Source organism: Paenibacillus andongensis, assembly GCF_025369935.1.
Lineage (GTDB): Bacteria > Bacillota > Bacilli > Paenibacillales > NBRC-103111 > Paenibacillus_E > Paenibacillus_E andongensis.
In genome coordinates this window covers 3167472-3225142 of sequence record NZ_CP104467.1, presented here as the reverse complement: position 1 = coordinate 3225142, position 57671 = coordinate 3167472, and the positions used below count along the sequence as shown (strand labels likewise).

The following is a 57671-nucleotide window of genomic DNA, read 5'->3' as shown; positions in this document are numbered from 1 at the left end:
ATTATACGCAGTTTCTCGACATTATGCAAGGTAAATGCCGTTCTACATAAAACTTTTACAAGCAAATGCTTGAAATTACCACACATTTCGCTTGCGGAACATCATGACAAGTCCAGCCACGACAAGGATCAAAGCGATTACATAGATCCCTAAATGAATTAGTAGAGTTAACCCGAAAAATACAGCTGAAATAATTCCCAGCACCATAGCACCTATCAAAACACCGCGATCACTTCCACGATCGAACAGGTGCATCTCATACAATCCGATAGCTACACCAAGAATGAATCCCGGCCACAGATAGCTCATCGAACTCCACCCAAATATATTGCAGTAAAAGAACATGATTGCGTAAGTCGATAATATACCTCCAGGGACAAGAACGCCTGCGGGCAGCGATCGGTTAAAAAAGAATACGTGGAACAGCAGCCCAGGAATGAGTAAAACTAGCGGCCAGAAGAACGAAAGAAGAACATGGAAAAAACCTAATTTTCCAAGAAGCAATATGGCGGCCAGGCCAATTAATAGGATACCAATGGAGTAGCTATTTCTAGCCATTCAAATCCCCTCCTAATTCACTTGTCAATAAGGGATCAACTTCGACACCCTTCAACAAATAGTTTATCGTACATGGCGAGAAATTGCTAGGGTGTTTGGCGCTATTTACGACCTCGCCGTTCGGCTTCGGGCAAACGGCTCATGCTATTCGCGGCAGCTGTTGTACTTGCGTTCAAATTCCTTAGCATGGACATACTACTACACGTGCAACCCGTTTTTCCTCTGTCAAACAGGTTGGCTTATGGACAATATGGGAGGTAACATGGAACCGTTATTTGTAGATGAAAAGAAGAGAAAACCGCTTTGGACCAAAGCTTTTCTAATTACATCTCTATCCAACTTACTGCTTTTCTTTAGCTTTCAAATGCTCATACCAACGATACCGACACATGTGTCACAATTAGGCGGAAATGATGTTCAAGTCGGTCTTGTCATTGGCATTTTCACGATTTCTTCCCTGCTTACCCGACCTTTTGCCGGGCGAGCGCTTGATTCGTTTGGAAGAAAACATGTGCTTTTGGTTGGACTCGCGATCTGTGCGCTAACCATTGCCGGATACTCCTATATGGCAGCCGTTACACTTATTCTTGCTGCCCGTTTTGTTCATGGGATCGGTTGGGGGATGTCCACAACTTCCTTAGGCACTGTTATAGCTGACATTATTCCATCTGAGCGCCGCGGAGAAGGTATGGGCTACTACGGGTTGTCCAACACATTCGCAATGGCAACTGCACCGCTTACAGGCCTTTGGCTGATGCATACCTATGGTTTTCCCCGCGTACTATTAATCTCAACCCTATTGGCACTACTTTCTTTGTTTAGTTCTCTTTTTATCACCTACACCAAGCCGCTGCCTCTCGAAAAGTCGGAAGAAAAGCCGAAGCTTATGGATCGTTTATGGGAAAGAACAGCGATACTTCCCTCCGTTTTATTGCTATTCACGGCCATCTGTTATGGAGGAATTGTGACTTTTATAACGCTGTTCGGACACGAAGCCGGCATTTCGAACGTCGGTTGGTTTTTCCTATGCAATGCCTCCATGGTGCTAATTGTTAGACCTATAACCGGTATGCTGTTTGATCGCAAAGGACCCGAGTGGGTGCTCCTGCCCGGCGCTCTCTTTACCCTTGCAGGACTCCTGCTTCTTTCTTATGCTCACTCTGAAGCTAGCTTGGCCGCAGCAGCGATATGCTATGGCATAGGTTTCGGTTCCTTGCAGCCAGCGCTGCAGGCTTGGACCATTGCACGTGCCGCGCCGAATCGCCGCGGTGCAGCCAATGGAACCTTCTTCTCCGCCAATGATCTAGGCATTGGGTTAGGAGCGATGGTTCTGGGAGCACTCGCTAACCTAAGCGGGAGTTATGCGCTGATGTACCGTTACTCGACCGTGTTAATTCTCATATTCATCCTTATTTATGGATGGTGCTTTTGGCAAGCTAGACGTGGTGTCCAGATGGCACAGCATTAACATACATATTCGTTACTGTACCGGATATCATTTTGACTTAAGAATCTCAACACATCCTCTTAAAAAAAAACCGCTTCGCTGATAACTTCAGCTAGGCGGTTTCTCCAAATCCTCTAATCATTTCTTGCTTTTAATTGCAGTAATTTCACCCATTTGAAGGTTAAGCCGATCATAATAACGAGCGAAGCCGCCACAATAGGGATCCATACATGCAGCGATTCATAATCATGCAGCAGCCAATCAATCATTTTCTCATCTTTAACGAACATTTCCCCCGCTGTATATCCGAGAATACCGGCCCCCATAAATACGAGAATAGGAAATTTCTGCAGCAGTTCCATCACTAACGTACTTCCCCATATTATGATAGGGATACTGAGTCCAATACCAAGTATGATGACTGTGTTATTCCCATTCCCTTTAGCCGCAATGGCAAGAACATTATCCAAACTCATAACGAAATCCGCTACAACAATCGTCCATATCGCTTTACCAAGCGTAGAAGCTTCTTTCACATTAGCATGGCTGTCATCATCCGTAAGCAGTTTAATTGCAATCCAAAACAGCAGAATGGATCCCCCGGCTTGAATATATGGGATATCGAGCAGACTTACTGCAACTAATGTCAGAATCAACCGCAATGCAATAGCCCCGAATGCACCCCACCATATCGCAAGCTTACGCTGAGCAAGCGGCAAATTTTTGCTCGCCAATGCAATGACGACGGCATTATCACCGCTAAGCACAATATTGATCAACATAATTTGCAAAAACAAAATGAGCGCATCAATCATGCGTTACAACCTCCCAAGATGCATGGCAAGCAGGTGACGATGTCTGCGATCTTAGCGGCGAATATGCTAGAAGTGGAGAGACTTTGAGCTACGCTCAAAGATCCCTATATTAAGTCCGACACCTTCTTCATTTGTCCATGAACAATTTCAATGGTTTCTGTTTGCAAGACAGCTTTCTCAATTAATTCAGGTAAGAAGTCCATGCTCATTTCGAGTTTCTCAACCATGCGCAGGTTAGGATTAGTACTTGGAGATGGAGGAAGAAATAAGGAACAGCAATCCTCATAAGGCAAAATCGAGATCGGGAAAGTGCCTATCGATTCGGCTATTCGAATAATCTCTTGCTTGTCCATCATCATGAGCGGCTGTAAAAGCGGCAGCGTTACAACGCGCCCTATGACATTTAGGCTTGGCAGCGTTTGACTAGCCACTTGACCTAAGCTTTCACCGGTCACTAACGCGCTTAGACCTTCTCGGTCTGCAATCTGTTCGGCAATGCGATACATCGCTCTTCGAATAAGCGTTACTAATAAATTATCTTGATACTCACGGTGGATAGATGTCTGTACTTCCGTAAATGGAACCAAATGAAGCTTCAAGGAATCTGTGTAAGCAGATAGTTGGTGTGCAAGTTCAATCACTTTATCCTTCGCACGCTCGCTGGTGTAAGGATAACTATGAAAGTGAATAGCCTCGATGGAAAGCCCCTTACGCATCGCTAACCAACCGGCAACCGGACTATCAATTCCCCCAGATAGCATCAGCAGCGCTTTTCCACTCGTTCCAGACGGGAATCCTCCAGCCCCCTCAATAACCTCTACGTACATGAGTACTTGCTCTTCGCGAATCTCCACCCGCAGCTCAACCTCAGGATGATGTACATCCACCTGGAGACCCGGTGATGCTTGTAGCACATAACCTCCAACCAAATAATTCATTCGCTGCGAATCAAATGGGAATGATTTATTCACTCTGCGAACGGTCACTTTAAAAGTTGCTGGTTGTTTAGGCAGTGCCTGCATCATACGCAGCGCCATCTCTTGAATGGCTTCGACCTCCATAGGAGCATGATAGGCAGGACTAAACGACGCAAGTCCAAAAACGCGCTGCAAAGCTGCTGAAGCTTCCTCATAAGCTGCTCCCCCTAGCTCCACATATACGCGCCCAAACTCGGGAATATACCTTAAATCAGGAAAAGAGCCTAAAACTTTGCAAATTTGAGTCATGACGCTTCTCTCAAAACGCTTACGATTTTTCCCTTTGAGCGTCAATTCGCCAAAACGCAAAATTAAACAATCCGGTTTCATCTTCTCGTCCCCTTTCTGACTGATGGTTTGCTGAGCATAGGAGCGAGTTCTTTCACAACCTCCCGCAATGCGGCAATGAATAGCTGCGCGTCCTTTTCTTGATGTTCGTCAGAGAAGCTAACTCTTAGTCCGCTAACAGCTCTTTCTCGACTGCAGCCTAACGCTAGCATTACCGTGCTTGGGTCTGATTCCTCTGAGGCACAGGCTGATTTCGTAGAAATGTATATTTGCCGCTGCTCAAGTGCATGAACGACTACCTCCGCCTTCATTCCCACGAATGCAAAATGAACAATATGGGGAGCCATCTCTTCATCCTGTTCGGATCCCGTAAGGGTAAGTTCAGGGATTGATGTGATGCCATCCACAATCATCCGTCTTAACCGATATTTATGTTCTGTTTTGGCTGTAAGGTTATCAACGGAAAGCCGGAGCGCTTTGGCCATTCCTACAATAAGCGGGACATTCTCCGTACCGGAGCGAATACCATTTTCTTGACCGCCACCAACAAGCAGCGGTTTAAGCTGCACACCCTCTCTGCGATATAGAAACCCAACTCCCTTTGGACCTCTGAATTTATGAGCAGATGCGCTGCATAAGTCAACCCCCCATTCTTTAGGGTGAAAAGGAAGCTTTGCAATGCCTTGAACAGCATCAACATGAAATAGCACCTTTGGATATTGAGCTAACCATCGGCCAATTTCTTGGATAGGCTGAATCGTACCTACTTCATTATTGACATACATCACGCTAACAAGGATGGTATCTTCTGTTATTGCTGCTTGAAGGGTTTCTAGCTCTACACTCCCCTTACTATTTACAGGTAAATAAGTAACTCGAAAACCTTCTCGCTCCAGTTCGAGAAAAACTTCCTTCACGGAGGAGTGCTCGATTTGCGTAGTAATGAGATGCTTTCCGCGATTTTGATAGCTGTAAACGGCACCTTTAATCGCCAAATTATTACTCTCCGTCCCTCCGGACGTACATATAATTTCAGCAGGCAGCACACCCAATGCTCCTGCAATCACCTCTTTGGAGCTGTTTAGCAGCTTCTCTGCTTGTAAACCTAATCGATGAATCGAGGATGGATTTCCATAATGTTCCTTCATCACTGCGGCAATCGTATCAATAACCTCTTCATAAAGTGGTGTTGTCGCCGCATAGTCCAAATAAAGCATATTTTGCTGATTCCCCTTTTCACGCTCTTGCTGCCGCGCACAATCAATTTCATTTCCTTTCATCATTAAAGCCTAAAACTGGGCATAACTCAAGCATTCCATTAGAAACACAAAAAGCCGACCTTCGCATAAACATGCGAAAATCAGCTAGTTAGCTAGAGATTATAACGAAAAATTCTGCCTGTGACCCATCACTTTAGAGATGTAGCCTTGCGTTTCCATTGGCAATAAATGGAGTTTGTTCGCCAGATCCTGATCGGTCTTGATACCTAATCGGTCAACACGTCCAGGCCCAGCATTATAAGCTGCGAGAGCAACCCCTTCATTACCGTCGTACTTCTTAATTAAGTTGCTAAGGAAATGAGTACCTGCATCCACATTTTGCTTAGGATCAAACGGATTCGTCACTCCGAAGCCGCTGCCTGTCCCATCCATAAGCTGCATTAAACCTTTGGCGCCTGCCGGCGATACGGCTTGGTGATTGAATTCTGATTCTTGCTGAATAACTGCCTTGACTAGCGAGGTATCCACACCGTATTTATGACTTGCCTCTTGGATTAAACCGTCATACTGTGAGACCGAGGATGCTTTGCTCACTGTTTGTAAAGGCGTATAAGCTCTATTTAAAGCCCCCAAAGAACTTGGCATACTGTTCGTCGTGTTACCTAGCATGGAGGATAAAGTATCTTGGCCTGTAACGCCAGTTGCACCAGATTGCCCCATAATCGTGTCGAGCAGCGCACTAAAATCGCCTGAATCATCCGTACTTGATGTCGCGGTTTCACCGGAGAGCAAACTCATTTTATTGAGGAGCTGAAGCTGGAGCAATTCTTTCATTACTCTAGGGTCAATGCTGTTCGTGCTGTTCATCCGTCAGACCTCGTTTCTATCATTCATCGTTGTCTTCATTGTACACGTTTTATGCCCTGACGACTATCCCCAATTTATAAGGAGTCATTAAGTAGTCACAAAAAAAGAGACTGTCAAATGACAATCTCTCATACATCTCAAGAAATATTTTGCTGAAGCAGCTCACTCTCATCCGACAATTTTCTTACCATGACACGTGAAATCCGTAGATGATCTGTCTCTTCAACAATAAATAAAAATTCATCATTGTAACTTACTTGCTGGTTCTTGCTTGGCGGTATTTCAATTTTCGAGTAAATCCAACCGCCGATTGTATCATAATCATCAGACTCAATGTCAAGTCCGAAATATTCATTCACTTCATCAATTAGCAGCAATCCATCAATGGAAAAAGTGTTTTCATCTTTGATTTCGATCGTAGGACGCTCTTCATCGAACTCATCTTGAATTTCTCCAACAATTTCTTCCATAATGTCTTCCAATGTCACAAGCCCTGAAGTTCCACCATACTCATCAATGAGTAGTGCCATTTGGCTTTTTCTTTTCTGCATCATTTTCAACAAGTCACTGATAAGAATCGAATCTGGAACCGTTGTGATCGGTCGGATGATTTTCTTGATCCCTTTCAGGTTCGCATCCGGCTTGAGTAAATCCTTGATGTGGACGAAGCCAATAATATTGTCTTTGTCCGGATCACATACCGGGTAGCGCGTACGCATTTCTTTAATGGCACTCGCAAGATTCTCAGAATAGGAAAGTCCGGCATACAAACATTCCATTTCTGTTCTTGGGATCATAATTTCCCTGGCTGTCGTCTCTGCAAATCCAAATATATTATCAACAAGCGTGAGCTCTGTATTATCTATAAGTCCGTTTTTGTGACTTTCTTTCATAAGGACACGAATTTCATCCTCCGTATGCGCCGATTCATGCTCAGTCGCAGGCTCGATTCCTGCACGACGCAACATCCAGTTCGAAATACCGTTCAATAACCATATAAATGGATACATCAGTTTATAGAAAAAAACCATGGGCCCTGCAGATAGCAGAGTTATTTGTTCAGCTTTACGAATCGCATACGTCTTAGGGAACTGTTCGCCTAATGTAATATGCAATGTGGTCATTAAGGAGAAAGCAATAATGAAAGTAATCGTGTGGAACACCGAATCTGGCATATTCAACGGAGCGAATAACGGTTCCAGAATTTTGGCGAACGTCGGTTCCCCGACATAACCAAGTCCCAACGAAGTAAGTGTAATCCCGAGCTGACAAGCACCTAAGTAGGCGTCGAGATTATTCATGATTCCTTGTGCAAATTTCGCATTGCGGCGACCTTCTCCAACAAGCGATTCAATGCGACTACCTCTTACCTTGACCATCGCGAATTCAGCTGCGACAAAAAAACCATTTAATAACACCAGTCCAAACATTAACAGAAAACTGATTAACGTTCCGGGCAAAGGATCTTCCAATACCTTACCTATCCCCTATCAAGTGCGATTACTGCACCAAGGAGAATAGGTACACCTCCCTTAATTTCGATTTGAATTTGATTTATCACTTTTCATTATATAATAATACTGTAATCATTCAAAGGTGCGAATATGACTCCTGAAGCCAAATAGTACGAGCAAATGGGAGTATACGCATTAAAACGATGCCTTAATGAGTCTCTACCCGCTATTTATCCCTTTGAAACGCGAATTTACACGATTTTTTTCAGGAAAAACAAAAACAAGCCGATAGCTCGGCTTGCTTGTAATGGGTCATGCATAATAGGGTACTAACAAAAAATAGGCGGCGACGGCAATAAAACCAAGCGCGATTGACCAAGACCCCAGTCTTTTGTTTCCCATAAGAAACGCAATAACGCCAAGCACAATTCCCGAAATACCTAACAGCACTGGCCATACAAAAAGAGAAGCCAAGGCAACGAACAGTGCGATATAGCCTACTGCTTTGTTACGTGTGACTGTTTCTACCAACTCCGCTATTTCTTCATCAGATACATCGGATTGGGTTTCAAGCTTCTCTGGCTTATAGTTCTTATACTGTTCGGCATAGTTAATTCTTCGAGTCGGTGCTGTAATTTCGGCTGCGTATTCTTCCTTATGGTTCAATCCGCTTTCAACGCGGAGCTGATCCTTTTGGAACCGCTCCTTGGTGGCATGATCTAGAGAGACATCGTCTTTATCCATGCTGCCTCCATGTTAAGCACCTTAATGTTTTTTCTTAGCTTTGAAAGTGTGGCAGCAAGTATTAGCTACTTTGTTTGCTGCATCTTGATGATCCGTATCAAATGATTCCCCTGCAAACTCTTCGTTATAATTGGCGGCAGCATGCTGATCGACTTCAATCATAATCGTTCCTGCACTACAGTTGTTGCCTTGCGCCCAGTATTCGCAATTAGCAACTGCACATTTTACATCCGGCATAATCATCACCCCTTTAACAATTTGCCCGCTATCAGGGTGATCTATGCTTATTTTAAGCTGTCAGAAAGCACCAAGAACATCGCTTGAGACCATAGCAGAGGAATCGCTGGCTCCCCCCATTTGGCAATCCATTCCGGGTAAGATGAGGGATCTCTAAGACTTTCTGCCACTTGCTCCGGCAATCGACCCAGCATATCCGCTTTACTCATTACCCAATCTAAGCAGCGCTGAGCCTCTTCACGATTTCCAAGCTCCGCTTGGTACCAACCATACCATGCAGTTAGCAGCAGCCATTCACCGCCACCATAGTAGCGATCCTCTACATATCTTTGAATGCCCTCATGCTTGAGGTCAGCTTCAATAGCTTGTACCGTCTTCAACATAATAGGATCATTAACCTCACAGACGCCGAACGGGACAGCTAGCCACAACAGACTTGCATCCACACCATATAAAGCTGGCTGCCATACTTCTTCTAAGCAATGAATGGATTTAACGAAACGCCCCTCATAGACTGCGTGATCCATAATAAACTTTTTAATCAAGTCCGCTTTCTCAAGTAAAGGAGGTCGATTTTCTAATTCACCAAGTGCCTTTAAACCACCATATACGCAAGCTAATGAAGCCGGATGAACGTAATCAGGAAACTCTTCCCAACAATCAAAATTCGGAAAATGCCAGAACGTCATCAAATAATCAACAGTTATCTCAATACTCTCCCGCAATTCATTTAAGAGCGCAGAATGACCTGTTATACGAATATGCTCCGTAAGACCCCAAAGCCAAGCTCCATAACCATCTAGTTGAAAATGTCCCCACTCTGATAAGTCATCACGACCATCTAAATGATAACGAGTTCCAAAAAATTCGGAGCGGTCTATCCATTCTTTGGCTTCCTGTTTACGAATTAACGCATCCACACGCGGGCGCTTGTCCTTCAAAACATTATGTACCCAGCGATAGAATAGCTCAGCACTTTCGGTCTCCATAGAGCGATCCATCGCATGCGCGATAAATGTCCCGTCTCTGAGCCAACTGTAAGAGTAAGGTGGGAATAGCGGTGAAGCTACGTAACCCCCGCTAGGGTGCTGATTCAGCTTAATAATCGAGATACTGCTGTTGATTAATTGTTCACGCTCCATGCACCAAGTCTCCTTTTAAAAGAAAAAGGATGCGCTTATAGTCGCATCCCTTCTTGTATTTTACCAATTCAATTAAAATTATACTTTTTCGCCTTGCATACGACGTTGAGTGATGTAGTCTGTTTCATAATAAGACAGATCTTCACGAAGTTCCTCGAATACTTTGGACAGCTCAATCGTCAAATCACGCACTTCACGTGAAGGCTTTTTGCGGAAACGAATAGCATCTTGTCCAGTATAAGCATAACGACCATCTTCGGAATAGCATTCATTTTTAGGGTAGAAAAATGTATTGACGCAAGTATGATAAACCTCATACAGTACTTTTTCCGAAAAATCCACATTAAAAGTAGGACGTCTCAAGCTAACGCCTAATTTCTCATAAGCCACTTCACAAAAGACTAATAGATGACGAGTATCCTGCAAATAACCGCGGTAAAACTCATCCATAGCAGGATCATTCTCCACATTTAACTGTGCGAGCGAATTTTGATTCAAAAACAGCTCCATTTTGGCAGTCGTTTCTTTCAACTTCGTACGCGTAGAATCACAAATATTTTTCACATTAAAAACAGCCATTTATGAAGACCTCCTATAATTGCGCTATTCCTATCCTACCATAAATTAACCCGAAGTGGTATATGCAAAACTCCAGTTTCCATGTATAAAACAATCCTCCGCTCCTCAACCTAGTCAAAGGTCAATCATTTCGTCAGCGGAATACTAAGCAAGTTTAGAAGGAGGAGCTGTTAATGTGGCGTTACCTGTCATCTATGACTTTAGTACTTGGTTTAGGCATTATCCTTTTCCCACACCATTCAAATAAGGAGAATCAACCTGGACCCGAAGTGTACAGTACAAAGTATGAAACAACTGCAAAGTTATCTCTTCTGGAACAGGACGTTAAGCTGACTGATGATCTATGCAGATCCCAATGTTCGATTGATTACTCACGAATGCTTAGCAAGATTGAAAGTGGAGAGCCAGCCTTAAAAGTGCTAAGCGATATGAAAAAAGAACATGAAAAAATGGATGTACTGATTTGGTCGAAGCAAAGTCAACCACTGGAAAAAGGGATTACAGTAGGTGAATTGCCAAGTTCTTATAAAGAACAGGCTACATCTTATATGAAAGAAGCTAAAGAAGCCGTCGACGCAGGTAAACATTATCAATCACCTAAATTCGGCGCGGCGCAGCAAATTTATTTCGTTCAGGGCACTCCTGCTACTAATAGAGACAGCTCGCTCGTTGGTGTTATTCATCAGGATATTCTACATCAAGTTACCGATCACCAGTTGAAAAACTTGCGTCTAGAACCTTACCCTAGTGAAAATCGGTGGAAAGTTGAGTCTGTGGATACGGACACTCTACAAGATAAAGTCGTCGATCATCCTGAAGATAATCAAGGAACCAGCCACTATCATCAAAATGAAGTTGTGGTCCGCTTCAAGCAGGATCCAACAGAGACTCAGCTGACACAAATCAAAAACGAAATAAAAGCCATCTCCGCTCAAAAACTAGGTTATACGTATGTATTCCGCACGCAAAGCATGGAAGCCAAAGCATTAATGGCATATTTCAAGAAATGGGATGTCGTCTATGTCGAGCCTCATTTCCTCTATTTAACTAATGATTATTATGACGATCAAGAAGAAGCTTCAAATAAAGATAATTCCAGTCAAACAGATTCGAAACCATCGACAGCGACAGATATAACGACTAATTTTATGCCTAATGATAATTTATACAGTAAGTATCAATGGAACTTGCCCCTCATCGAGACTGTTCAGGGGTGGCAATTAACACGTGGTTCTCAAGATGTGATTGTCGCTGTTGTCGACACGGGAGCTGACTTGAAGCACCCTGATCTGAATAATAAACTTTTACCTGGTTATAACGTCATAAGTGATAATGACAACCCGCAGGACGATGTCGGACATGGTACACATGTCACAGGAGTCATTTCTGCATTAGTTAACAACAATCTTGGTGTTGCAGGTATGACATGGTATAACAAAGTATTACCGGTCAAAGTTTTAGACCAAACTGGAGCAGGCAGTACCTATTCTGTTGCTCAAGGTATCATTTGGGCTGCCGACCATGGCGCTAAAGTTATGAATCTCAGCCTTGGCAATTACGCGGATTCAAGCTTTCTGCACGATGCCATCCGATATGCCTACAATAAAGATGTGGCACTCATCGCGGCGAGCGGCAACGACAATACAGAAAGACCTGGCTATCCAGCAGCTTACCCGGAAGTGTTGGCTGTAGCCGCGAGTGATTCTCAAAATAACAAGGCACCCTTTTCGAATTATGGCGACTATATTGCCGTAACAGCTCCTGGTGTTAGTATCGCAAGTACGTATCCTAATAATCAATATGCCGCGTTATCGGGTACATCAATGGCCAGCCCTCATGTCACTGCTTTGGCAGCCTTGGTTCGTTCTACGAACCCTAGTTTGAAAAACACGGAGGTTTACGAAATCATTAAACAATCCGCTCAAGACCTTGGTACAAAAGGTAGAGACAAATATTTCGGCTTCGGATTAATTGATGTAGTCAAAGCTGTGAAAATGGCCGAACAAAGCTCAAAGCCGATTTCTTACTTTCCACAAAGCCTATCACGTCAAATGCATCTAATTACGAAAAAGTATGCCTATTAGAATAAAAGGTTGGTCAGCTTCTGAGCTGATCAACCTTTTTTAGTGAATATCCACTTTTATAGTATAAGCAAAAGATGAATTATTTCTCTTCCTGTAGAAAAGTCATTCTGATTTTTCTTCTAGAAAAATTAAATACCCGCAAGGCCTAAGCCTTGCGGGTAACCGACAGTATGGAAAGTTTGCCGTAAGCCGGGTTCTGTACTTCCAGTGGTCGTAGCGGGCGTCTGTCCCCTGCCACCATTGAAGTGACAATCATCTATCTAGGCCATACATTGCTGCACAGCTCAAGCGACCAACCCGAACGCGTCTCAGGCTAAGACTGCCACCTCGAAAGCGGCTTGCGTTCCTCTAGGTCTTGCTCCAAGTGGGGTTTACCAGGATCTATGTCACCATAGAACCTCGTGGTCTCTTACACCACGGTTCCACCCTTGCCTGTGAATCCCTTGCGGGAAACCATCGGCGGTCCATTTCTGTGGCCCTATCCTTCAACTCGCGTTGACTGGACGTTATCCAGCACCCTGCCTTATGGAGCCCGGACTTTCCTCTCGCTGTGGCTTACCCACAGCCAGCGATTGTCTGTCAAACTTTCCGGTGCATTTGCTAGTATACTAAGAATGCCTTCGAATTACAACTGCTGTTCGTTTCCTCAATTCCCAGCTGCAAATTAGTAAGTTAAAAACATCATCCCTACAAAAACTGGAATGGTTCTGTATCTACCTCGGATGCTAACACCTGCGTGCCCGTCTTGACCAACTGTGCGGCGAGATAATCAGCCACGCCGCGCTTCATGATCTTCTCGACGTTATGTCCAACGTCGATCAAAGTCAACCCCGCCGCAAGTGCATCGTGCGCGGTGTGATAGTCAATGTCGCCGGTAACCAACACATCGGCGCCGGCAAACAAGGCGTGCCGCATGTAGCGGCCGCCAGAGCCCCCCAGAACGGCCACCTTACGGATGGGCCGTTCCAAATCGCCGACGACGCGCACAGCCGGCACGTCGAACACCTGCTTCGCGAGCTCCGTTAGCTCGCGAAGGGTCGTGGCCGCGGGCAGCTTGCCCACGCGGCCCAGACCGAACACCCTACCCTTGAGGTCCATCGGGTAGAGGTCATAGGCCACCTCTTCGTAGGGGTGGGCCTTCAATAGAGCCTGAACCGCCTTGCGCTGGACGCTGGCTGTAACGATGGTCTCTACGCGGACTTCCTGTACGCGTTCAAGCTCGCCTACTTCCCCGATAAACGGATGCGTCCCTTCCTGCGGCAGGAACGTCCCCGTTCCGGGGATGTTGAAGCTGCAGTGGCTGTACTGCCCGATTCCCCCCGCTCCAGCGGTGAAAAGGGCATCCAGCACAGCCTGATGATGCGTCTCAGGGACGAAAACAACGAGCTTCTGCAGCTTCTCAGTGTGCACATCCTCTAGATGAGTAAGCTCCGTCAAACCGAGCTTATCAGCCATCATATCGTTCACTCCGCCCTCAGCCACATCCAAATTCGTATGAGCGATATAGACAGCGATGTCGTTCTTAATTAATTTTTCATATAAACGGCCTGAAGGCGTATCCGTTTGCAGATGAGCAAGCGGTCTGAAAATAATCGCATGATGAGCAATAATAAGATTAGCACCTTGCTGAATCGCTTCTTCAACCACTTCATCCGTGACATCCAAGGCAACAAGAACCTTCTTAATTTCCTTCTGCAAAGACCCTAGCTGTAATCCTATTTTATCATCAGGCATCGCATAATGCTTCGGCGCCAGCTGTTCAAACAGCTGGATTACGGTTTGACCTTTTGCAAACAAGCGAGTACCTCCTTTATTTCCTTCATTTCTTGATCGACCTGCTCCGCCTTCGCTACAGAAGCTTCAGCTGAAGAAAGTTGAAGCTGCCCTTTAATCATGGCAAGCTTTTTCAGCTCACTTTCCCACTTGGTGAACCAAACTTCTGGAGCCTCGCTGATGAAGTATGGCCCCATTTGAAGCAAACGTTCCTTCGAAACCCTTACCCCGCCTGGCAGTTGACGTTCAGCGTAAAGAACCTCCAAAGTCTGTTTTTCCTCATTCGGCACAGCAATAGCTGTCAATATCTCATAAATCTTGCCGTCTTCCTCAAGAATCGTTTCGGATTCCAGCTTCCAGTCCTGCTCAAGCAACCAACGCCGCACATGATCTTCACCAACATTGGGCTGCAAAATGAGATGAGTGACGCCTTGCAGCTTTTGCTTTCCAGCTTCCAAAATACTCGCCATTAAACTCCCGCCCATTCCGGCGATCGTAATGACATTCACTTCTCCAGCCTCAATTACGGCAAGTCCATCACCGGATCTTACACTGATTTTCTTGGACAATCCGCTTTCAAGAACCTGCCGTGTTGCCGCTTCAAATGGCCCTGGGTTCACCTCGCCCGCCACAGCAAACAAAATAATACCCTGTTGTGCCAAATACGTTGGCAATAGAGCATGATCGGAACCAATGTCCGCTACCTTTGATCCTAAAGGAACTCGATCTGCAATCATTTGCAGTCTTTTCGATAATTTCACCATATGTTACATTACCCACTCTACCCATTTTTTACGCAGCAAAAATAATGCCACGCCTGCAGAAACTAACTTGCCTGTAAACGATAATTGAATGACACGAAAGTTCATATCGACATCTGTCAGAAATGTCATTGCTTCGGGAGCAAACCAAATGATTGTCCCAACTAATAGAAGCACACTAGCTGCTTGCTTATTCGTATGATGCGCAAGCCAAGCCATCCATATAAGTACAATACTAACCGGAATCCAACTAATTTCAAGTGAAAACCATCCAGGGTTGTCCAGCTTATGCAGCAGGAGCCATCCGTACGTACCCAATAGCCCCAGCCAGCCGCATATCTGGAAAATGGCCATTCGGCCTGCTAATCCATTAAACAGCCAGACACTGCTACAAAAAGCTAAATAACCAACATACGCATAAGATGAACTCACATCATTTAAATCCAATAAATACAAACCGACAAATAGCAAGGCAATCGAAGAAACACCGCAAAGCAAATAAGAAATCACAGGCGCTTTACGGTTCTGCCGGTAGGCAAATGCATAACAAATGAAGACAAAAAGCGTGGAAATTCCAATTTGCATTGGCAATCCAAAAGAGTTAAAATTAAGAGCAGATAAGGCCAGAGCGGCAATCACCGCCATAATAACCAACCATATTTTCCAATTACTGTTTGCTACTGAGGATGCGGATACCCCCATTAATGAAGCAGGTTTGGGTGTTGATTCATCCACATACAAATTCGTCAGAAAATCGCAATAATGTTCAGGAAGCAATTTGCTTCTGCGCCAATGATGGATTTCCCTTACAATCACTTTTCGTTTCTCTGCATCCATTTATTCGCTCACCTTCCTAGCTACTTTATCGGTGATTTCTTGCTCAGGTTTTAGTAGTAGTTTTCAATCAGAAAACCACTATCGAAGCCATTCAAAGATGTGCGACCGCGTTTAGAGGTAGGTTTTATCGCCAATAAGAAAGCGGTTCTCGGGATCCGAGAACTTATACTTTCTTATGTGGTAAAAAAAGACCCCGCCGATTTGGCAGGGCCCTCTCACAGCGTCTTTATTCCAAGAAATCCTTTAACCGTTTGCTGCGGCTAGGGTGTCTCAACTTCCGCAAAGCTTTAGCTTCAATCTGACGAATCCGTTCACGTGTAACACCGAATACTTTACCTACTTCTTCAAGCGTACGTGTACGTCCATCATCTAAACCGAAACGTAAGCGAAGTACATTCTCTTCTCTTTCCGTCAACGTATCTAGTACGTCCTCAAGCTGTTCCTTCAGAAGCTCATACGCGGCAGCATCTGCTGGAGCCAACGCTTCTTGATCCTCAATGAAATCTCCCAAGTGGGAATCGTCTTCCTCACCAATCGGTGTTTCTAACGACACAGGCTCTTGTGCAATCTTCATGATTTCACGTACTTTATCTGTGCTCAAATCCATCTCTTTGGCAATCTCTTCCGGCGTAGGTTCGCGCCCCAATTCTTGCAGCAATTGACGGGAAACACGAATCAGTTTATTAATCGTTTCGACCATATGTACCGGAATACGTATCGTTCTCGCTTGGTCCGCAATGGCACGGGTAATTGCTTGACGAATCCACCAGGTCGCATACGTACTAAACTTATATCCTTTGGTATGGTCAAACTTTTCCACAGCTTTAATAAGCCCCATATTACCTTCTTGAATCAAATCTAGGAACAGCATGCCTCGACCTACATATCTTTTGGCAATACTGACAACGAGTCTAAGGTTAGCTTCTGCTAAACGTCTCTTCGCTTCTTCGTCCCCATTTTCAATCCGTTTGGCTAACCCTACTTCATCTTCCGCGGAAAGAAGTGGTACTCGACCAATTTCCTTCAAATACATCCGAACTGGATCATTAATCTTAATTCCTGGCGGTAAGGCCAGATCATCATCGAAGTTAAATTCATCGCGCTCATTTTCTTCTGGATTCATGGAATCCTCATCGGATTCGTTCCCTACATCGATCCCTTGCTCCGAAAGCTGTTCAAAAAACTCATCGATTTGTTCAGGATCCTGATCAAAGGGAGCTAATTTCTCCATAATATCCTTGTAAGTTAGTGAGGACCGCTTTTTCCCTTGCTCAATAAGCTGGTCTTTCACCTGGTCCAGGGTCAATTCTGTCTCTAGTTCTGTACGCTGATCATTCGCCATGGTACGGACTCCCTCCTCCCTAGTCATTGCAGTAATTCTAAGTTGACTTCAATCGTTTTTCTAGGGCAATAATTTCAATAGCAATTTGTGCAGCTCTAAGATGGTCGCCCGCGCGTTCAGCGCGAACTCGTTCTTCTTTCTTACGTTCAACTTCTTCTTGCATTGGAACTTTGCGAATTTGGCGAATATAGTCGTCAATCACTTGTTCGTTCATTCCATGACCAGCACCCATCATTACAATGGAACTAGCCAAGCTCTCCAGCTGTTCGTCTTGCAGCATGGCAATGTATCGGCTTGCATCCGGCTCAGCATTCTGAGCGTAGTAAGCATATAAATAAGCAGCTAAGACTGCGTGAGCTTCAACATTGAATTGATCACCTAATTGTGCTTCCACTTGTGCGCAGACCTCACGGTCATGCATCATTACCGCCAGTATTAACCGTTCTGCATTATGATAAGCGGGTAATAGCGAAGGTGATTTTTTGAGTGTTCGTTCCACTGTTCTCCCATTATTCATAACATTATTCCACAGAATTGGTTTATTATCCCCCTCTGGTCGGTTTTTTTCCGATTGCAGCAAGATTTCGTGAAGGTCCAACTTCATCGCTTCATACGAAGATTCCGGGAATTCAGAAGCCAACTGTTTCAAATAATGTTCACGTTCAATCGGAGATTGAAGTTGACTGATTAATTTCACAGCGGATTGCAGATAACGAAGTCTGTCACCGTCCTCATGCAACTTAAAATTTTTGCGGATGTACAATAGCTTATATTTCATCGATGGTACGGCTGGCTCAATAATCTCCCGTACGAATCGGTCAAAACCATAGTTTCTTACATAATCATCTGGATCCTTGCCGTCTGGCAGCATGGCTACCGTGACTCGGCTCCCTGTTTCTTCTAGAATAGGGATACTTTTGAAAGCAGCCGATTGTCCCGCATTATCACCATCGTAACAAACAACGATTTGGTCTGCGTTGCGGTTCAGCAGAGCGGCATGTTCTTTCGTTAATGCTGTCCCCATCGTGGCGACACCATTACTAATTCCCGCTTCCCATGCTTTAATGACATCCACATAGCCTTCAAAGAGAACGGCTTGTTGAAGCTTACGCATATTAGGTCTAGCCAAATGAAGGTTGTACATGGTCCGACTTTTATTAAAAAGAATGGATTCCGGACTATTTAAATATTTGGGCTGCGCATCGCCCATAGATCTGCCCCCGAATGCGATAACTTTGCCAGTAGAGTCGCAAATAGGGAACATGATGCGTTCCCGGAATTTATCCACATAGCCGTTACCTTCATGTTTGGCAGAGATTAAACCGCCCTTCTCCATCAGGGCTAAGTCGAATTCTCGTTTATCTAGCTGTTGAACGAGTGTGTCCCACATGGCCGGTGCATATCCAATTTGGAAGGTATCGATTAGCTTATCCGATATTCCTCTTGAGGCCAAATAGCCTTTAGCCACCTTCCCTTGTTCCGTGTTGCCAAGTATATAATTATACAATTTTGCAGTAAAATCATAAGCTTTTAACAAGGTTGCTTTCTCTTGCTGCTGCTCATTTTGCTCTTCGGATGCTTCTTCCCAAGTGATTGGGATATCCGCTTCTTCAGCTAGCTTACTAACGGCCTCGGAGAAACTAAGTCCTTCGATTTCCATGACGAAGCGAATCAAATTCCCACCTACATTACAACCAAAACAACGATAAATTTGTTTTTCTGGTGTAACAGTGAAAGAAGGACTCTTCTCCGAGTGGAACGGGCATAGCCCCTTCATATAATGCCCTTGCTTGCTCAAATGTACGTGCCTACCAATGACATCAACAATATCATGGCGCTTAAGTACAGCCTCAATGACCTCTTCAGGTATGCGTCCGTACCTCATTTTTGTTCCACCTACAATTCAGGTCGCTTTTCCGACTAATTACTATTCGCTACTTCTTTTCGATTTCCTGCAATTTTTTTAAAAGTTTTGTCAAACCATGTAGAAAATTTTGACGATCTGCCTCCGTAAAAGGTTTTGGCCCCTTCGAATGCTTTCCGCTTCTCCGCATTTTCGCCGATACGTGGCGACGATCCAATAGGAAATCAATCGAACTATCGGTATATTCCTGCCCTCGATTCGTTAAGCAAATAGATCCCTTAGCCAATCCTAAGGCGGCGAGTCCAAAATCTTGTGTCACCAAAATATCACCTTGCTGAATCTGATTGGCAATATATAAATCGACAGATTGATCGGAACGGTCCACTTGAACGACCTTGACGCCAGGGTTCTCCTTCATCCGGTGATCGAAAGAAGCAACTAGCACAACTTGTACACCAAACTGCCTGCCTGCTTCCTCAATTTCGGATTTTACTGGACAAGCATCGGCATCAACGATAATATTTCTCGCTCGCATACAGTCAGCCCCTGCTCTCTAGACGAAATCTCACCGTACTATTATATACGATGAACTTTAAAAAAATCCTGCAAGGGATAACATAAAACCTTACTGGACTCGTTCGATATGGTCCATGATTAAACTTGCTGTCTCCTCAACGGCACGGTTGGAAACATCAAAAATAACGCAACCGATTTTGCTCATAATTTTGTCAGCAAAAGCCAGTTCTATTTTAATACGTTCTACATTGGCATAGGTTGCATTTTCTGCAAGCCCAAGTGTTCGGAGCCGTTCTTGACGTATAACATTTAGTTTATCCGGGTCGATCCGCAGTCCAATGATCTTATCTTTTGGCACGGTATAAATCGCAGCAGGTGGCTGCATTTCAGGTACCAGCGGTACATTCGCGACTTTAAATCTTTTATGCGCCAAGTACATCGATAAGGGTGTTTTGGACGTACGAGAGACACCCAACAAGATGATGTCCGCTTTTTGTATGCCGCTAAAATCTCTGCCGTCATCGTATTTGACCGCGAATTCAACAGCTTCAACTTTTTTGAAATAATCCTCATCGAGCGGATGAATCATTCCTGGTTGTCGACGGGGCTCTTGGTGTAATGCTTGCCCTAAGGTAGCAACAACCGGCCCTAGTAAGTCAATATGGGGAATATCGTATTCCTTCGCTTTGGCAATCAGATCATCCCGCAATTCAGGAATAACCAAAGTGAACACAACAATTCCGCCATGTATTCTAATCGCATTGATGACTTTATCTATTCCTTCAAAATCATGGATAAATGGAGCTCTCATAATTTCAACGGGTACAGGATGAAACTGCATCGCAGCGGCACGCACGACAGATTCTCCCGTTTCCCCAACAGAATCCGAAACAACGTATACGCGAGTAGGTAGTGAGTGGTCCATTTCCCTTAGCTCCTTTCAGCAGGGACGAGGCCCTACATTAGTCATTTGTATGTAAAGTAGACGAGAACAGAACGAAAGCATGAGAAAAACCTCACCGATATGCGGACAGCACAAGGGCGAGGTGATTTCCACCACATCATATCAAAGCCGAAATCACATGTCAAATTACCAAATCTATATATTGTATTTTTCCATCTGTTCAATAAAACCTCTGGATTTCCACTGAACACCTACATGGATATCCATGTAAGCTCGCATACAGGTTTTGAGCTGCGCTTTCGTTTCATCCTTTACCTGAACGGCGCCGAGCCTGCGCATATCCATGCGAGGAAATAGTTTCAGAAGCTTAAGCGTTCCTTCACCGATAGGAATAGCCGCAGCATCTTTGTATCGACAGCGAGCGCATAAAGTCCCGCCCATTGCAGGGCTAAAGGTCGTAATCCCCGTGGTTTCTCCACAGGAAACACAAGCATCTGTCACAGGGAGATAACCGGCAAGATCAAACATCTTCATTTCATAGAGGTGAACGACAATCTGCATGTCCTTACCTTCTTCAATAGCCATTAATCCAGCTTTCAGCTGCTCAAATATATAAGTGCTGCCCTCTTCGTCACCAAGCATACGGTCCGTCATCTCTACCAAATAGGAAGCATGCGCAGACATATGTAAATCTTCTCGTAAAGCATGATGGGCTTCGATAATCTCCGCACTATTCAGAGATCCCATCTGACCCCTTTGTTTGAAAAAAACAAAATCGCCGTACGTAAAAAGCTGCGTAACGGCGGCATGTCGACTTTTCACTTTCTTCGCACCCCGAGCCATAACACCAACCTTACCCAGCTCAGGGGTGAATAGACTAATGATCTTGTTACCCTCTCCATAGTCCATACTACGGAGCACAATCCCCTGTACGCTGCGCAGCAAATAACTTCCCCCATGAATGCCGCTCTGAATTATGAGCTTATGAACATGAATTTACATATTCAGACCTTCGAGCGGCTCTTCGTTACTTTGATCCTCTTCCTGTACATCCGTGTCCATACCCGGTTCTCCGGTAACTTGTTTGTACAGCAGATAGGCATCTACATCACCGGTCTTTGAAAAATACGTCCACGAAAAATCTTTCATGTTCAGCATCCTCCCCATTGAACGTGATGTTCTTAGGATGTGCAGAGGAAGCTACTCTATGCGATTTAAAAACTGGAACTCTTAGGGAAAAATCTTTTAGTCGTGACGGAAGCCAAGATCACGCAGAACTCTCTCTTGATTTCTCCAGTCTTTTTTCACTTTAACCCATAGCTCCAGGAAAGTTTTGGAACCAAGCAGCGTCTCGATATCACGGCGTGCCTGCCTTCCGATTTCTTTTAGTAAACTTCCTTGTTTGCCAATGACGATACCTTTTTGCGAATCTCGCTCAACAAATATGACCGCTGAAATATGGACTACACCATTGGGCTCGACACGCATATCTTCAATCTGGACGGCAATGGAATGCGGAATTTCTTCCCGCGTCAAATGCAAGATTTTCTCACGTACGAGTTCAGCACATACGAATTGTTCCGGGTGATCCGTAATTTGGTCGGCTGGATAGTACTGCGGACCTTCCGGCAAATAGCGAACAATTTGTTCCAACAATGTTGTTACATTGTTGCCCTTGAGAGCAGAAACCGGCACGATCTCAGCAAAGTTATACAAATCTTTGTAATTTGTAATAATCGCAAGCAGCGCTTCAGGCTGAACAAGGTCAATTTTGTTTAATACCAATATAACAGGCGTTTCAACATGCTTTAGCTGCTCGATAATATAGCGGTCACCGCCGCCAATCCCCTCGGCAACATCAACCAAAAATAGGACCGCATCCACTTCCCCAAGCGTCCCATGCGCTACTTTGCTCATGTAATCGCCTAATTTGGAAGTCGGTTTATGAATACCTGGCGTATCCAGGAAAACAATTTGGCCGTTATTGGATGTATAAACCCCATGGATTTTATTTCTTGTTGTCTGAGGCTTATCTGACATGATAGCAATTTTTTGCCCGATAATTTGGTTCATTAGCGTTGATTTCCCAACGTTGGGGCGTCCGATGATAGCGACAAAACCTGATTTAAATTCTTTTTTAGACACTTCTAGTTATCCTCCATTTGCATGCAAATCTTTCGTTGTGAAAGCACCCGGCAATAAGGCAGACACGGTCGTTTCTGCAAAATCACCTTTTATATTGCCAAGGTAAACTGGCATATCCGGTTCACATAGTTCCACCAATACTTGGCGGCACACACCACATGGGGAAATAGGACCATCTGTGTCCCCCATTACCGCTATAGCTTGAAAGGAACCTGCTTTATGACCATCCGCAATTGCACGGAATAACGCAGTCCGCTCAGCACAGTTGGTCGGTCCGTATGCGGCATTTTCTACGTTACAGCCATAATGTACATGACCGTTCGCATCCAGAAGCGCCGCTCCAACTTGAAAATTCGAATAAGGCGTATAGGCTCTTTTCATCGCTTCTTTTGCGTGTTGAATGAGTTCTTGTTGATTCATAGCCATCAACCTACTTTCATTTTATATTAACGTTATAGCATGTTAAGGCAGGAAAAAGCGAGGATTGTGACCATGATGCCAATGAGTGCTCCAAGAATCAGCGCTGGGAACGGTCGCTTTCTTTTGTCATACAGCATAATAAAAATAAGGGCGGAGAGCGTGTATGCAAGTAAAGCAACTATCGTTTGCGAGACGAAAATCGTAATAACAGTAGCAATGGCGAAGGCAATAGCCGTCAACAAGCTGGGGCGCACCAATTTCCCTTTATCTGAGAAACGAGTCTCAATCACGATAACCGTCAAAACGACAAGGGCAATAAGAACCCATATCGTTCCCGCGGATACAGGCGTATCCTGCATTCTTGAATTTCGCAGTAAGTGATCGATAGGCTCAAAGAAAACAATCATACCTACAATCACTGCAAAACCTGCAGACACCAATACGGACGCCGCGGCGACGTCCTTCGCAATTTTGGCCAACGGATGGCGATCAGGCATAGCCAGATCCACTGTTTTTTCCACAGCCGTATTGATGAGTTCCGTAACAATCATAAGTGTTACTGCCAGCAGAATAAACAGAATATCTGTTTTGGGCAGATGAAGAAAAAGCGCTGCCAACAAAACAAGAAAAGCAACGCAAAAATGGAATTTCATATTGCGCTGCGTATCTAGAGCATATTTGATTCCTTCATAGGCATACCGGAAGCTCCTGCGCCATTTACGGAAGCCGTCCGACATTAGCGGGTCAAACCTGCCTTCTGCAAAATGTCCTCCTGCTTAGCAAACATAATCTTCTCTTCCTCTTCACTTTGGTGATCATAGCCGATCAAGTGAAGGAACCCATGTACGAATAGAAAGCCGAGTTCACGTTCAACGGAATGTCCATAATCTTCGGCCTGAGTGATGGCACGAGGAACCGAAATGATAATATCGCCTAAAGGCTCAATGAACCCTTCAGACACTGTCTCACCTTCTTGAAGATCTTCTGGGTCGCCTTCACCCTCATCCTCGTAGTTAATACGAATTTCATCCTCTCCGAACTCGCTCATTGCAAATGAGAGCACATCGGTAGGTTTATCTAAGTCACGATATTGTTTATTAAGCTCTTGAATCGCTTCATCATCTACGAAAGTAAGGGCAACTTCTCCCTCCGTAATGCCTTCGATCTCTCCCGCTAAGCGCAGCAGCTCTTCAAGCTTTTCAATAAAAGCAGGCGTGATTTCTTTCACTTCTTGTTCACTGCTCCACTCTAACGTTAAATCCATACTTGCCATTATGTACCCTCCTTTAATTTGTCGTCGATATTCTCATGCACCTGACTTCTTGGGAGCAAGTTCACTTGGATATTCTATCCTTGAGTGAAAGATTCCTAACAGGGTTTCGTTTAATGTTTTCGCAATCTTATCGAGTTCTTTGAGCGTGAGATCGCACTCATTAAATTGGCCGTCGTCCAATCGGGACTTAATAATTTTGTGCACCATCGAATCGATTTGTTCCAATGTCGGATTACGCAGTGATCGAACAGCAGCCTCCACACTATCCGCTATACCCACAATTGCTGCTTCTTTGGATTGTGCTTTGGGCCCTGGGTAGCGAAAATCTTCTTCGCGGATTTCTTTCTCACTGCCCTCATCTTCAGCTTGTTTCACCGCTTTATGATAGAAATAATGCAGAAGTGTCGTCCCATGATGCTGTTCGGCAATGTCTCGAAGCGGCTTAGGCATTTTGAAATCCTTCAGCATTTCAACACCATCACGAGGGTGCGCAATGATGATGGATTTACTTAAATTGGGATCAATTCGATCATGTGGATTCTCGATATTCGTTTGATTTTCAATAAAGTAGCTTGGGCGCTTCGTCTTGCCAATATCATGATAATAAGAACCAACTCGGCACAGCAGCCCGTCGGCTCCGATAGATTCAGCCGCGGCCTCCGACAAATTACCCACCATGACACTGTGATGATAAGTTCCCGGTGTCTCCGTAAGCAGCTTGCGCAATAAAGGATGATTCGGATTTGAGAGCTCCACCAATTTGAGCGGTGATAAAATACCGAACGCAACCTCAAAAAAAGGCAGCAGCCCAATGACGAACACAACTGTTAATAATCCGCCGGCAGCCGCGAAAGAAAGCGATAGAAGGGCTTCTTTCTTCTGAAAATGATCTTCCATCAACAGCATCGATGCAATCGTTAGCATGGAGAAGAAGGCAATCATTAGACCTGCTTTCAGAATGGTAGCCCGTTGGCTTGCCCTTTGAATCGTAAACACGGCACTAAAGCAAATAGCCAAGCTAACTAATCCGAAACGATAGTCAAAAAGCAGCACATGCTCCGTGTTAAAGATAATACTAGCCATTAAGGAGAATAAGACCGATGCAATGAACGCTAGTGGAGCATCCAATAAAATGGCTATCAGGATACTTCCTAAGGCGGTCGGAGCCAGATAACCAATATAAGGATAATCTAGATTTTGTACGAGAGAGATCAATTTCATTCCAATAACATTGATAAGAAATATAAGAATAAGCATCACGAGCTGAGAATTATTATATTTGATCGGCAATACGCTTTGGCGGACAAACATATAAATGGCGAATGACAATAGTGCCGAAAGAATACTGAGCCCTAATTGCGGCAAATAATTCGCTTTGTCCTTCAAAAGCTCTAGTTTATCCAACCTGGCGTATATCTCTTCCGTTATGACATCCCCAACTTTAACGAGAACTTCATTCTTATTGATGTATACCGGTTTCACGCTCTCTCTAGCTTGACCTTTGGCATCCTCGGTACCTTTTTGATCAAAAAATTTATTCGGCGTTATGAGGGCTCTAGAGATTTCGGTAACCATTTCACGGGATGTATTCTTCGTCAAGTTCGATGTATTCACAAGCTCAGCAACTTTAGCTCTGGCCGTCTGTGCATCCAAGATTTGATCATTCATCAATTTGATAACGATGTCTTTCGTCACAGGACGCATAGCCGCTAGATCATCCTTGGTCAACCTTGGAAGCTTAAAATAAGTTTCCTCCGGCAGCGGGTAATTCTGTTCGGCAAGCCCCTGCCCAATCTGCTCAAGCAATAGATCGTTATATTGACCGCTGATACGAAGTGATTTGATAGATTGATTTTGTGTATCGCTGATTAGCTGTGGAATAACTCGGCGATAAATGCTAACCTTGTCATCGAATTTCACTTCTTCATCCGCATTGATTTGCAATAATTTATCGTAAATAACATCAATAAGCGTATCATTTTTGAGATTCACAATGCGAAAAACGGGTTGGACACGCTTAGCAGCGTCTTCTTTCGCTTGTTCAGTAGCAATTGCATTTTCAATTTGTCTAGGTGCATAAATGGTTTTTTCACTCGTCGTTCCTAACACAATATCATAAACTTGAGGCACAAGCTTGACGTAAAGGGACATATAAAAAATTAAAGCCAGCAAGAGAAACAACAGTACCCGTATACCTGCACTGTATTTCCATCCGTTCAGCTGGTAATGAAATTTACCTTTCATTTGCACTTCATTTTTCTTCACGGAAGGTCATTCCTCTCTACCTAACAACCTTGCTCAGTTACTTATCATTTTCAGCATTGTACGCAACAATGATTTTCTGAACAAGTGAATGTCGAACCACATCCTGCTCATCAAAATAAATAAAACCAAGTTCCTCGATACCACTGAGAATGCGGTTTGCTTCTACGAGACCAGACGATTTGCCACGCGGTAAATCAATTTGGGTAACATCCCCGGTAATCACCATTTTGGAACCGAACCCAAGTCTTGTCAGAAACATTTTCATTTGTTCTGGCGTTGTATTTTGGGCTTCATCCAGAATGATGAAAGAATCGTCTAACGTTCTCCCGCGCATATAAGCCAGTGGTGCAATCTCAATAAGTCCTCGTTCTAAGGATTTGGCTACCTGCTCAGGTCCCAGGACATCATTAAGAGCATCATACAATGGGCGTAAATAGGGGTCAACTTTTTCCTGCAAGTCCCCCGGCAGAAAGCCCAGACTTTCTCCAGCCTCAACAGCAGGTCGTGTTAATACAATCCTTTTGACAGCCCCTTCTTTAAGCCTCGTCACGGCAAGCACAACAGCTAAATAGGTTTTACCTGTACCTGCGGGTCCAATGCCGAACACGATATCTTTCTTCTTAATCGTCTCGACATATTTCCGTTGTCCGATCGTTTTGACACGTATAGGCTTACCCTTATGTGTTGTTGTAATCTCACCTTTGAACAAATCAAGCAATTGGTCGGTTTTCATTTGCTTCGCAAGTTCAACCGCATACAAAACATCCCGCTCTGTCAACGTATAATTATTACGGATTAACTGCAGGAGAACCTCAAAAAGCTGCTGAAGTGAGTTCACTTCCGCAGCAGCCCCTTGTATTGTAATTTCGGCTTCACGCGTATAAATTTGTGCAGGAATCTCCCGTTCGATGACATGCAGAAACTTGTCCTGCGGTCCAAACAAGGCTAGTCCTTCAACCGGATTTTTTAATGTAATTTTCACAGATTGCGCGTATTCTACCAACAGGCCTCATTCTCCTCGTATCACAATTGGTTGTTCTTCGGCGATATTTTCTTCGACTTCAAAATGCACGTCTATATAAATTTTACCATTCTCTGTTTTTTCATGCAAAATTTTTTCGCCGACAATTCTAGCATCTGCTCCTTCGGTTCCAAGTAATTTAGCTCTAGCCTGCTCTAAACCTGCCTTTTTAGCAATCGCTGGATCGATAGGTTCCTCGACAATATGAACCTCCATCACCTTCTCATGTAGCCAACCGAGGGGAAGTGAAAAAGTCCGCCAAGCCAGTGTTTTACGCTCAGGAATCGTTTCGAAATGCTCGAATTTCTGCTTGCCATAACCGCTTACTTGCAGTGCTCTTGTCCCAAATACAAGATAATTGCGAGTCGTAACTTCACCTGAATATACGCTATATGTTTTTGTTAGCGGAGTTTCGATTCGGGAGGTATACCAAACGATACCCTTTACTTTACCACTTGCAACCACCACTTGACTATTTTGTTCATCGCCAATGGTTCCCGAGATAAGCACGTCCCCTTTTCGCACATACGTATTCGGCTTCACCAGGGGTTTGCCTTTTACTGATAAAATCTCAGTAACGAGCGCGTTTTTGGAAGCAACCAAATTTCGTGGATTCATAAGCGGTCCCTTATCAGGAATCGTTGCCTCGACAACCTTAATCGTGATATGGGTACCTCGAATTTCGACACCAACCCAAGCCGCATTCGGCAGCATCCCTTGAATCTCGCGCGATAATTCTTCTGCTTTCTTCAACTTAAACTTCCATTGGAACGTATGTATGCCCTGTTTGGATGCTGCTTGCAGAATCTCCGACTCCGAAATACGATCATTCCCTTCCACACTAACTTGCCATACGAGCGAAGTCAATAAGTATAGACCTATGATGAAAGCAGCCATTCCTGCAAAAAAAACCTTTCTATGACCCAGTCTGTCCATAAAAAAAGGCAGCCCGTGCCTTTCCGTCACGTGCACCCGGCAGCCTGTCCGTTTCAGGAGCGGTCTAAGTCTGAAAAAGTCTTTGATCAGGATAAAAAGCTCAAGCTTCCCCGCATCTCCAGCTTGAATATCCCATATGGAGAAACCCTTCTCCATCATGGGATTAATTAATCTTTCACAACCTTCACCTCGTATTTGAATGCGCACATAACCTCGCAAACGAGCAATGAAAAGGGATTGTTTCATGACTCAGCCTCCTGTTCTCAGTCCATTCTTTCATCTATGGTTCATATTTCACATGATCGATCAAGCCTTCAATAAACACTTCTTCTGAAAGAATCGCTCGAATAACTAATTGCTTCCCGAATACTTCTAGCGTCCCTTTCGTAAGTTCGAGCTTCAAGTTTTCACTTGAGAAATGTAGTACACCCCGATGATTCTCTACATAAAGCTGTACGTTGCCGATCATCGTAATTCGCGGCAAGTCCTGCACCACATCCTGAGGTAGATCAAGGATTTTGGCCGTGAACTGATTCCATTTGCGGGTCAAGCGACGCATAGCTGGGAGTACCCCCTCTAACTAGATGATCATGTTATACAGAAAAAACGCAGAGACTTTCTACCAAATTATGCGGAGAGAGCCGGTTTTATGTGAAAAACCTGCAAAGCAAAGAACGCCCTCTCGATTCATCGAGAGGGCGTTCTTATACTATTATCTGCGATAAGGCTTCTTCGACCTAGGCGGTCCGAGAATTTCAGCCCATACAATTCCTTGCAGGAGCTGATCTTGGTTCGGATGTTCTGGAAACGGACTCTGTGTTGAAATCGCATCTGTATAGACAGACGAGTTTTCAGTAATAATCTGTGAAGGCGAGCCAAATGGAGAAGCTTTCTGAGCGGGCACTGTGGAGACTGCCTTAGCTTTGTTAGGACGACCATACTCGTCTTGCATGCGTCCCGATTGCAAGGTTGATCCAAACCCTTTTCGGTCCGATTTCTTCGCTTCTACTGGTCTCGCAGAGCCATTAGGAGTATCTCCAAAGGATGGCATTCCCGGCCTCGCCTTGGTTTCCTGATTCACTCGCCGGCTCTTGTTTCGAATTTGATAAAAAATGGCGAATACAATAATAACCAGATACCAGTTCTTCAACACAATTCCAATGAGCTGTTCCAACTGATCACCTCTTCAAAACTACTATTCTTTCTCACTCTTACCATCATTTATTTTGCCAAGTGAAGAACGCATTTGTGTATCTGCATCAATATTTTTTAGATTCATATAGTCCATGACACCTAGTTTGCCATTTCGAAGTGCTTCAGCCATCGCAAGCGGCACCTGTGACTCCGATTCGACTACCTTCGCACGCATTTCTACTACTCTGGCTTTCATTTCTTGCTCGGCAGCAACGGCCATCGCACGTCTTTCCTCGGCTTTAGCCTGCGCGATTCGCTTATCGGCTTCTGCCTGCTCCGTTTGCAAATGGGCGCCAATGTTTTTACCTACATCCACATCCGCGATATCAATCGATAATATTTCAAAAGCTGTTCCGGCATCTAACCCTTTACCCAGAACCGTTCGAGAAATCAAATCCGGATTTTCTAAAACATCTTTGTGAGAGTCACTGGAACCAACTGTAGTAACAATCCCTTCACCTACACGTGCGATAATCGTTTCCTCGCCCGCGCCCCCTACAAGCCGGTCAATGTTGGCTCGAACCGTAACCCTGGCAATAACCTTTACCTCAATGCCGTTCTTAGCCACTGCTGAAACATTAGGTGTTTCAATGACTCGTGGATTTACACTCATTTGAACGGCTAACAACACATCGCGTCCTGCGAGATCAATAGCCGCTGCACGCTCAAACTCCAAGTGAATCTTCGCGCGGTGAGCAGCAATTAAAGCATTGACAACCCGATCAACGTTACCGCCTGCAAGAAAGTGGCTTTCTAGCTGATTGACACTTAGATCAATACCCGCTTTAGTAGCCTTAATCATCGGATTCACGATTCTACTCGGAGTCACGCGGCGAAGCCTCATGGCAATTAAAGTAATAATGCTAATTCTCACTCCGGAAGCAAGTGCCGAAATCCAAAGCATGACAGGGACAACACTCAACAATACCGAAAGCGCAATAATAATGATAGCCGCAACCAACACCAAATATAATCCTGGTTCTATATTCATTGATGTTCCTCCTAATATAGGGATCTTTGAGCGTAGCTCAAAGTCTCTCCGCTTTGGGATCTTTGAGCGTAGCTCAAAGTCTCTCCGCATTATTGGTATCAACTTCTCGTACGACAACGCGAACTCCTTCTACTTCCAAAACGACTATATTCCTTCCAGTGGCAATAAAGCTGCCATTCGTCACTACATCTACGCGCTCTCCATGAATAATTGCAGTCCCAGCCGGGCGCAGCGGAGTAATCGCTTCTCCCGTCATTCCAATCAAATAGGATCGATCTGGGCTTGATGTAAATCCTTTGTTCGTCGTTAGCTGCTCCTTCAGAATAAAACGGTTCCAAATACCGCGGTGCTTAAAGGTCTTGATCGCGAAGGAAATCGCAACGATTGCCAACAATAACGCGATGCCCAGCATTATCGCTGCTTGCGTCGGATCTGAAGAAGCCATCAGAACCCCGCCAAAGAGACAAATTGCACCTAACACACTTAGAATCCCAAAACTCGGAACGACCAATTCTAGAATAAGAAGAAGTAACCCGATTCCGAAAATAGCCATGTCACCAAAACCAGCAAACCCGGCTAAATAAAACCCAAGAAAATATAATGCAAAACCAGCTACCCCCGCTAAGGCGAGCAATCCGCTGCTGAAAAAAAGAAGCTCCAATGCGATTCCAATGATCCCAACCACCAATAATACCGTCGCTGTAACGGGATGAGTCAGAAAGGCAGATAAGTGTTCTACAAACATCATCTTTCACTCCTTTCCCTGAATCTTCCTTATCACTAATATGTACGTTGCAACACACCAACTGTTTCGTTTTTGTTAAAGACAACTAGAAAAAACCTCAGGCTCTACCTCAGGTGCTTGGTGAAAACTTATTCCTTTGTGTACAGGAAGGGATGGATGGATTTGGGGTTCAACGCGCTGTTCGTACGAGGAGAACGATTATTCAACGGCACTCAATAACTGCAAGAGTGCAGGTATTTTTGCTAAAATCGATTGAAATGAGGAAAAATCTGCGATTATGCAGGAATTTATTGCTTTTCTATCCTAAAAATAAAAAAAGACCGTAAATGCCTGCACAATTGCAGGAATGTACGAATCTGAGCTACTCGAAGAAAAAAGCCTGTACAATTGCAGGCTTACCACAACCACAATCACAACTTATGTTAACAAAAAACCGAGAGGACTTGGCCCACTCGGTCTTGTCTAACATAATTGTTATTAACCTAATAATTGTTGAACTAGCTGATTGATAAGTTTACCATCAGCGCGTCCTTTGACCTGAGGCATCAATGCCGTCATCACTTTGCCCATATCCGCTTTGGAAGAAGCACCAATTTGCTGGATGGTCTGCTGTACAATGGCTTTCACTTCTTCCTCAGAAAGCTGTTGCGGCATGTACTCAGCTAGAATAACAAGTTCTGCCTTCAGGCTCTCGGCCAAATCATCTCTGCCGGCCTTCGTAAATTCTTGGAGGGAATCCTTACGCTGTTTGATTTCACGAGTTAGAACGTCAAGCACTTCATTGTCATCTAAGGCTCTTTTCAGATCAATCTCTGAATTCTTAATGGTAGATCTTACCATTCGAATTACGGAGAGTTTGAACTTGTCCTGACTCTTCATCGCTTGCTTCATATCTTCGTTCAATCGATCGCTTAAGCTCATGTTGCCTCCTAGAACTTTCTCTTACGAGCAGCCTCAGATTTAAGCTTACGCTTAACGCTAGGCTTGTCATAATGTTTACGTTTTTTAACTTCTGCAAGAATGCCATCCTTAGCGATGGAACGCTTAAAGCGACGAAGTGCAGCATCTATAGTTTCGTTCTTACGAACTCGAGTTTCTGACAACAGTTTTCCCTCCCTCCGAACAGACCATCTAAGACAAAACGGTTCATCAAATCTCATTATAGGTCATAGTAATTAGGGTGTCAATCGCAAACCTTTCGTTTCGAGAAAGGAAGCTCAATTGTGTACGCCTAATGGCGATAAACGCGCTCCAGCCATAAGATGATAATGAAGATGGTGAACAATTTGGCCCGCGTTAGCTCCAATATTCGTAATAACCCGATAACCTGATTCTTCTACGTCTAGTTCTCTAGCAATTTGTGCAGCCGCACGCTGTATTTGACCGATCATGTTCCAATCCTCTTCTCCCGCATCGGCAAGCGAAGCAATATGCTTCTTAGGAATAATAAGGACATGAATGGGAGAAGCTGGCTGAATATCATGGAAAGCAACAATCTGCTCATCCTCATACACTTTCTTTGAGGGAAGTTCCCCCGCAATAATTTTACAGAATATACAATCACTCATTGTTCGGCTTGTCCCCCACTTTCGTGAAACTACTATATTTAATTTTATCGGATAAGAGCGAAAAAATCCAATCCAAACTACAATTTTAAATGGAATAATTGCAAAAAAAAGAAACACCTCATTGACTGTAAGATGTTTCTTGATTGAATTGGCTTCATTCTATTAATAATAAGGGAGTAAAGATAGGGCTAGCAATCCCGCTAGTGGCAGGATTTGTCTTACAAAACGCCGTCTTGGAAAGCCAAACCCCGGATACAGGTAAGGATAGCCTCCGAAGTAAGGGTACGGATAGGCAAAGGGGAAGAAAGCTCTCATTTGGTCTTGGTCCATCCCGCCAATCGGAACGGCTAAGTATAGATTTTCATCATCCACACCTTCCACAATACCGTCATAAACCGAACCACTAGTCATCGTGACGCTCACATAACGAAACATATGTTTTATACATATCTCATGTGCTTCTTGATATTTCATAGGCTCATTACACTCCTTTTTACCAACAGCATATTCAGCTATAGGCAAAAGGCTACTTCGAGAACATATTTGGGCTTATCTCACTACGGAAAAATTTAACGATTATGCTGACTTTTTAATGACTGCCGCAGCTTTTTCCATTTGGCTTTCTCGGCTGCTTGAAGCCCTTTATCTTCTTTGCGCGCCAAATAAGCGAGTTCCTTTTGTAATTTTATATAGTTATTAAATCGTTCAACGGCCAAAGTTCCTTCATCTAGCGCATGATTCACAGCGCATTTTGGTTCATTCTCATGTTTGCAATCTTGAAAGTAGCACATTTCTGCTAGCTCTTCGATATCTTGAAATGACGTACTTAGACCCTCCGAAACGTCCCACAGCTGGAGTTCACGCATACCTGGCGTATCAATTAATATGCCTCCTCCAGGAAGCGTGATGAGCTCGCGGTGGGTCGTCGTATGCTTCCCTTTGTCATCCCCCGAACGAATATCCCCTGTTTCCAGAATATCCTTCCCATAGATGCGATTCACTAAGGTGGATTTGCCAACACCGGACGAGCCGAGAAGCGCGACTGTTTGGCCTGGTGTAATATAAGCAGCAAGCTCATTTAGTCCGCGATTTTCAGCTGAGCTGATAATATGAATGGGCACACCCACCGCAACAGCCGCGACCTCAGCGGCCAGCGCCTCCGGATCCTCACATAAATCTGCTTTACTTAAAACAATAACCGGATTTGCTCCGCTCTCCCAAGCTAACACCATATAACGCTCAATACGGCGTACATTAAAATCTAGATTTAGCGCTGTGAATAAAAAAACGGTATCAACATTCGAGGCGACAATTTGTTCTTCGGTGACTTGACCGGCGACTTTACGGGAAAACTTACTTTTGCGCGGCAATACAGCATGAATCGTTGCTCGCTGTTCTTCTCCCCTTATGGACAGCACGACCCAATCACCTACAGCAGGATAGTCCTCGCGACGAAAAGCAAGATGCCGCATTTTACCCGATACCTCCGCTAGCGCTTCCCCGACTTCCGTCTGAACGCGGTACATATGTTTATGTTCCAAGGAAACCCGTCCAACCTGGTATCCTTCGTTTCGGTAAGGTGCGAATGCTTTTTCAAAAAAAGAATTCCATCCTAAATCTTCATTTTTCAAGTGTTAATTTCATCCTCTCATGTGGTTCTATTCTGAAGTATAGACCGCAGATATCGACATCACACGGGAAACAATGGTTTAGATTATTTTTTCCTTCTTCTAATTTTATGCGGGTGGTCAATTAAAATGTAGACTGAAAGTCTATTTTTGCATATAATAGGAGTAAATCGATGGTTGGAATGGAGTGAGCGGATGAGCCAATTCATGAGAGCCTCCACCCGCAAAAAGCGTGATGTGATGATGGAAGTCGCTTTAACCATGTTTATGGAAAAAGGGTATGAGAATGTGTCCGTAGACGATATCATCGCGGCGACGGGATCATCAAAGGGAACTTTTTATCATTATTTTAAAAGTAAAGATGCCATCATTTCAGCCCTTTACAGTAAGCAAATTCAATTGATTCAAGAATGGGTGAAGCAGCCTCCCTCCAAGGTCCAATCCCTTGAAGGACACATTAATCGCTTATTCTTAGACTTATCGTCCAACATTCAATCTTCACCCCGGTTAGTCCGGAGTTTACAAGCTTTATCCCTGCAAAATGAAACTATAAAAACCGAAGAACAACAGCAATTAAACGTACTTTCTGAAAGTTTATTGCATTGGCTTCCTGAACCCAGAAAAATTGAACTGCTCGTTTGCATGTATGCGGGAACGGTCCGCACCTGGTGCAATCAAGATGACGCCGATTTACTTTCCATGATGAAAAACAACTTAGCCTGGCTTTGGGTAGGTATACGCTCCGATGAGCCCTACGCCTCCCTACAGGTAGAACCAGTCCCCAAGGAGGAAAACAAAATGAAAGTAGCAATTATTGGCGGTGGCTTGGCAGGATTAACAGCGGCCGCTTATTTATCAGAGAATCCACATGTTGAAGGCATTCTTTTCGAACGCAGTCCGCAGCTTGGAGGACGCGCTTTTACTTACGAAAAAGCAGGATTTACACTCAACTATGGCGCACATGCCATCTATGGGATTGATCGTCATACATTAACAAACATGGAACGTGATCTTGGACTATCTTTTTCTTCTAAGCAAGTAGATAAACGCAAAGTTTTTTATGCGAAACATAATCAACTAACAGCAGCACCGCTTGATGCTATTAACCTCTTAAAAACCGATCTGCTCAGCACGATGCAAAAAGTAAGATTCGTCGGTGAAATTACTGCCATTATCGCGAATATTCACAACTTAAAAAACTACGCAACTCTTGCTGATTATTTGGCAGAGTCCAATGCGGACGAGGATGTTAAAGAGTTATGGGAGCATTTGGTTTGCTCCAACTTCTTCATTACGCCTGAGGATGCTCGCAACGTATCCGGAGCTGTAATCAGCGAATACTATCACAACTTGTTCCTTTCCTCGAAGCCCGTCAATTATATATTGGGAAGCTGGGCTGTTATTACGAATCAACTTAAGCAAAAGCTGACAACGTCCGGCAAATGGGAAATTGCTCTTCAAGAAGGCGTGGAAAGCCTCCGGTATGCGGATCGCAAATTTGTATTGCAAACCAAAAACCGTGAAATGGCTTTTGACAAAGTGATTTTTGCTATGCCGGTTCAGCAAGTCGTCAAACTTCTGAAAGGTACAGCATGGGAGCCGTTCCTAGCTCCGTATGAATCCAATACCGCAACAGAAGTTATGGTGTATGACGTTGGGTTAAGCCGTGTTGTTGCGAGACCTTTCAGCTACATCAGCGACATGGATAACAAGCTATTCATCAGTGATGTTTCCGCGACAGATCATACACTTGTACCCGAAGGCGGACAGCTGCTTCAAGGTATCGCATACTTAAGCGACCGCTTTGATAATGAGGAGCAGCGTAAAGCGTATCTAGAAGAAAAGAACCTCCAAATGGAAGCCCTATTTGATAAATATTATCCAGGCTGGCGTGATGCTACAGCCGTGAAACGGGTATCAAAGAAAGCGATGGTATCCAGCGTGAAAAACATTGCTTCCAATAATTTACTACCGATACGCGTGGAAAACGTGCCTTTCTACTTCTGCGGAGACGGCTGTACAGGTAAGGGTGAGCTTGCAGAACGCGCATTCTCTAGTGCCCGCACCGCGGCGTTATCCATTGTACAAGAAGTTCAGCAAGCTCTTCAAAATGTTTAATCCTCTCCACATGGATGGATTATCGCAACGAACAAACAACCAGCCCTCCCATTCACGGGAGAGCTGGTTGTTTGTTTTATTGTTTGGTCACGCGCACATCATCAATGTGTAGTGTCGTTCCACCAGGTGAATCCACGTAAAATCCAACATCGATCTGGCCATTGGTCACCATAATATCACTTACACTGATATATTTCCAAACACCGCTGTTACTGATGTTCGCATAAATGGCAGATCCGCCATAGTTTTGAATTTCGGCTCTGGCTGTCGTAGGTAGCGTGTTCTTCATGCGGACCCAGGCTTCGAATTTGTATTTTACATTATTAACAGGAACACTAATTGTTTGATGGATGCTTTGTTGATAGGCGCCTGCCGCAAAGAAGTAAGCCCGCTTATCCCCCGTCCATGGGGATTCCGGCGGATTGGTTGTTGAGCCGCTGTCAACGCCATAAGCAACAGCCTGCGTACTTGGATGCCATTCAACCCAGTTATTGGTTTGACTCGTGTCACGCTCGAAACCAGGATTGTCTAGCAGATTCTGCTCAGAAACCGGCGTTCCCGCTGCTGAAGTTGAAAGAAGCAAGCGATCTAAGTTGATGTTCCCACTGTCAGCGGTGTCGTATTTAAAAGCAATCGTGTTTGCCCCTGCATTTAACGTTACCGTTTGCACATTATCCTGCCAGACGTTCCAATTCGTACCAGGACTCGTGAAACTGGTTTGCCCTAGCTTGGATCCATTGATATAAGTACTCAGTGTTTTCGTTGCTGCACTACCATTTGCATATCGCAGCGCTACCTGATAGCTCCCGGCGCTAGGGACATTCACGTTGTATTTCACCTGCGCGCCAGCCGCACTCAATCCGTCTACAAAAGCCGTACCACTATAGTACCAATGGTTCGAGTTCAATGCGCTGCCGCCAGAAAGCTCAGCGCTCTCTGCTTCATACTTGCCGACGATTGGCGCGAAGGGTACCGTGATGTTGTCAATGTTGGCATTGCCCGTATCGCCTGCATCGGAGTAATACTTATAGGTCACAACATTCACTCCTGCCGTCAGCGGTAGTAGCTCGGATTGCGTTGACCAAGTGTCCCAATTCGCAAGATTAGCGAGCGAGGTGGACTTCACTCTTTTTCCATTAACAAAAATACTGACAGACTTGGCTGAGCCTGAAGCATTCGCATAACGCAGGGAGACATTATAGTCACCGCCAGTTTTCACCTTTGGATAGAAAGTGACACCCGCGCCATCATTGCCCAAACCGTCAACAAATCCTGTCCCCGTATATCCGGTATGATTGGTGTTAATGGAAGCCTTTGTAGCAACCGTATTGCCAGAAAGCGATGCATCCTCACCTTCGTATTGCATAGAAGTTGCGCTCACCGCAGCAACACCTGTAACAGCAATCGATTTAGAAGAAGCTGCAGCTGCTGTCACTTTCACATAGGTGACATCCCCGTAGATGTCCTTCCCAGTTGCCCAGCCTTCCCCAGCTGCAGCTTTTAATGCTTCCAAGCTTGCATAAGACGTCATAGCTGTGCTGTTATTCGTTACAGAAGTTCCTGCAGAACCGTGCAGCTTAACGATATAGGATTGGAGAGCTGGCGTATAGCTGCCACTCTTTGCGCCTAATGTAAAACTTAACGAACCTGCACCATTATCCTGCGCAATCATATTTTGCTTAAAATAAGTACCGCCTTCGTAGTTATAACTGGCGCTATCATCATCGTAGTACGTGAAACTCGATTGCGCTGTATCCGGAAACACATCCACATCAACGGAAGTGACGGAAGCCTGCCCAACGTAATCCTGCACTTTCTGCGTTGGAATAATGGCACCTTTTTTAATAAAGAGAGGCATATCTGTCAACGTGTCCGGATTAACCGAATATCGGATCGTTTGACCGCCAGTTATTGCGTTACCACGCGCATAATCAATCCATGAACCAGACGGCAAATAGATATCTTTACTCGTCTGCTGTTTATCCACCACAGGTGCAGCAAGCAGCCAGTCACCGAACATCCAAGCATCCGTGTAATTTTTGACGGCAGCATCTGTCGGATATACCTGCATCAATGGTCGAACGAGACCATTCCCATTCTCGTAAGCACTTCTCTCATAGGCATACATATAAGGAATCAAAGAGTACCGCAGCTGAATCGCCTCTTTGGAGGCCTCCTCCGCTGTCGATCCGAAGTACCATGGCTGACGCTGCTGATGATTGTTCCCGTGCACGCGGAAAACAGGTGTTAGAGCGCTGAACTGCATCCAACGTGCGTATAAATCAGGATTCGGATTGTTCGTCGTGCCATCCTGCTGATTGAATCCGCCGGTATCCATGCCCCATTTCACTTGGCCATTGTTCACGGAAGATAACATAACAGCCCTTTGCTCCTGCATCCCGGCAGCCCAGTTGATCCGTTCGCCTTTATTGTATTGAATGCCGATATCACCAGACCAAAGCGTAGTAGCATACCGCTGGGCACCTGGATAGAAAGTTCTAGCCGTTTGCCAAACACGCTGTGCTCCACTCGTGTAAGCCCGCTGACCTTCGTACATCGTTTGAGACATGTGGCCTGTTGTGAAATTGCCAAACCAATACGAAGCTCCACCCGAAGATACTTTATCTGTCTCGTCATTCCACCAACCTACGATCCCTTTATTAAGCGCATCTATGGAATGATTCCAGAACCAGGAACGTTCGCTTGCATTATAAGGGTCGATACTGCGTACAGCTACGGGGATGAAATAATCTTGATACTCGTTATGGCCCGAATAAAAGTAACCACCGTTTGCCGCGTCCGTTCCTTGGGTCGTCACATTCGTAGAAGCATCTTTCGTAACGATACGGGGTTTCGTAATTCCAATCATTTTGATGCCTTTAGCATCCATTGTTGTCTTTAGAGAAGTCGTGGAAGCAGAAGGGAAATTAGTTGTATTCCACGCGAATTCACCATAGTTGGTTTCTCCGTACTTTTTCCAGTCATAGTCGAAGGCGTAAGCATCTATGGGGATATTTTTGGCACGATACGTATCCACATTATTCGTAAATTCTGTTTGATTCGTATCCCACTCAAAGTTCATGAATCCAAGCGACCACTTAGGCAGCATGGGTGGTTTCCCCGTGATTTCCCCTACGCCGGTCATAATTTCCTTGGGGGTTCCGAGCATAATATAATACTCTACGTTTTGTTTCGCATAACGACGTCCCTCAGGTGGGGTTCCACCATAATAAAACTCCATCTGGCCAGTTGTGCTATCTGTATAGGGGTAACCGCCATCGCTATCGACTAATAATCCATAACCCGCTGTACTCCAAATAAGCGGACCACCGGAATCTCCTTGTTCACCCGCATGGGCGGCATGACTGGACGAATTCCGAAGCAAATCGCCCCCGCTATCAAAAGCATTAAAACTCCGGATACCATACATATTATCCCCTGTTGCATGTACGAAACGCACACCATCTGAGAATACTCCGCCGCCGGACGGCTCCCAGAATAGCGTAGTGCCGTCCGCCTTTTTGACCGTCATTCGTACCGGGTTCTTGGTAATCTCAATCTTCATATTGGAGGTTGTAATGGTCATTGGATTGGCTGCTGTGTTAATTGCAGCTCCTACAGCTGACCAAGTTTTGTTTGGATCGAGCATCGGCGTCTTCGCACTTGGCGCTATACTATTTGGACGATAATCCACCTTCAAGATCCCGTTTTGCACCGCTTGTACAATCAAGAGATCATCACTCGGCTCAGCACCATTATCAACGGTTAGTGTCAAGGTATCTCCGGAGACACTCGAAGAAATGAGATTCCCAAGGCTGCTGACATAAGCATGTGCAGGAGAAGCCGGAAGCAAGGTAAGGGTTGAACCAAACAACGTAAACGCTGTAAAAAAAGCAAGGATACGTGGAACTTCTCTGTTTGGTGGACTCATCAATGATACTCCCTTTCGATTAGAAAATATGGGAGGGACGTACCCTCCCCTTGCTTTTAATGCTCTACGATCGCGATGTTATCAAGATTAATACCGAGTGAACTGGTACCATCATAGCTGACTTTCACCGTATTAAGACCTGCACCCAGCGAGACGTTGACGGTAGCTGTCCCCCATGTATCCCAGTTCGTTGTTTGCGGTAAGGCAAGGTCCGTCACTTTGGTATTATTCACATAGATGGCTCTTGAGCCATTGCCTGCACCGGAGGAATACCGAACCTTCATCGCAAACGTACCTGCTGTTTTGACAGAAACATCAAAAGTAACATTGTCTCCAAGGGTCTCAAAGCCGTCCACAAACCCAGTACCTGCATAACCCGTATGGTTCGTGTTCGTAGAAACACCGCTTTGCGTGCCGAATTCAGCCTCATATTCCACCTTGTTGACGCCATCTAGCACAACGGATTGTGCAGATGCACTCGAGGCAAGCTTGACGTAAGTAAATTTCTGTACCTTGTCGTAGTACCAGCCTGTCGATGCTCCGGTTAAGGCAGTTAATGTGCTATACTCTGTCATCGAAGAACCACCTACCGTTACAGAGGAAGGCTTAGTCGTAAACACTTGCAACGTCTTCGTAGAATTAATCGCTGGAACAGTGACTGTTTCTTTATTCAACCCATATTGCTCAGATGATGTTATGGTTTTCACCGAACCGCCGATATCATCATTCCAGTCATACGTTGTTGTCCCTAGCGGGTAAATGCGGAATGCAAGATTGGTGTAGCTCGTCAAGCTGTTGCCAATGGTCCCACCCACCTGATATTGCGCGTTTAAATTCAACGGAAGAATGCTGCCGGACTTCACAAAAACCGGTAGATCATCGATGCCGGCATTGTAGCTGATTGTTCGACCGCCAGGACGCTGAGCACCAAACCAGAAATCGATCCAATCCCCCTGCGGGAGATAAATACTCTTGTTGGTTTCTCCCTGATTCATGACAGGAGCAACGAGCAAATTACCCCCGAACATATACTGCTGCGTCAAACCGTAGGTGTTCGTGTTCGCCCCATATTCAAGCGCCATAGCACGCATCATTGGAATGCCCGTATCACTTGCTTTCTTTGCCTCGCTATAAATGTAAGGCAGTAAATTCATGCGTGTATTCGTATATTTGGCAAAATGGCTGATGATCGTATTGTCGCCCGTACGCGCCTGCGCGTTCCACGGCGAGCGTTCCTCGTTAATGCCGGAGCTGCCGTTAGACTCGGAATGAAACTGCATAACCGGTGCAAAAGCGGCCATTTCGGTAGCTCGTTTGTACAACTCCGCCGTTGGATAAGTACCTGTGAAGCCTGCCATATCCCAGCTCCAATAAGGAACGCCAGACATACTTGCTGTGAGCCCTGCATTTACAGCTTGTTGAAAAGCACCAAACGTCGACTCCTGGTCACCGGACCAGAAAATCTGATTCGCCTGTGCCCCTTGTGTACCAGAACGACTGAAAGAGACCGCATCGGCTTTCTTCGAGCGCGCATACTCGTTATAAGCTTTCACATACTCATTTGGGTATTGATTGCGCATTTCATCGCCCTTCTTACCGCTTGCGAAGGTATTTGAGCGGCCCCATACCATTTCACCGCCGTCTGTTTTGAAGCCGTCAATACCCACGCCATCAAACAGATAAGCGCGTTTAGACATCCACCAGTTTTTGGCGGCCGCATTCGTAAATTCAAGCAGCAAACTGTTCTCGAACCACTGTCCTGAAGGTATCCGATACTCGCCTCCACTACCGTTGCCAACGGCATAATTCTGAGCTGTCATATAGGCTTCATCATTATCTTTCTGGGTATAAGGCGTTGAAGTCCATTTCTGAATCGGGACCTGCCAGAGCACCAACTTCATCCCATTGTTATGCACATTGTCGGCCATCGCTTTTGGATCCGTCCATCTCCCTGTTGTCGGGAAAGTAAAATCGGTATAGGCATGCGCAGCGCTGCCCGTTTTTGGGGTATAGGTAGCGTCATTGAAAATGTAAAACGTATTCTCATCGCTCCACTGTTCAAGCACAACTGCCGTTGCCGGAATATTGTTGGTATTCGCGTTATTAATGGCTGTATTCACTTTGGTTTGACGATCCCACTCGTTAGCTGACATCCATAACCCGAAAGCCCATTTCGGCAGCGCTGTTGGCTTACCGGTAATGTTAGTGTAGTTACTCACCACATTTTTCAAATCATTTCCGTAAATGAAATAATAATCCAGCGTTGAGGCAGCACTACCCCCTGTATCAGCCGTAAAGCTGAACATATCGGTACGTTCAGTTGCCAACCGGAATTTGGAATAATACGTGGAATTTACGAAGATACCATATCCGCTGCTGTTAAGCATAAAAGGAATTGCCATGTAGGTTCGGTCATTTTGATTTTTATACTGATTGAACACATAGGTGTCTACATCATTTCCGCGTTTACGGAAGTTGTTGTAATGCTCGCCAAAGCCAAAAAATTCCTCTGAAGCCGGCGAATAAAAATGATCTTCTACCTTGTTGATGATGGTACTGCCATTGGTTAACCAGGCAATGTTGCGATTCGTGGTGCTGTCATATTGACTGGCGATCAACGTCGTTCCATCAGACTTATACACACTAAGTTTGAAAGGATTCTTATCCACCTTCACCTTCAACTTGGAGGTTGTAAGCCAAGTGGTTGAGGAAGTATCCGATACCGTATAATTACTAAGTCCACTGCTTAACGTACCTGTTCCCGTTGGAGAAACCTGAACACGGAGCACATCATCCGCTGTAAAGGACAGGTTGATCTTCGGCGTTAATGTACCTGTATTCGGCACTGCATTCAGCACAACACGGTTCGTGTTATTCGTGATGGAGCTAATACTGCTTACGGATTCCCATCCCGTTACTGTAAAAGTAAAAGGGCCGATAGTCTTCTCATTCGCGCCATCCTTGTTGCCATGAACGGTATAACTGATCACATCCCCTTTTGCAAAAGTGCCAAGGTTCGCTTCCCAGTAAGTGTTGTTCCCGCTGTTGTATTTATAAGCTGCTCCGACAGCAGCTTGATTGACACCATTTTTCGTCCAGGTAACCCAAGCCGTTTGTCCAGGTTCAATGGGCCACGTTGTTATTTTGATATACACGGTGTCGCCTGCAACGGGATCTCTCGGACTCCGCTCCGTCGCTTGAATCTCGTACAGATCATCGATTCCGTAGGGTGCATGGTGAACACCATCAATGGCATAAATAGGGGGGACGAAGAGACAGAAACAGAGCAAAAAAGAGAGAGAAAATCGGAATGGTACGGATAACTTCCTTACATACATAAACGTTTCCCCTTTCGTACCGAAATTTGTTTGCTAAACACGAATGACTAAGAGGCTAATGACTTGAGGCTCACAACCGTTATTCCTCGCCATATATGCGCTGTTCCAAGCATCCCCCCTTTCAATTATAGGCGGTCGCAGATCCAAACCAATTGCGACCGCCGTTTACTTACATTAGATATTCCCTTTCTACAATCGTCTGTGCGAGCTGAAGCCATTTGTTTGAATCCGATTGCCAGTAATGATGATCCCCTTCGCAAACGTGCACGTCGCATATTTTCGCGGTATAACGGCTCCACTCTGACAAATGGTCAACAAGCGCATGTTCATCCTTCTTACCTGTAAAAACACTGAATCTAGCACGAAGCGGCTCACGATTGACCTGAGCACGATATACCTCCACTGGCTGGCAGCCAATCTCAGATGCATCCCCCTGCATGCCATTCAGCCCACCGCGAGGCCTGAGAAGGTGCGGTGCGCTGCAGCCGGATAGAAATAAGTGACGTGGCTCCGCAATGCCTTCTGCTTTCAAGCGATGACTGGCTTCAAAGGCAAGCAAGCTGCCCCAGCAATGGCCGATAAACACATATTCTTCACCAGGCATCACCTGCTGCTTGACGTGCTGACAGGTCTCGTTCAAAGCATGCTCCCATAGATCAGAAGAAACCTCGCGCATGGATAATCGGGCTTGACTCAGTTCAATACGTTGGAACCTAACACGAGCGGGTAATCCTCTGCTCCAAGTAAGGTACGACTTTGTGTGATCTCCACAGTGAGGGAACCCGAACAAAATCACTGCGCTATCACCAGACTTCCTGCCGATTCCTGGACAGTAATGAGCAGATTCTTTTGACTAATCATAAAATGACCCGGAAGCAGTTGTTCCACATGATCGACTGGTGAAAGTTCTGCTTCTGAATTTGAAACGATAGATACACCATCTGGTTGATGTAAAATAAAGGTTATGGATTGATTATGACTAAGACAGCCTGACCACTGCAAATGGATCTGAGCGTTAGCTCTTTTTGCTTTAATTGTCACTTGATTGCCTAGGTCATCCTCAAACTCTGCCTTCAGCTCACCCACAACATAAACACGGAAACACAAATGCTCATAGCCGTTCACTCGATTGCCCACATGATCGCCAAGTGAATAATTCTCTGCCAGATTGAGCGCAATGACACTATCCTGTTTCTGATAAACAGGGATATTTTCCAAAGGTGCAGCAACTTTCATCAAGCAAGGACCTTGGACCTCATCTTGATCGAACAAAGATAACCATGACCCTACCGGGAAATAAATCTCTTTAGCCCCATGACCCTCCTCCGTAACAGGAGCGACCAGCAAGCTTTCTCCGAACATGTACTCACTAATCATTTCGGTGCAATGTGGATCAGCAGGGAATTGAAGCGACATCGCACGCATCATAGGCAGCCCCGTTCGGCTGGTACGAATCGCTTGATCATAGATGTAAGGCAAAAGGTTCATCCGAATGTCTGCGTACCTTTTATATAAATCGATGACTAGCGGCTGTCCCGTTCGTTCCGCAATGTTCCACGGCGTTCTGTCTTGATTGAACTCGCCTTTCGTTTCGGCATGATACTGCATCACTGGGCAAAAAGCGGCCATTTGGGTGGATCTTATAAACAGCTCCGCTGTCGGAATGTCCCCATGAAAGCCACCCAGATCCCAACCCCAGAAGGGGATGCCTGACATACTGCTGGATAACCCGGCAATCATCGAAGAGCGGAAGGCTTGGAAGGTCGAACGCTCGTCGCCAGCCCAGTGCATCGGGTACTGCTGCGCTCCCGTGTAGCCCGCCCTACTAAAGGTAATGCCTCCATCTTTGGCATACTGCTGGATGAAATCGTAATAACTGCCCACATACAAATTCGGATATAAATTGCGCATTTCACGGCCTGTAGAGCCGTCATAGAACTGCAGATCGTGACCAAAGACGAATTCGCCGCCATCTGTTTTGAAGCCATCCACACCAATCTCATCTGCGAGGTATTGGCGCTTATTAAACCACCATTTCGCCGCTTCCGGGTTCGTAAAGTCAATAATATGACAATCTTTAAACCAGTTATAAGGCAATGTGTACGGCTCCCCGTCCGCCGTTTTCACACAGTAACTTTGCTCTAACAGTGTAATTTCATCCTGATCGCGCTGACCGTGAGCCACGCCATACATATGTTTATGAATGGGGATTTGCCATAACAGCACTTTCAACCCCTGCTCATGCAGTTCTTCGACCATCCCCTTCGGATTCGGCCAACGGCCCCACTCCGGGAACTGGAACTCATCATAGCGAAATGGTTGGTTACCGTCTTTGACATTGTACTGCGCATCGTTAAAAATATAGAACGTCGCCTCGTCACTCCATTGCTCAATAACAAGCACGGTGGACGGGATCTGATACTTCGCTGTTAATTCAGCCTGTTTCAAAACCTCTGCCTGAGAATCCCAGTTATTGCTGGACATCCAAGGTCCAAACGACCACTTCGGCGGCAATACAGGCTTGCCCGATAGACGGGTGAACTGTCCGACCATCGCGAGCGGCTCCTCCGCAAATAAATACGCGATCAGCTGTTGGTTTGACGGAGACACATCCGCTTCCACTTCAACAAGATCAGATAATCGCGTATGAAAGCGGAAGGTCGAATAAAGCGCCGTATCCACGAAGATCGCATACCCCCCGGAGGATAGGGCAAAAGGAACCGGCATGTAAGTCTTCAGTCCTTGATCCCGGTACTGATTGTACACATACTGATCGACTTCATGACCCGAATATTCATAATGGGAAAAGCGTTCTCCCATGCCGAACCAGCGATGCTCCGGCTTCGTTTTCAAGTTCAAGCGAAGCTTATGGAGCGTGTTAGAGTCGTCAGTCAACACTTCAATGAGCGGCTTCCCTTCAGCGGCGAAGCCCTCCATCAGCACACCCTCCGTGCTGCGCAGCGCGAGCGCAAGCTTGCCTCCGCGCACCTCGGCTTCCAGCCGTGCGCGTCCAACAGCCAGCGCCGCCCGCTGCGCCGGCGCGCCTTGCATAAGTTCGCCGCCATCGGTGGCGAACGTCAGCTTGATCGCACCGCTCTCATCGGCGCGGAAAGACAGCTGTGCGGTGCGGGTGTCCTCCGCACCGTAAGCCAATTCGACGACGAAGCCATCCGTCGTCTCATACAGCCCATGGACGCGCTCCAGCGCCGTCCATGCCCGCACTTGAAAGCGGTAAGTCGCTGAGCGCAGCGACTTGCTTCCGCTCTGAAGCGCAAAAGCATAGCTGACCTCGTCACCTGCGAGGTAAGGGCCCAGCTGCGCTTCCCAGACCTTTTCCCCGCCGTCCGTTACTTTCATGACGGCGGTCACGGCTTCGGCCGCCGGAATGCCATTAACGACGGCCTGCACGGTCACGACCTGACTCGCCTGAAAAGGCTGAGTCAGGAGGCGTACAAGCACCGAATCCCCAGCTTCGGGATGACGGGGAAACCGCTCGTAAGGCAGGATGACGTAAGGGTCATCGTAACCCGTCGGTTGATGCACCAGAGCGATGCTGTCCAAGCTTTCACTACGGACATCACCTGAAACAAGTGCAGCCTGTGCAAGCTCCAACAGTACGCCCCCCCATGTACTGACAGGCGGTTCCCCTGCATGTTCACGCCAATAAGCAAGCAGTAATGGCTCTTTGGCTGTAGAAGCGTCTACCTCATACAGCTTCGAATCTTCGTTCTGAAGCGTCTCCACATGAGCGAGCAACTCTTTCGCCCTGACCGTGTCCCCTTTTTTAGCGTAGTACCATGCCAACAGGCAGGTCAGGTCAGCTCGCTCACAGCCTCCATAAAAGGTGTCGCCAACTTTGAATCTTACACCTTTACTTACAAGTGTTTCTTCCAGTTTATACAAGGCTTCGATCAGGATACGGTCTTCAATACCCAACATTCCGAAAGGAATCGCCGCTGTGAGGATATCCCCATGAATCGCTGTATCACCTAATTCGCTAACAACTCGGCCCTCTTTAATGAAGCTCGCAAAGACAAGCTCACGAATCGCCTTCAGTAAACGCACACCTCGCTCGCCAATTCCGTTCTGAATATTCGCTTGAACCGCAGCGAAGTACATCGCCAAATGGCTCAAATAAATGCCCTCGTTCCCGTGCTGCAGCCAATGAGGCTGCGGTTTCTGCCAATTGCTATCAAGAAGCAAGGTGGTTTCCTCGATAATCCCTTCTATCTCCAATTTGAAATCCTGATCTTCCGTTACCTTGAGATATTCACCGAAAGCCCACATCCGGAGCGCCTCATCCGTTAGCTTCAACTCTCCCTTAAATGGATCGCTGTTCATCAATCGCAGTACAGGTAATGTAAGCTCCGCCTCACCACGCTGGATAAGCGCGTAACTCAAAAAGGCAATATCCCTAATAGTGGCAAGCTGCCCTGCGATCGTAATCTGACCTGTATGTTCATCTAAAAAGTAGTTAATATTCTGATTTGAATCTACTGTTTGCACCATAAATCCTCCTACTCCATCCCATGTGTATGAATGAGAAAGGGGCCGTTGCCGCAACAATGCCCCTTCCCTGCCGACTCTATGTCCGCACTACGCTATTTAGTTACGAGTTTTTCAATCTTAGCTTGCGCTTCATTAAGCGCTTTTTCCGCTGTATAATCGGATTTCAGTTTCGCTTTGTCCAGCTCGTCACCGATCGCTTTAGTCAAATCGTTCCATTTGTCCGGAATTGGACCTACCGGCGTCAGTACTAGCGAGTTCAATGCATCAAGTACGATTTTCTTCGAAGCTGGCGGCGTTTGTTTGAAATAAGCCTCCATGACTTTTTCATCCGAAACAGCCGGTACACTCCAACCCTTCTCAATTCGTTTGCTAACAACAGAAGGATCGGAGGACATGAATTTAATAAATTTCCAGGCCGCTTCGGCATTTTTCGTTTTATCAGAAACAACAAGGCCATCTGCAAAGAAATGATGTGCTTTCTTCGTATTACCCGGCTCGAGTGCAATATCCCATTTGAAAGGGGCATCCGCAAAGCGGCCAAAGTTCCAAATTCCGCCGCGCAGCATAGCAATCTTGCCTGCTTTAAATGCATTTAAGTCAGCATCCGGCTGGTTAAAAGTATCATCGTTGAGCGCTGGAGAAACTTTATACTTTTTCGCTTTATCCAGCATCCAGTTCAAGGCTTCGATATTTTCTTTACTGTTTACAGTCGGCTTGCCATCTGCACTCCAGATACCTCCGCCGTTCTGAGCAATGGTTTTGTAAAACTCATAGAATTGAATTGGTGAGTAGGTTCCCCATACACCGCTTTTGGCGTCAGTGAGCTTTTGAGCCGCTTCCAGCTCTTGCTTCCACGTCCAATCCGCCTTCGGATACTCAACTTGCTTTTTGTCGAACAAGTCCTTATTATAGAAAAGAACTACGTCTGAAAAAGACTCTACGACTCCATATTGCTTACCGCTATACTTGAAAGAGTCATAGGCAAGACCTTTGTAGATTTCTGGCTTGAACGTCGTGTCCTTCGCAATGATCGGCGTCAAGTCTTTTAGTGTATTTTTGGCGGCATAAGAGACGAAGTTTTCATAACCGACCTCAAATACGTCAGGCGCATCCCCCGATGCGAGCTGTGTATTGAGCTTCGTGTAGTAGTTGTTGTAATCGACGATATCCACTTTGACCTTCACGTCAGGATTGGCCGACTCGAACGCTTTCACCATATCGCCAAGCGTCTGCTCTTGCGAACCGCTTGCGGTATACTGCATGAACTTGAGGGTAACCGGTTCTTTCTTTGTCTCTGGTGTTGCCGCTGCTGTTGCAGCTGCCGTCGGCTCTTGCTTTGGCGTTGACGCAGCTTCTTTTTTTGTATCGGTACCACACCCCGTAGCTGCAAGTGAAACTACCATACCTAACGTTACGACCCAACCTGTTTTTTTAGCAACCATCTTTAAACCCTCTCTTCTTGTGAATTTTCTTCAGTTAACTTACCATTTTCATTTCATCACTTACGTCTCAAACGACTTCCATCACCCCTCTCATTATCCTTTAACGCCACTCATGGTCATTCCTTTAATGAAGTATTTCGATGCGAACAAAAACACAATGAAAATCGGTATAAAGCTGATCACATTCCCCGCCATCAAAATGTTCCACTCCGTCGCCCATCTGCCCTGCAGCTTGCTTAATCCAATCGGAAGTGTCATCAACTCCTTATCGCTCGTAATAATAAGCGGCCATAAAAAATTGTTCCACGAAGCCATGAAAGCAAAAATGGCTAGCGTCGCAAGAGCAGGTTTGCTAAGCGGAAGAATAATGCTCACAAATACTCTCACATACGAAGCTCCATCTATTCTGGCTGCCTCAATCAACGGATCAGGAATGGTCATGATGTGTTGTCGAAGCAGGAAAGTCCCGTAAGCACTGAAGATTCCTGGCAAAATGAGTCCGAGATATGTATTCGTCAGGTGCAGTTTTTGAAACACGATAAAGAGCGGCGTCATCGTCACCTGCATAGGAATCATCATCGTGATCAAATAGAGAACGAATAGCGTTTCCCTGCCTCGGAAAGGTATTTTAGCAAAAACAAATGCAGCCATCGCACACACAACGATCTGCGCTGCCGTCGTCACTAAGGAGACACCAACACTGTTGCCCAAAAAGCGATAGATCGGAAAGTATTTCGTAATCTCGACATAGTTGCTGAATTTAAACGTATCGGGAATTAAATTAGGCGGCATTCTGACGACTTCCAAGTTATCCTTAAAGGAACCCGACAGCATCCAGACGAAAGGAAACATGAGCACGACAGCCGCCACAATCAAAATGAGGTGTGAAAGCATGTTTCGATACGGCATATATTTATCTGTCATAGGTAACCCACCTTTTCTGAAGCTGCTGCTGAACGATGGTGACGGCGAAAATAATGACGAATAAGATCCATGACTGCGCAGAGGCAAAGCCCATTTTATAGCTTTGAAAAGCATTCCCATAAATTTGCTGCACAAGCGTGCTCGTTTGCCCTGCCGGACCGCCACCTGTCATCACTAGCACCTGATCAAAGAGCTGGAAGCCATTAATGAGTGATATGACAAGTACGAAAAAGATGCTAGGCGTGAGCAGCGGGAGCGTTACACGGAAAAACTGCCCAAATCCGCCTGCTCCATCAATCGTCGCCGCTTCGTAATAATCGTCCGAAATATCCTGCAATCCCGCAAGAAGTATGACGGTCACATAGCCGATATCCTTCCATACACTAACCGCAATAATGGAGGGCATCGCCCACACAAAATCCTGCAGCCACATGGGTCCCTGAATTCCTATTAGTGACAGCAGGTAATTAATGAGTCCGCTCTGACCATTCAGCAGCCAGCGCCATACGATGGAAACAGCTACCCACGAAGTGATGACGGGTACAAAGATGAAGATCCGATAAAGCTTTATACCCCTTAGCTTCCTATTCAGTAAAACGGCGAACAGTAAACCAAAAGCAAGAACAGAGGGTAAATAACCTAGGATGTATTGAAGAATGTTCTTTAATGATGTAAGCGTTTTCTCATCCTGCAAAGCCTCGGTGTAATTATCCACCCCAACGAACTTCGCCGGGGTTAACAAATCCCAATTTGTGAAGGAAATGATAGCAGATGAAAGCATCGGGATGAGTTGGAACAGAAACAAACCGGCTAAACTTGGTAATAAAAATCCGATAATGACAACTGTTTTGGAAAATCTCTTTTGTCCGACCATGACGTTCTCCTTTTCCGGTTCCTACGTGTTAATTATCCTTGGCTCTAACGGTTGCTCTCTCTACGATCGTTAGCGGCAGCATAATTTCATTCGCTTCTTGCTCCACGCCGCCTTGAATCATGTTGATGAGATGTTCGGCCGCAATAGCGCCTTTTTCGGTTATATTTTGCCGGATTGTCGTTAGTGGCGGAATAAACATCTTCGACATCGTGATATCATCAAAGCCAATGACGGAGATGTCTTCCGGCACTTTTTTACCCATGTCCATCAAGCTTCGAATCGCTCCGAATGCGACCATGTCCCCCGTAGCAAATACAGCAGTGATCTCGGGAAACTTGTTTGCGATGAGCTGTCCGGCTGCCATACCATGCTCATAACTCATGGATTCTTCAAATACATAATCTGGATTATAAAAGAAATTTGCTTCACGAATCGCACGTTTGTAACCTAGAAAACGCTTCTCGACAACACCGTCTTTACGAATCGCTCCTGTCACAAGTCCAATGTTAGAGTGGCCCTTATCAATCAGATACTTGGTAGCCAAATATCCACCATATTCGTCATCAATGCCGATTCGCTTGAAGTAACTGTCGTTAATGTAACTATCGATCAGAACAATCGGGATATTAATCTTCTTAAAACCGTCATAAAACTGTTCCGGATAAATACCCATCATAATGGCACCATCCAGATTACGCTGAACGGATAAATCCAGATAACTTTCCCCTTGGTTAACGCCAGATAACAAGAGGTGGTACCCATACTCGCGAAGCTTGCCCTCAATACCGCTTATCATTTCGCTATAGAAAGGGTTTTCAAGTATAAGCTGCTTGTGCGATTCGGTCTGTGGAATCACGATGCCAATCAACTTGGATTGGTTTTTGACTAAACTTCTCGCCGAGAAATCAGGTATGTAGTTTAAGGTTTCAATAATTTTCTTAATGCGCTCGATCGTCTCATTAGAGACTTTATCCGTTCTACCGTTTAATGCATAGGACACTGCGGCTGCTGAAACGCCTGCGACTTTGGCTACATCTTTAATTGTTGGTTTCTTCATTCCTCAACCCTCTTTAGTTACACGTTTAACTAGATTATAAGATACAATTCCTAATATTACAATATGATAGCGCTATCTTTTTACCATTAAATTGATTTATCAGTTACGCGTTTAACTAAATTATTTTTAATGTATATAATACATAGGAAAAAAGCTGCTCCAACGCTCTGACTTTCTTGTCAGGCGATGAAACAGCTCCTTTTTTTGAAGACATTCTTCTATTTGGTTGTAATCGTAACCGTTCTGCTGGTGCCATCCCAAGCGACTTTGCCGCCAAAGGTTTCCCCCACGAATCTAGCAGGAGCTAGTGTATAACCGTTCACCAGCTGAGCTGGCTCATCTAACTGAATAGCTTTACCGTTCACATATACCGTTTTCTCATCAAGAGTTAAGTGTAATGTTGTACTTCCTTTTTTGGCTGTAACTGTTCTAGTTGCTGCTTCATAATCTACCGTTGCACCCATAGCTTCGAAAATCGCACGCAGCGGCGTGAACGTTGATCCTTTTACAATGACAGGCGCTTGCTCAAATTTCTGCTCTTTCCCATCAATCTCGACAGATACTTGTGAGGATAAACCGAAGGTGCGTAAAGCTGTTTGTTTACCGGATTTATTATAAACCTTAATTTGAATGACGGAACCCTCCGGAACATCGCCAGCTTTCAATTCTAGACCGTAAGGCAAATCTGTTTGAGAGGCAATCACTTTTCCGTTTAAGATGTACTCTACTTTACCTATGTAAACGTCAGGAATTTTGACAAAAGGAACTAACTTGGTTTGTTTCGTAAAAGTCTGATGATTCGCATCTACGGGTACATAACCCAGACGATCATCAGGTTTAGCTGCGTCTGTCACCTTGGATAACAAATAAGGATTAGCAATTAACTTGCTGTAGTAATTTTGGATTTCAGACGAAGTGGAGAGTGAATAGTCGTTTTTCGCGTTCTCCATCTTTTGATCGACATTAAAGTAAGTGATAGCCTTTAATCTAGGATATTTATAAGGCATAATCTCATATAAACGCTGCAGATTAAGCTTCGCCCATTCGGTGAAATCCTCGTCTGCCGAGTGCGCGTAATGCGGGACCCCTGTTTCACTTAACATTAAAGGTTTACGGTCCGAATAGGTGTTGTAAAGCCTAGTTAACCTCTCCACACTGCTCGTAGAAATCATGGAAGGCAGAGACGGATTCCCATTTTCATAGGGCTCAATGTACAGGCTCACCCCTACCCAATCTACATATGCATCTCCCGGATAGTAAGGGTCAATATCATTCGCTGGTACATCACCAGGACTCCAAACCATCGCGACATTCGGAGCTTCAGCAGCGAATACATCGTGCAGCATACGGAATTTCGCAATATATTGAGCAGGGTTTCCGTGCCATTTGACCCAAGCACCATTCATTTCCCCAGCAAAACGCAAGAAGATCGGGATGCCTGCCGCTTTGGCATCTTGTGCCCATTTGCGCAAATACGTGCTGTCTGTAACCGGATCTAAGCCATCGTCAGGTTCCCAAGCGATTTGCAAAGCGCCACCTGCATCTTTTGCTCTCTTGGCATACGTAGCAGGGAATCCTTGACCCCAGTGTGCATAGGCCAAATATATCGCGTGTTTTTTACCATAAACCGATTCCATTTTCGTGAAAATATTACCTACCTTAGGATCCTGTTCGGAGTAGACCCCAAGATAAGTGCCGTATGTAGGTTCAAACTTGGCCAATTGACTGTTTTTTGGCAGGGCTAATTGCTGCACGGTTGTCTCATCATGATCCAGTCTATACAACTCAACCGTAGTCCGAATTTGATCAGCACGCTGCAGCTTAACAGCCCCCCAATCCTTCCCGGCTTTCACCCAATATTCGTTTTCGGACTCGTAATAGCTAATCGCTTGATCATAATCACCGATTGTATCGTAGTAGGCGGCCAAATTTCCATAGAATAAAGCTGCATTTTCCCATTCTCCAGATCTCGCATAGTGATTAGCCAGGAATTGCCAATGGGGCACTGCTTCATCTTTATTCCCACTTGCACCTAGTGACTCCGCTTTTTGCCAGTGGTCCCAAACGATGTCTGCACGAGCAGGCGATGGTGCAGTCGCTAGGCTAGCCGCAATAATTCCTACAGCCAACGACATAATTCCGATTCTTTTTTTCATGATTTTCAAGATTAGTTGACTCCCTTCGACCCTGTTGTAAGTTTTTATGTCCATAACTAATACGTTTTAGATGGAATAAAGTAGCATTTTGTCGAAAAATAAAATAAAAAGCAAAAAACCAATGTGACTTAACTCATTGGTTTTTGGATGAAATGATCGTATTTACTTAGAAGACTTAACTAGCACAGCGCGTGTGCGTTTACGTTGTTCATCTGTTAGTGGCTGAACGTAAGAATGGTTGCCTCGTGGAGCAATCCCTTTAATCGCGCCGGCTTTGAAAGTTCCACCAGGGGCCGGAATGGCAATACGTAAACCATACGTGGCCATTACCAGTCCTATCGGATTACTAATCGAGCGCATACCATCCGCAGTACCAGCGAAATTAAGCGCCGCTGCAAAGCGATCTGTTGCTCGGAGCCATACGGAACCGGAATCACCTGGGAGTGAAACAGCGCCCGTATTCCCGCGAATAACCGATTGATTTCGGAACAATAATGTCCCTAACGTTCCTCCATAGGAAACACGTACATCCACATTATTGGATTCTACCGTTCCTCTGACAAAGCCCGTTGTACGACCAGATTTAAATACTTGAAGACCGACAGGATAGCTTAACAAGTGACCAGGAACTGTAACCAACTGCCCTGATGCACTGACTAAGTATCTTGGATTCAATAAGCTATTTGAAAACGGCAATGCAATCGCTGAATCTTGGAAATTGACTTCACCCGGGCGCAGTCTGACGAATTGAAAGGCTCTCCCTATGGTGTTACCGGCAATCGCTGCATCTGCTGGGCCTGGTTGCACGGTTGCAGAGAAGGCAGTTGAGTTGTTTTTAATAAGAACATGGTTGTTGCTCAGAATGTAAAGTTGGTTGTTTTTGATTACAATCACACCTGCCGTTCCTGTGGCAAACGGATCCGGTTTACCGATGCTTACACCGCCTGGCACGGGACGAATTCTATTGCGAAATAATGTTGGTCGGATGACTTTTGGTTTTGTTGCAGATGCATTCGTTTTAAACATCCCAGAAGGCACGAAACGAACGGGAACTGCCGTACCTGCTTTGGCAACCACCCCTTTAAGGCTGCTCAGACTGGAGGGGACGATTTTTTTATGCGTATAAACAATAACGCCAGCTCCGAGTGCCGGTTTACTTGGATCCGCATAGCCAACACCAACAGCCATGACCTCCGCTCTTTTTAGTAAAACGGGGGAAATTCTATTCTTATGTTTTAGCGCCTCATTAAATGTTGCCATTCACATTCTCCTTTTCCTAAAGATGTTGCAGTGTATGCCAACTTGTACGAATCGGCTTGATCACTTCACCTAAAGATGATTTTTAGGATGTAAAAAAGGCTAACGACGCTTGGAGCGTCGTTAGCCTTGAATAGGGGAGTTGAAGGTTGGAAGAACTTGTTAAAGTCACTGTATTTTATATTTCATTGGTCACTTCATGCTTTATAACCTCAGTAGACAGTAGGAAATTAATATCACGCTTTATAAATTCGGGGTACACCTCAGTTTGATTTAGTTCATCAAATGAAAACCACCTAAAAATTAATCTGTTACCTTCTTCAATCCCATTAAATTCAGATTCCTTATTTATGATTTCGTTATTCTCTGGCAGCGAGATCAAATAATAAAATCCAAGCTCATGAAAATTTTTACCATTTTCTGCAAAAATCAATTCATGAACGTAACTTAGACGTTCCACATGTGCTACGACGCCCAGTTCCTCTTGGATTTCTCTCACGATTCCATCACTAGTTGATTCATTAAATTCCACACGTCCGCCAGGTAAAACCCAGTAATCATGTTCTGGGGTTGTATGTAGGAGGATCTTGTTGTTATGGATAGCAATTCCTGCAACTCTAAAATTAAACTTATTATTTTGTCTTTCGAAAGTTAACAAATGATCACCTTCCTCAGTAAATTCTGAGCCCCATACAATAAAACTCTACAGATCCTCAACGACAATGCGGCTCCCGCGCCCAGATGGCTCTGCTGGGAGGACGATTAATTTACGAGCTAGACGAGCGCGAAGCTCTGGAACGTGGGAAATGACACCTACAGCTAGACTGTCCATATGAAGCTTCTCAAGCGCACCGATGACCATGTCCAGCAGCTCTTGGTCGAGCGTACCGAAGCCTTCATCGAGGAAGAAGAATTCCAGCGGATATTCCCCTTTCAGCTGGATCTGTGCGGAAAGAGCGAGCGCTAACGCCAGCGAGGTAAGGAACGTTTCACCGCCCGACAGTGTGCTTACCGGGCGCTTTACCCCTCCGTTGGCATCGTCACGGATGACGAAGCCTCCTCCAGAGTCGACCTCAATCGCATAGCGCCGACGCGTCAATTCACCTAGCCGCTCCGAAGCAGCGCGGCTAACTTGCATGAGCTGCTCTTCGGCGAGGTATTCGACGAAGGCATTGGCCTTAAGCACGGCTTGCAGCTTGCCAAGCCTTTCCAACTGCGTCGCCTGTTCGACGCGACGCGTCTCAAGCTCGCACCACCGCGCATGCCGCGTAGCGAGCTCACTCGCGCCTTGCGCCGCCTTGGCCCGCGTCTCGAGCGCGGCCTCGGCGGCCGCTTTCGCGGCGCTCAGCTGCGCCTGCGACTGCGCCCACTCGTCCGCGCTCAGCACGCGGCCCTGCAGCTTCGCTGCCAGCTGCGCCAGCTGGGCGCGCAGCGCCTGCTCGCGCTCGCGGTGCTCCGCAGCGAGCAGCG

50 protein-coding genes and 1 other RNA gene (1 of these 51 only partly in view) are annotated in these 57671 nt (G+C 45.4%); 3 read left to right on the top strand and 48 right to left on the bottom strand.

What is annotated here, in order from left to right:
• Positions 1-75: 75 nt before the first annotated feature.
• The gene (locus NYR53_RS14085; RefSeq protein ID WP_261305743.1) at positions 76-558 is read right to left on the bottom strand and encodes a hypothetical protein; all 483 of its coding nucleotides are present in this window, start codon (positions 556-558) and stop codon (positions 76-78) included.
• A 262-nt stretch (positions 559-820) separates the two neighbouring features.
• Here NYR53_RS14085 and NYR53_RS14080 point away from each other — a divergent pair, with 262 nt between their 5' ends.
• A complete protein-coding gene (locus tag NYR53_RS14080; protein ID WP_261305742.1) occupies positions 821-2026 on the top strand; it encodes an MFS transporter in 1206 nt (401 codons plus the stop codon).
• A gap of 113 nt (positions 2027-2139) precedes the next feature.
• Here the strand turns inward: NYR53_RS14080 and NYR53_RS14075 are convergent, their stop codons facing one another.
• The 9 genes from NYR53_RS14075 to NYR53_RS14035 form a co-directional block, all read right to left on the bottom strand.
• A complete protein-coding gene (locus NYR53_RS14075) occupies positions 2140-2820 on the bottom strand; it encodes a TerC family protein (protein WP_261305741.1) in 681 nt (226 codons plus the stop codon).
• 104 nt (positions 2821-2924) lie between these two features.
• Positions 2925-4127: a tRNA uracil 4-sulfurtransferase ThiI gene (thiI, locus tag NYR53_RS14070; RefSeq protein WP_261305740.1), complete on the bottom strand. Its 1203-nt coding sequence runs from the start codon at positions 4125-4127 to the stop codon at positions 2925-2927.
• Positions 4124-5302 (bottom strand): cysteine desulfurase family protein, encoded by a 1179-nt coding sequence (locus tag NYR53_RS14065; protein ID WP_261306368.1) that lies wholly within the window; start codon positions 5300-5302, stop codon positions 4124-4126. Before NYR53_RS14065 ends, thiI begins: the two co-directional genes overlap by 4 nt.
• Positions 5303-5464: 162 nt before the next feature.
• Positions 5465-6172 (bottom strand): lytic transglycosylase domain-containing protein, encoded by a 708-nt coding sequence (locus tag NYR53_RS14060; protein ID WP_261305739.1) that lies wholly within the window; start codon positions 6170-6172, stop codon positions 5465-5467.
• 137 nt (positions 6173-6309) lie between these two features.
• The gene (locus NYR53_RS14055; RefSeq protein WP_261306367.1) at positions 6310-7602 is read right to left on the bottom strand and encodes a hemolysin family protein; all 1293 of its coding nucleotides are present in this window, start codon (positions 7600-7602) and stop codon (positions 6310-6312) included.
• Positions 7603-7938: 336 nt separating this feature from the next.
• A complete protein-coding gene (locus NYR53_RS14050) occupies positions 7939-8370 on the bottom strand; it encodes an MFS transporter (RefSeq protein ID WP_261305738.1) in 432 nt (143 codons plus the stop codon).
• 21 nt (positions 8371-8391) lie between these two features.
• Positions 8392-8607, bottom strand: a complete 216-nt coding sequence (locus NYR53_RS14045; RefSeq protein WP_171688477.1) for a DUF1540 domain-containing protein — start codon at positions 8605-8607, stop codon at positions 8392-8394.
• Positions 8608-8654: 47 nt separating this feature from the next.
• Positions 8655-9749 (bottom strand): glycoside hydrolase family 15 protein, encoded by a 1095-nt coding sequence (locus NYR53_RS14040; RefSeq protein WP_261305737.1) that lies wholly within the window; start codon positions 9747-9749, stop codon positions 8655-8657.
• 78 nt (positions 9750-9827) lie between these two features.
• On the bottom strand, positions 9828-10328 hold the full coding sequence (locus NYR53_RS14035; protein ID WP_029195899.1) for a YpuI family protein: 501 nt from the start codon (positions 10326-10328) through the stop codon (positions 9828-9830).
• Between the two features lie 173 nt (positions 10329-10501).
• Between NYR53_RS14035 and NYR53_RS14030 the strand changes: the two genes are divergently transcribed.
• Positions 10502-12412 carry a S8 family peptidase gene (locus NYR53_RS14030; protein WP_261305736.1) on the top strand — a complete coding sequence of 637 codons (1911 nt, stop codon included), beginning with the start codon at positions 10502-10504 and terminating at the stop codon, positions 12410-12412.
• Positions 12413-12582: 170 nt separating this feature from the next.
• Here the strand turns inward: NYR53_RS14030 and rnpB are convergent.
• The 26 genes from rnpB to rsgA form a co-directional block, all read right to left on the bottom strand.
• An RNA gene (gene rnpB / locus NYR53_RS14025) (RNase P RNA component class A) lies at positions 12583-13000 on the bottom strand.
• Between the two features lie 99 nt (positions 13001-13099).
• Positions 13100-14209 (bottom strand): Nif3-like dinuclear metal center hexameric protein, encoded by a 1110-nt coding sequence (locus NYR53_RS14020; protein ID WP_261305735.1) that lies wholly within the window; start codon positions 14207-14209, stop codon positions 13100-13102.
• Positions 14185-14949: a tRNA (adenine(22)-N(1))-methyltransferase gene (locus tag NYR53_RS14015; RefSeq protein WP_261305734.1), complete on the bottom strand. Its 765-nt coding sequence runs from the start codon at positions 14947-14949 to the stop codon at positions 14185-14187. The genes NYR53_RS14020 and NYR53_RS14015 overlap by 25 nt, the downstream gene beginning before the upstream one ends.
• Positions 14950-14952: 3 nt before the next feature.
• Positions 14953-15783 (bottom strand): hypothetical protein, encoded by an 831-nt coding sequence (locus NYR53_RS14010; RefSeq protein WP_261305733.1) that lies wholly within the window; start codon positions 15781-15783, stop codon positions 14953-14955.
• A 226-nt stretch (positions 15784-16009) separates the two neighbouring features.
• A complete protein-coding gene (gene rpoD, locus NYR53_RS14005) occupies positions 16010-17125 on the bottom strand; it encodes an RNA polymerase sigma factor RpoD (protein WP_028558036.1) in 1116 nt (371 codons plus the stop codon).
• A gap of 37 nt (positions 17126-17162) precedes the next feature.
• Positions 17163-19010, bottom strand: a complete 1848-nt coding sequence (gene dnaG, locus NYR53_RS14000) for a DNA primase (RefSeq protein WP_261305732.1) — start codon at positions 19008-19010, stop codon at positions 17163-17165.
• A gap of 49 nt (positions 19011-19059) precedes the next feature.
• A complete protein-coding gene (locus NYR53_RS13995; protein ID WP_261305731.1) occupies positions 19060-19524 on the bottom strand; it encodes a YaiI/YqxD family protein in 465 nt (154 codons plus the stop codon).
• A 90-nt stretch (positions 19525-19614) separates the two neighbouring features.
• Positions 19615-20430 carry a pyruvate, water dikinase regulatory protein gene (locus tag NYR53_RS13990; RefSeq protein WP_056833852.1) on the bottom strand — a complete coding sequence of 272 codons (816 nt, stop codon included), beginning with the start codon at positions 20428-20430 and terminating at the stop codon, positions 19615-19617.
• Between the two features lie 174 nt (positions 20431-20604).
• Positions 20605-21354 carry a DNA repair protein RecO gene (gene recO / locus NYR53_RS13985; RefSeq protein ID WP_261305730.1) on the bottom strand — a complete coding sequence of 250 codons (750 nt, stop codon included), beginning with the start codon at positions 21352-21354 and terminating at the stop codon, positions 20605-20607.
• Between the two features lie 51 nt (positions 21355-21405).
• Positions 21406-21558 (bottom strand): YqzL family protein, encoded by a 153-nt coding sequence (locus NYR53_RS13980; RefSeq protein ID WP_079419911.1) that lies wholly within the window; start codon positions 21556-21558, stop codon positions 21406-21408.
• Between the two features lie 96 nt (positions 21559-21654).
• Positions 21655-22554 (bottom strand): GTPase Era, encoded by a 900-nt coding sequence (era, locus tag NYR53_RS13975; RefSeq protein WP_261305729.1) that lies wholly within the window; start codon positions 22552-22554, stop codon positions 21655-21657.
• Between the two features lie 6 nt (positions 22555-22560).
• Positions 22561-22974, bottom strand: a complete 414-nt coding sequence (gene cdd / locus NYR53_RS13970; RefSeq protein ID WP_261305728.1) for a cytidine deaminase — start codon at positions 22972-22974, stop codon at positions 22561-22563.
• Between the two features lie 32 nt (positions 22975-23006).
• The gene (locus tag NYR53_RS13965) at positions 23007-23711 is read right to left on the bottom strand and encodes a diacylglycerol kinase (RefSeq protein ID WP_261305727.1); all 705 of its coding nucleotides are present in this window, start codon (positions 23709-23711) and stop codon (positions 23007-23009) included.
• Positions 23711-24238 carry an rRNA maturation RNase YbeY gene (ybeY, locus tag NYR53_RS13960; RefSeq protein WP_261306366.1) on the bottom strand — a complete coding sequence of 176 codons (528 nt, stop codon included), beginning with the start codon at positions 24236-24238 and terminating at the stop codon, positions 23711-23713. Before ybeY ends, NYR53_RS13965 begins: the two co-directional genes overlap by 1 nt.
• Positions 24239-24280: 42 nt before the next feature.
• Positions 24281-26491 (bottom strand): HD family phosphohydrolase, encoded by a 2211-nt coding sequence (locus tag NYR53_RS13955; RefSeq protein ID WP_261306365.1) that lies wholly within the window; start codon positions 26489-26491, stop codon positions 24281-24283.
• A gap of 58 nt (positions 26492-26549) precedes the next feature.
• Positions 26550-27494: a PhoH family protein gene (locus NYR53_RS13950; protein ID WP_437180149.1), complete on the bottom strand. Its 945-nt coding sequence runs from the start codon at positions 27492-27494 to the stop codon at positions 26550-26552.
• Between the two features lie 27 nt (positions 27495-27521).
• Entirely contained in the window at positions 27522-28715 is a 1194-nt protein-coding gene (gene yqfD / locus NYR53_RS13945) for a sporulation protein YqfD (protein ID WP_261305726.1), read from the bottom strand.
• 34 nt (positions 28716-28749) lie between these two features.
• The gene (gene yqfC, locus NYR53_RS13940) at positions 28750-29028 is read right to left on the bottom strand and encodes a sporulation protein YqfC (protein WP_029195884.1); all 279 of its coding nucleotides are present in this window, start codon (positions 29026-29028) and stop codon (positions 28750-28752) included.
• 153 nt (positions 29029-29181) lie between these two features.
• Positions 29182-29643 (bottom strand): YqfB family membrane protein, encoded by a 462-nt coding sequence (locus NYR53_RS13935; protein ID WP_261305725.1) that lies wholly within the window; start codon positions 29641-29643, stop codon positions 29182-29184.
• 21 nt (positions 29644-29664) lie between these two features.
• Positions 29665-30654, bottom strand: coding sequence for a flotillin-like protein FloA (gene floA, locus NYR53_RS13930; protein WP_290428995.1), 990 nt, complete (start codon positions 30652-30654; stop codon positions 29665-29667).
• Between the two features lie 73 nt (positions 30655-30727).
• A complete protein-coding gene (locus NYR53_RS13925; protein WP_261305724.1) occupies positions 30728-31402 on the bottom strand; it encodes an NfeD family protein in 675 nt (224 codons plus the stop codon).
• A gap of 474 nt (positions 31403-31876) precedes the next feature.
• The gene (locus NYR53_RS13920) at positions 31877-32320 is read right to left on the bottom strand and encodes a GatB/YqeY domain-containing protein (protein ID WP_029195881.1); all 444 of its coding nucleotides are present in this window, start codon (positions 32318-32320) and stop codon (positions 31877-31879) included.
• Between the two features lie 8 nt (positions 32321-32328).
• Positions 32329-32502: a 30S ribosomal protein S21 gene (gene rpsU / locus NYR53_RS13915; RefSeq protein ID WP_029195880.1), complete on the bottom strand. Its 174-nt coding sequence runs from the start codon at positions 32500-32502 to the stop codon at positions 32329-32331.
• 114 nt (positions 32503-32616) lie between these two features.
• Positions 32617-32967 (bottom strand): histidine triad nucleotide-binding protein, encoded by a 351-nt coding sequence (locus NYR53_RS13910; protein ID WP_261305723.1) that lies wholly within the window; start codon positions 32965-32967, stop codon positions 32617-32619.
• A gap of 162 nt (positions 32968-33129) precedes the next feature.
• A complete protein-coding gene (locus NYR53_RS13905; protein ID WP_261305722.1) occupies positions 33130-33441 on the bottom strand; it encodes a hypothetical protein in 312 nt (103 codons plus the stop codon).
• A 95-nt stretch (positions 33442-33536) separates the two neighbouring features.
• Positions 33537-34598, bottom strand: coding sequence for a ribosome small subunit-dependent GTPase A (rsgA, locus tag NYR53_RS13900; RefSeq protein WP_261305721.1), 1062 nt, complete (start codon positions 34596-34598; stop codon positions 33537-33539).
• 192 nt (positions 34599-34790) lie between these two features.
• Between rsgA and NYR53_RS13895 the strand changes: the two genes are divergently transcribed.
• Entirely contained in the window at positions 34791-36713 is a 1923-nt protein-coding gene (locus NYR53_RS13895) for an FAD-dependent oxidoreductase (RefSeq protein ID WP_261305720.1), read from the top strand.
• 76 nt (positions 36714-36789) lie between these two features.
• Here the strand turns inward: NYR53_RS13895 and NYR53_RS13890 are convergent, their stop codons facing one another.
• From NYR53_RS13890 to NYR53_RS13835, 12 genes are all read right to left on the bottom strand, one after another.
• Positions 36790-40644, bottom strand: a complete 3855-nt coding sequence (locus NYR53_RS13890; RefSeq protein WP_261305719.1) for a TIM-barrel domain-containing protein — start codon at positions 40642-40644, stop codon at positions 36790-36792.
• A 56-nt stretch (positions 40645-40700) separates the two neighbouring features.
• A complete protein-coding gene (locus NYR53_RS13885; RefSeq protein ID WP_261305718.1) occupies positions 40701-43982 on the bottom strand; it encodes a TIM-barrel domain-containing protein in 3282 nt (1093 codons plus the stop codon).
• Between the two features lie 169 nt (positions 43983-44151).
• Positions 44152-44778: a thioesterase II family protein gene (locus NYR53_RS13880; protein WP_261305717.1), complete on the bottom strand. Its 627-nt coding sequence runs from the start codon at positions 44776-44778 to the stop codon at positions 44152-44154.
• Positions 44775-48491, bottom strand: a complete 3717-nt coding sequence (locus tag NYR53_RS13875; RefSeq protein WP_261305716.1) for a glycoside hydrolase family 31 protein — start codon at positions 48489-48491, stop codon at positions 44775-44777. The genes NYR53_RS13880 and NYR53_RS13875 overlap by 4 nt, the downstream gene beginning before the upstream one ends.
• 92 nt (positions 48492-48583) lie before the next feature.
• Positions 48584-49933 (bottom strand): ABC transporter substrate-binding protein, encoded by a 1350-nt coding sequence (locus NYR53_RS13870; protein ID WP_261305715.1) that lies wholly within the window; start codon positions 49931-49933, stop codon positions 48584-48586.
• A gap of 93 nt (positions 49934-50026) precedes the next feature.
• Positions 50027-50857, bottom strand: a complete 831-nt coding sequence (locus tag NYR53_RS13865) for a carbohydrate ABC transporter permease (RefSeq protein ID WP_261305714.1) — start codon at positions 50855-50857, stop codon at positions 50027-50029.
• Entirely contained in the window at positions 50847-51731 is an 885-nt protein-coding gene (locus NYR53_RS13860) for a carbohydrate ABC transporter permease (protein WP_261305713.1), read from the bottom strand. Before NYR53_RS13860 ends, NYR53_RS13865 begins: the two co-directional genes overlap by 11 nt.
• Positions 51732-51759: 28 nt before the next feature.
• Positions 51760-52788 (bottom strand): LacI family DNA-binding transcriptional regulator, encoded by a 1029-nt coding sequence (locus NYR53_RS13855; protein WP_261305712.1) that lies wholly within the window; start codon positions 52786-52788, stop codon positions 51760-51762.
• A 218-nt stretch (positions 52789-53006) separates the two neighbouring features.
• A complete protein-coding gene (locus tag NYR53_RS13850) occupies positions 53007-54944 on the bottom strand; it encodes a stalk domain-containing protein (protein ID WP_261306363.1) in 1938 nt (645 codons plus the stop codon).
• A 162-nt stretch (positions 54945-55106) separates the two neighbouring features.
• Positions 55107-56204 carry a chymotrypsin family serine protease gene (locus NYR53_RS13845; RefSeq protein WP_261305711.1) on the bottom strand — a complete coding sequence of 366 codons (1098 nt, stop codon included), beginning with the start codon at positions 56202-56204 and terminating at the stop codon, positions 55107-55109.
• 175 nt (positions 56205-56379) lie between these two features.
• Positions 56380-56859 carry an NUDIX hydrolase gene (locus NYR53_RS13840; protein WP_261305710.1) on the bottom strand — a complete coding sequence of 160 codons (480 nt, stop codon included), beginning with the start codon at positions 56857-56859 and terminating at the stop codon, positions 56380-56382.
• Between the two features lie 45 nt (positions 56860-56904).
• Positions 56905-57671 carry the end of an AAA family ATPase gene (locus NYR53_RS13835; RefSeq protein WP_261305709.1) on the bottom strand. It continues 2719 nt past the right edge of the window, so only the last 767 of its 3486 coding nucleotides appear in the window; its start codon lies off the right edge, out of view; its stop codon occupies positions 56905-56907.

What these genes read in the sequence shown, in the direction of transcription:
- yqfC (WP_029195884.1), bottom strand. Translation starts at nt 29,028, where the DNA reads ATGCGTCGCTTGACCCGCAAATGGAATCAGTTCACGGCCAAAATCCTT.
- NYR53_RS13920 (WP_029195881.1), bottom strand. Translation starts at nt 32,320, where the DNA reads ATGAGCTTAAGCGATCGATTGAACGAAGATATGAAGCAAGCGATGAAG.
- floA (WP_290428995.1), bottom strand. Translation starts at nt 30,654, where the DNA reads ATGAATATAGAACCAGGATTATATTTGGTGTTGGTTGCGGCTATCATT.
- NYR53_RS14030 (WP_261305736.1), top strand. Translation starts at nt 10,502, where the DNA reads ATGTGGCGTTACCTGTCATCTATGACTTTAGTACTTGGTTTAGGCATT.
- NYR53_RS14080 (WP_261305742.1), top strand. Translation starts at nt 821, where the DNA reads ATGGAACCGTTATTTGTAGATGAAAAGAAGAGAAAACCGCTTTGGACC.
- NYR53_RS14075 (WP_261305741.1), bottom strand. Translation starts at nt 2,820, where the DNA reads ATGATTGATGCGCTCATTTTGTTTTTGCAAATTATGTTGATCAATATT.
- cdd (WP_261305728.1), bottom strand. Translation starts at nt 22,974, where the DNA reads ATGAATCAACAAGAACTCATTCAACACGCAAAAGAAGCGATGAAAAGA.
- NYR53_RS13990 (WP_056833852.1), bottom strand. Translation starts at nt 20,430, where the DNA reads ATGGACCACTCACTACCTACTCGCGTATACGTTGTTTCGGATTCTGTT.
- NYR53_RS13860 (WP_261305713.1), bottom strand. Translation starts at nt 51,731, where the DNA reads ATGGTCGGACAAAAGAGATTTTCCAAAACAGTTGTCATTATCGGATTT.
- NYR53_RS14050 (WP_261305738.1), bottom strand. Translation starts at nt 8,370, where the DNA reads ATGGATAAAGACGATGTCTCTCTAGATCATGCCACCAAGGAGCGGTTC.
- NYR53_RS14035 (WP_029195899.1), bottom strand. Translation starts at nt 10,328, where the DNA reads ATGGCTGTTTTTAATGTGAAAAATATTTGTGATTCTACGCGTACGAAG.
- rpoD (WP_028558036.1), bottom strand. Translation starts at nt 17,125, where the DNA reads ATGGCGAATGATCAGCGTACAGAACTAGAGACAGAATTGACCCTGGAC.
- NYR53_RS14045 (WP_171688477.1), bottom strand. Translation starts at nt 8,607, where the DNA reads ATGCCGGATGTAAAATGTGCAGTTGCTAATTGCGAATACTGGGCGCAA.
- NYR53_RS14015 (WP_261305734.1), bottom strand. Translation starts at nt 14,949, where the DNA reads ATGGTGAAATTATCGAAAAGACTGCAAATGATTGCAGATCGAGTTCCT.
- NYR53_RS14085 (WP_261305743.1), bottom strand. Translation starts at nt 558, where the DNA reads ATGGCTAGAAATAGCTACTCCATTGGTATCCTATTAATTGGCCTGGCC.
- thiI (WP_261305740.1), bottom strand. Translation starts at nt 4,127, where the DNA reads ATGAAACCGGATTGTTTAATTTTGCGTTTTGGCGAATTGACGCTCAAA.
- NYR53_RS13995 (WP_261305731.1), bottom strand. Translation starts at nt 19,524, where the DNA reads ATGCGAGCGAGAAATATTATCGTTGATGCCGATGCTTGTCCAGTAAAA.
- NYR53_RS13965 (WP_261305727.1), bottom strand. Translation starts at nt 23,711, where the DNA reads ATGTCGGACGGCTTCCGTAAATGGCGCAGGAGCTTCCGGTATGCCTAT.
- NYR53_RS13980 (WP_079419911.1), bottom strand. Translation starts at nt 21,558, where the DNA reads ATGAAAGATTTTTCGTGGACGTATTTTTCAAAGACCGGTGATGTAGAT.
- ybeY (WP_261306366.1), bottom strand. Translation starts at nt 24,238, where the DNA reads ATGGATTTAACGTTAGAGTGGAGCAGTGAACAAGAAGTGAAAGAAATC.
- NYR53_RS13845 (WP_261305711.1), bottom strand. Translation starts at nt 56,204, where the DNA reads ATGGCAACATTTAATGAGGCGCTAAAACATAAGAATAGAATTTCCCCC.
- NYR53_RS13925 (WP_261305724.1), bottom strand. Translation starts at nt 31,402, where the DNA reads ATGATGTTTGTAGAACACTTATCTGCCTTTCTGACTCATCCCGTTACA.
- NYR53_RS13855 (WP_261305712.1), bottom strand. Translation starts at nt 52,788, where the DNA reads ATGAAGAAACCAACAATTAAAGATGTAGCCAAAGTCGCAGGCGTTTCA.
- NYR53_RS13850 (WP_261306363.1), bottom strand. Translation starts at nt 54,944, where the DNA reads ATGAAAAAAAGAATCGGAATTATGTCGTTGGCTGTAGGAATTATTGCG.
- NYR53_RS14010 (WP_261305733.1), bottom strand. Translation starts at nt 15,783, where the DNA reads ATGGATGCAGAGAAACGAAAAGTGATTGTAAGGGAAATCCATCATTGG.
- NYR53_RS13910 (WP_261305723.1), bottom strand. Translation starts at nt 32,967, where the DNA reads ATGAGTGATTGTATATTCTGTAAAATTATTGCGGGGGAACTTCCCTCA.
- NYR53_RS14065 (WP_261306368.1), bottom strand. Translation starts at nt 5,302, where the DNA reads ATGCTTTATTTGGACTATGCGGCGACAACACCACTTTATGAAGAGGTT.
- NYR53_RS14040 (WP_261305737.1), bottom strand. Translation starts at nt 9,749, where the DNA reads ATGGAGCGTGAACAATTAATCAACAGCAGTATCTCGATTATTAAGCTG.
- NYR53_RS13865 (WP_261305714.1), bottom strand. Translation starts at nt 50,857, where the DNA reads ATGACAGATAAATATATGCCGTATCGAAACATGCTTTCACACCTCATT.
- NYR53_RS14060 (WP_261305739.1), bottom strand. Translation starts at nt 6,172, where the DNA reads ATGAACAGCACGAACAGCATTGACCCTAGAGTAATGAAAGAATTGCTC.
- dnaG (WP_261305732.1), bottom strand. Translation starts at nt 19,010, where the DNA reads ATGAGGTACGGACGCATACCTGAAGAGGTCATTGAGGCTGTACTTAAG.
- NYR53_RS14055 (WP_261306367.1), bottom strand. Translation starts at nt 7,602, where the DNA reads ATGTTTGGACTGGTGTTATTAAATGGTTTTTTTGTCGCAGCTGAATTC.
- NYR53_RS13890 (WP_261305719.1), bottom strand. Translation starts at nt 40,644, where the DNA reads ATGAGTCCACCAAACAGAGAAGTTCCACGTATCCTTGCTTTTTTTACA.
- NYR53_RS13905 (WP_261305722.1), bottom strand. Translation starts at nt 33,441, where the DNA reads ATGAAATATCAAGAAGCACATGAGATATGTATAAAACATATGTTTCGT.
- NYR53_RS13885 (WP_261305718.1), bottom strand. Translation starts at nt 43,982, where the DNA reads ATGTATGTAAGGAAGTTATCCGTACCATTCCGATTTTCTCTCTCTTTT.
- NYR53_RS13870 (WP_261305715.1), bottom strand. Translation starts at nt 49,933, where the DNA reads ATGGTTGCTAAAAAAACAGGTTGGGTCGTAACGTTAGGTATGGTAGTT.
- NYR53_RS13955 (WP_261306365.1), bottom strand. Translation starts at nt 26,491, where the DNA reads ATGAAAGGTAAATTTCATTACCAGCTGAACGGATGGAAATACAGTGCA.
- NYR53_RS13875 (WP_261305716.1), bottom strand. Translation starts at nt 48,491, where the DNA reads ATGGTGCAAACAGTAGATTCAAATCAGAATATTAACTACTTTTTAGAT.
- yqfD (WP_261305726.1), bottom strand. Translation starts at nt 28,715, where the DNA reads ATGAAACAATCCCTTTTCATTGCTCGTTTGCGAGGTTATGTGCGCATT.
- NYR53_RS13895 (WP_261305720.1), top strand. Translation starts at nt 34,791, where the DNA reads ATGAGCCAATTCATGAGAGCCTCCACCCGCAAAAAGCGTGATGTGATG.